The organism is Rhodococcus oxybenzonivorans, from assembly GCF_003130705.1.
GTDB lineage: Bacteria > Actinomycetota > Actinomycetes > Mycobacteriales > Mycobacteriaceae > Rhodococcus_F > Rhodococcus_F oxybenzonivorans.
In genome coordinates this window covers 3556436-3613806 of sequence record NZ_CP021354.1, presented here as the reverse complement: position 1 = coordinate 3613806, position 57371 = coordinate 3556436, and the positions used below count along the sequence as shown (strand labels likewise).

Sequence of the window (57371 nt, the reverse complement as noted above, 5' to 3'; positions counted from 1 at the left end):
TCATCTGGTCTGTGTCCAGGCCGAGGCGTCGCGCTTCGGCCACGAATGCTCGGGCGGCTTCCGTGAGCCCGGCGTGGGCGGAATTCGTGTCTGCGCGGATCACTGCTCCCCGTCCGCGCCGCAGGTCGATCAGTCCTTCGTCGCGCAGCACGGCGTACGCCCGCAGGACCGTGTGCAAATTGACGTCGATGGACTCGGCCAGCGCACGGGCCGAGGGCAGGCGATCGCCGGCCGCTATCTCTCCCCTCATGAACGCTCCGCGCACACTGGCGGCGATCTGCTCGCCCAGTGGAGTGCTCGACCCGTGGTCGACTCGCATCAACATGTTTGCATTCTATGCAAACAATGGCGATAAAAGCGAGTCGGTGTACCGGAACGCGCAGCAACAACAGGGGGGCGGGTAACATCGTCAGAGCTGAAACCGCGCATTCGGCGTGTCACAGGCAGCAGGAAAGGGGCTTGAATCGCATGAGCGGCCACTCCAAATGGGCCACCACCAAGCACAAGAAGGCCGTGATCGATGCCAAGCGTGGCAAAGCCTTCGCGAAGCTGATCAAGAACATCGAGGTGGCGGCCCGTACCGGCGGTGGCGATCCTGCGGGAAACCCCACCTTGTACGACGCCATCCAGAAGGCCAAGAAGACCTCGGTGCCCAACGACAACATCGAGCGCGCACGCAAGCGCGGTGCCGGTGAAGAAGCGGGCGGTGCCGACTGGCAGACCATCATGTACGAGGGCTACGGACCCAATGGCGTCGCCGTCCTCATCGAGTGCCTCACCGACAACCGCAACCGCGCCGCGGGTGAGGTGCGTACCGCGATGACCCGTAACGGCGGCAACATGGCAGACCCGGGATCGGTGTCCTACCTGTTCACCCGAAAGGGCGTCGTCACCCTGGAGAAGGGTGATCAGTCCGAAGACGACGTGTTGATGGCCGTCCTCGACGCGGGCGCCGAAGAGGTCACCGATCTCGGTGACACGTTCGAAATCGTCAGTGAGCCCACCGACCTCGTCGCCGTGCGCACCGCGCTGCAGGAGGCAGGAATCGACTACGACTCCGCGGAGGCCGACTTCCGCGCGTCCGTCGAGGTTCCGGTCGACGCAGACGGGGCACGCAAAGTCTTCAAGCTCGTCGACGCTCTCGAGGAGTCCGACGACGTGCAGAACGTCTACACCAATGTCGACCTGTCCGACGAGGTCCTCGCCGAGCTGGAGGACTGACCGCCGACAACCGGTGAGGGGCGGGGGAGCGGTGCTCGCCCGCCCCGACTCGTCCTGCGTGTTGGTGCGCCTCACCGTCCGACCCCCCGGCTAAGCTATCGAACAGCTGTTCGGCGTGGGAGAGGTGGCAGGGCGTGCGTGTGCTGGGTGTGGATCCCGGTCTGACCCGGTGCGGATTCGGAGTGGTCGACGGCGCAGGAGGACGGACGGTCATCCCGGTGGCTGTCGACGTGGTGCGTACCCCCGCGGATCTCGAGTTGTCTGCCCGGCTGCTGCGGATCTCCGAGGCGGCCGAGTCGTGGATCGACCTCCACCGACCCGAGGTCGTCGCCATCGAGCGGGTGTTTTCCCAGCACAACGTGCGCACTGCCATGGGCACGGCGCAGGCCGGTGGTGTGGTCGCGCTGGCGGCCGCCCGCCGCGGGATCCCGGTCTGCTTCCACACTCCGAGCGAGGTCAAGGCCGCGGTCACGGGCAGCGGATCGGCAGACAAAGCTCAGGTGACGGCCATGGTGACGCGCATCCTGCGACTCGCGGCCGCACCGAAGCCTGCCGACGCCGCGGATGCCCTGGCACTCGCCATCTGTCACTGTTGGCGAGCGCCGATGATCGAACGCATGGCCCGGGCCGAGGCGGCCGCGGCCGAACAGAAACGTCGATACCAGGCCCGGTTGGCCGAGGTGAAGAAGGCAGGTACACGATGATCGCGTCCGTCCGCGGCGAGGTACTCGAGATCGCGCTCGATCATGCGGTGATCGAGTCCGCAGGGGTGGGATACCGCGTCAACGCGACCCCCGCCACCCTCGGTGGGCTGCACCGCGGAAGTGAAGCCCGCCTGATCACCGCCATGATCGTGCGTGAAGACTCGATGACGCTGTACGGCTTCCCCGATTCTGAGTCGAAGGAACTGTTCGGCCTCTTGCAGACGGTGTCGGGGGTGGGACCGAGGCTCGCCATGGCCACGCTGGCTGTCCTCGAACCGGACGCATTGCGCACAGCCCTTGCCGAGGGCAACGTGACCGCGCTGACCCGGGTACCGGGGATCGGCAAACGGGGAGCGGAACGAATGGTGGTGGAACTGCGCGACAAGGTGGACGCGGTTGCGTCGTCGGGGGCAGTGGTGATCGCCGCCGGGAGCGGTTCGATTCGCGATCAGGTCGTCGAAGCCCTCGTCGGCCTCGGATTCCCGGCCAAGCAGGCCGAGCAGGCCACCGACTCCGTCTTGGTGGAAGCACCTGAATCGACGACGTCCGCAGCGTTACGCTCGGCCCTGTCCCTGCTCGGTAAGACACGATGAATCTCGAATCCCACGCGGACTTCGAGGACGAGTCACCGGTATCGCCCGACCTCGTTGCCGGCGACGGCGACATAGAAGCCAGTCTGCGCCCCAAGAACCTGCACGACTTCATAGGTCAGCCCCGTGTGCGGGAACAACTCCAACTCGTCCTGACCGGCGCGAAGATGCGCGGCGGCACCCCCGACCACATCCTGCTGTCCGGACCACCCGGCCTGGGAAAGACCAGTATGGCGATGATCATCGCCGCCGAACTCGGGTCGTCGTTGCGGCTGACCTCCGGACCGGCGCTCGAGCGGGCCGGTGATCTCGCCGCCATGCTCAGCAACCTCGTCGAAGGGGACGTGCTGTTCATCGACGAGATCCATCGCATCGCCCGTCCGGCGGAGGAGATGCTGTACCTCGCAATGGAGGACTTCCGGGTCGACGTCGTCGTGGGTAAGGGGCCGGGCGCTACGTCGATTCCCCTGGAAGTGGCTCCCTTCACGTTGGTCGGTGCCACCACGCGCTCGGGGGCGCTGACGGGGCCGCTGCGCGACCGGTTCGGGTTCACGGCGCACATGGATTTCTACGAACCCGCTGAACTGGAGCAAATCCTCATGCGGTCCGCAGGGATTCTCGGTGTGCAGCTCGGTGCGGAGGCCGGGGCGGAGATCGCCGGCCGGTCCCGCGGCACACCGCGCATCGCCAACAGATTGCTGCGCCGGGTGCGTGATTATGCCGAGGTTCGTGCCGACGGCGTCATCACCCGCGACATCGCCCACGCGGCACTCGCCGTCTACGACGTCGACCAACTGGGCCTCGACCGTCTCGACCGTTCCGTTCTCAGTGCCCTCGTCCGAAGCTTCGGTGGCGGCCCTGTCGGCGTGTCCACCCTCGCTGTCGCGGTGGGTGAGGAGCCGGCGACGGTCGAAGAGGTCTGCGAGCCATTCCTGGTCCGGGCGGGCATGATCGCCCGCACACCCCGCGGTCGAGTGGCAACGGCCGCCGCCTGGACCCAACTCGGGCTGACGCCGCCACCGGACGCCGTCGCCGGTGGAATCGAGGTGCGGGTCAACGAACCGCAGGCCTCGTTGTTCGATCCGGAAGACCCCTGATCGGCCGGGCGGAACGCGCCGCCGCATGCCGACCGAACCGATGTACGGGACGGTAATGGCACACTGGTGTCCTGCATCGGTCCAACCGGGACCGGTGCGCTACGGATCGTGCGACATACCTCGAGGTTGACTTACCGATGGACTTTCTCTTCCCGCTGCTCATTCTGGCGCTGCTCGTCCCCATGTTCCTGGGGATCCGCCGGCAGAAGAAGGAGATGGCCAAGACCACAGCTCTCCAGGAATCCCTCTCGGTCGGCGACCGCATCCTGACCACTGCGGGGCTGCACGGGACGATCGTCGCGATGAACGACGACACGGTCGACCTCGAGATCGCCCCCGGCGTGATCACGACCTGGTCGCGGCTCGTCATCCGTGAGCAGATCGTCGACTCTCCGATCGAGCCCGGGGAGCCCGCGTCTGACGCTGCGCCCGATGACCATGAGAACGGCGGAGACACCGCGCCGCGGTTGACCAAGGATTGATCGACGCATCCGCTGCGTAGCCGTCGCGTCCGAGGCGCGGCGGGCGTTGCACCGGGCCGAGCCCTGCAAGGGCGGCGGGGTGCCCACCGAACGTTCCACTCGAACTGCATGTACTGAGGAGACATAGAGATCGTGGCACCTTCCACAGGATCGGTGCATCCCGTCCGCTACCTCACCGTTTTTGCGGCGCTCGTAGCGGTTCTGTATGCCCTGGTGTTCTTCACTGGCGACAAGTCCGCGACACCCAAGCTGGGCATCGACCTGCAAGGCGGGACCCGAGTCACCCTCACGGCGCGCACACCCGATGGCAGTAAGCCGACGCCGGACAGCCTGCGTCAGGCGCAGGAGATCATCGAGACCCGTGTGAACGGGCTGGGAGTCTCCGGCTCCGAGGTAGTCATCGACGGTGACAACCTGGTGATCACCGTTCCTGGCGACGACAGTGCTCAGGCGCGTTCGCTCGGTCAGACCGCCCGCCTCTACGTGCGTCCTGTGCAGACGTCGCAGGCGGCGGCTGCCCCCGGCGCGCAGGCTCCCGCCGGCGAAACCCCGGCCGAGCCCACCGGGACACTGGATCCTGGGCCGGCACCGGCACCACAGAACCGTCCGTTCCCGGCCCAGGATCCGTCCGCACCCGCCGAACCGACCCCGTCCGACGAGGCCGCCCCGGCCGACGGCTCCGGGTCCGAGACCGCCGAGGCCGCCGACGAGATCGCAGCGGCACGCGCGAGCAGACAGAGTACGGACCCCGCAGTACAGCAGGCGGCGATGGCGACGCTCGATTGCTCGGTTCCCGACCCGCTGCGGGGAAACGACGATCCGGCGCTGCCCTTGGTGGCGTGCTCCACCGACGGTCAAGCGGTGTACTTGCTCGCGCCGTCGATTATCGACGGGCAGGAGATCGCCGACGCCACGTCCGGCTACAACTCCCAGCAGTCGCGGCACGAGGTGAGCCTGACGTTCAAGACGGAGGGCAGTAACACCTGGGCCGCGTTCACGTCGCAGAACATCGGCAAACAGGCAGCTTTCACCCTCGACTCCAAGGTGGTCAGTGCGCCGGTGGTCCAGGGCGCCACACCCGCCGGCAGCTCCACCTCGATCACCGGTTCGTTCACGGCGGCCAGTGCCAAGGAACTGGCGAACACGTTGAAATACGGCTCGCTGCCCCTCTCGTTCGCAGCATCCGAGGCGGAGACGGTGTCGGCGACGCTCGGTCTCGCCTCGCTCGAGGCGGGTCTGATCGCCGGCCTCGTGGGTCTGATCCTCGTGCTGCTCTACTGCCTGCTGTACTACCGCATGCTCGGGGTGCTCACAGCGTTGTCACTGGTGCTGTCGGGTGTGATGGTGTACGCGATCATGGTTCTGCTCGGCCGGTACATCAACTTCACCCTCGACCTGGCCGGTATCGCCGGTCTGATCATCGGTATCGGTATGACTGCAGACTCGTTCGTGGTGTTCTTCGAAAGAATCAAGGACGAGATGAGGGAAGGCCGGAGTTTCCGGTCGGCGGTTCCCCGCGGTTGGGCTCGGGCGCGCCGCACGATTCTCTCGGGAAATGCGGTGAGCTTCATCGCCGCCGCGGTCCTCTACGTGCTCGCGGTCGGTCAGGTGCGCGGGTTCGCGTTCACGCTCGGCCTGACCACCATTCTCGACGTCGTCGTCGTCTTCCTGGTGACGTGGCCGCTGGTCCACCTGGCCTCGAAGTCGCCGTTCTGGTCCAGGCCGGGCGTCAACGGGCTGGGAGCCGTGCAGCAGATCGCCAAGGAACGTAAGGCTGCCGCAGCGTCGGCGAAGGAGTCACGAGTATGAGCGAATCGACCACCTCCCAGGCCGTATCCCGGGCGGACGCCGAATCCTCGCTGTCCGATTCGGGTGTCGACCAGGCGTCCATGCCGAAGCACAGCCTGCTCTCCCGGCTCTACACCGGAACCGGCGCATTCGAGATTATCGGGCGGCGACGCTTCTACTACATCCTGACGGGTGTGATCGTGCTCGTCTCCCTGCTGAGCATTCTCGTCCGAGGGTTCACCCTCGGTATCGACTTCGAGGGAGGCTCGCGTATCCAGTTCCCCGTGGGCGACGGCGTCGACACCGCGCAGGTGGAACAGGTCTACAGCGACGCACTCGGAATGGATGCCGTCACCGTGCAAACGGTGGGGTCGGGATCGAGTGCAACCGTGCAGATCCGGTCCGAGGCGCTCGATGCGGCTCAGGTGGCCACACTCCAGGATGCGTTGTACGAGCAGTTCCAGCCCAAGGACAGCAACGGCGCGGTGAGTAAGAACACCATCAGCGTCGCGGACGTCAGCGAGACGTGGGGAGGTCAAATCACCAAGAAGGCGTTGATCGCGCTGCTGGTGTTCCTCGTGCTCGTCAGCGTGTACATCGCCGTCCGATTCGAACGGGACATGGCGATCGCCGCGATAATCGCCCTGTTCTTCGACATCACCGTGACGGCCGGTGTGTATTCGCTGGTCGGTTTCGAGGTCACGCCCGCGACGGTCATCGGCCTGCTCACCATCCTCGGCTTCTCGCTCTACGACTCCGTGGTGGTGTTCGACAAGGTGGACGAGAACACCCGTGGCATTTTGCACCTGACCCGCCGCACGTACGCGGAGCAAGCGAACCTGGCGGTCAACCAGACACTGATGCGGTCGATCAATACGACGCTGATCGGCATCCTGCCGGTTCTCGCGCTGATGGTGATCGCGGTGTGGATGCTTGGTGTGGGCACCCTCAAGGATCTAGCGTTGGTTCAGCTCGTCGGCATCGTCGTCGGCGCGTATTCGTCGATCTTCTTCGCGACGCCGTTGCTGGTGTCACTCAAGGAGCGGTGGGGTCCCGTGGCAGCACACACACGTAAGGTGCTCGCTCGCCGAGCAGCGCTCGCGGAGGGCGGGTCGGTGAAGGCGGCCGCCGCCGCAACGTCCGCGACCGGAGTGAGCGCCGGGGCAACGGCGGGGGCCGCGCCGCGGCGTGCCGCCGGCGGTGCGCCCCGGCCCGGAACGCGTCCCACCGGGAAGCGCCACAAGAAGAGGCACTGACATGCGCGCATCGGCCCGAGTTCGAACCCGACACCACCGCGCTGCGGCGGTGTCGGGCGCCGGTCTGCTCGCCACCGTCGTGCTCGCGGGCACGCTCGTCGGATGCTCCGACGAGGGGGAGCAGATCCCGTCCATCGGGTACGCGATCGACAGCACCGTCACCACCTACAACGCCGGGACCGTGGCCGGCTCGGTGTCGGGGGCACGGCAGGCGTTCGCCCGCGTGCTTCCCGGATTCAGCTATACCGGGCCGGAGGGTGGGCCAGTGGCCGACACCGACATCGGCACGGCCAACGCCGTGCCGGGGGACGCGCTGACGGTGCAGTACAAGCTGAACCCCAATTCGGTGTATTCCGACGGAGTTCCGATGTCCTGCGATGATCTCGTGCTCACCTGGGCAGCGAACAGCGGGCGGTTCACCCGACCCGGCGAGGCAACGGTTCCGCTGTTCGATGCGGCCAGTACCGCCGGCTACTCGGACATCGACCGTGTCGACTGCCAGACCGGGGCAAAGGAAGCCACGGTGACCTTCAAGGCGGGGCGAAACTTCACGGATTGGCGGTCGCTGTTCGGGGCGACGTCGATGATGCCCGCCCATGTGGTCGCCCGCGCCGCCGGTGTTCCCGACCTTGTTGCCGCCGTTCAGAATTCGGACAACGAGGCGCTCGCCCGGATCGCAGACTTCTGGAACGACGGATGGACGATGACGCCCGGCGAACTCGATCTCGCCCTCTTCCCCGCGTCCGGTCCTTACAAGGTCGAATCGTTTTCCGCGGACGAAGGTCTGGTGCTGGTGGAGAACGACCGCTGGTGGGGCAATCGTCCCGCCACCTCCCGAATCGTCGTGTGGCCCAAAGCGAGCGATCTGGCGGTGCGCATCGCAGACGAGTCCGTCGAGGTGGTCGACGTGGCCACGGGATCGGTCCCGGACATCGAACTCGGCGGCTTCGACGTGACAGACGTGCCCTCGCGCAGCGTCGAGCAGTTCGTGCTGGCCACGTCGGGGCTGTTCGAGACCCCGGCCGGGCGCCGCGCCTTCGCCTCCTGCCTGCCCCGCGAGGAGTTGGCCGCGCAATTCGGAACGGCCGCGGAGGACGGTGCCGCCGCGGCCTCCGTCGACACCCGGTTCACGGCACCCGACAGCCTCGTGTATGAGTCGGTTGCGGCAACCGCCGGTGGCCGGTACGAGACGCCGGATACGACCGCAGCCACTGCGGCGCTGGCCGAGACCGACAACACCGCGGCCACCGTGCGGATCGGATACCTGGGACCCGATCCGCGCCGTGCCGCGATCGTGGCTGCCGTGGCCGCGGCGTGCGCCCCGGCCGGAATTACCGTGCAGGACGCCGGGTCTGAAGAGTTCACTCCGTCGATGCTGCGAGACGGACAGGTGGACGCGCTGCTCGCGGGAACGGCGTCCGCTCCGGGCGCGGCCGGGACTGCGGCGCCGACTACCGCGATGTACGCACTTCGCGGCGGTAGCAGAAACAACTTCGGGGACTATGCCAACGGCCGGGTGGATCAGATCGTCGATCAGCTCGCGGTCGACAGCTCCACCGCAACACAGCTGTCCTTGTCCACCGAGGCCGAGAACATCCTGTGGTCGGAGGTGCCCACCGTGCCGTTGTTCAATCAGCCTCGCACCGTCGGGTTCGCGACGGGTCTGGAGGCCGGAGCGGTCAATCCGACGCGTTCCGGCGCCGGATGGAATATGGACAGGTGGGTTCTGCGGCGGTGACCGACACTTCTTCCGCACATGACGTCGTCACCCGGCTCACCCGGTGGGCGGACGACTTTCCCGAGCCTGGGGTGCGGTTCGCGGACCTCACGCCCGTCTTCTCCGATGCCACCGGATTCCGCGTCGTGGTCGATGCGCTGGCCGCATGCGCGCCGGATGCGGAGGTGATCGCCGCCGTCGACGCGCGAGGATTTCTTCTCGGTGGCGGGGTCGCACGGGAGCTCGGCTCCGGCGTGGTGGCGGTGCGTAAGGCAGGCAAGCTTCCGCCGCCGGTGCTCGCACAGTCGTACACCCTCGAATACGGTACGGCGACGCTCGAAATCCCTGCCGACTCCCTCGGATTGGACGGCCGCTCGGTGCTTGTCGTCGACGATGTCCTGGCCACCGGTGGGACGATCGAGGCCACCGCTCGCCTCCTCGAATCGGCAGGTGCCGTAGTGATCGGTGTGGCGGTGGTTCTCGAGATCGCGGCGCTCGGTGGCAGGACGCGGCTCGGAAAGTACCCGCTCACGTCCCTCGTCACGGTCTGAGTACTAAAGTTGTGCCTGGTGGTGCCGAAAGGCCCAGCTAACCAGTGGTAGGAGGTGACGGCATGACTTCGAATCTCGATCGGTCGCAGAACGCGAAATCCCCTTCGTCTGCACAGTCCGATGCCGAGTCACCTGTAGCGGATCCCGCTTCCGGCAACAGCCGCGGAGCGCAGGGATTCGCCGTTCCGGCGTCTGCATCGCGCCGGGTACGAGCGCGACTCGCCAGGCGTATCACGGGGCAACGGAACGCGACCATCCGGCCGGTTCTCGAGCCCCTCGTCAGTCTGCATCGCGAGCTCTATCCCAAGGCCGATCTGGCCCTCCTCCAGCGCGCGTACGACGTCGCCGAGGAAAAGCACGCCAGTCAGAAGCGCAAATCCGGTGATCCGTACATCACCCATCCACTCGCCGTCGCGAGCATCCTCGCCGAGCTCGGCATGGATACGACAACTCTGGTCGCGGCGTTGCTGCACGACACCGTCGAGGACACCGGGTATTCGCTCGCTCAGCTGACCGAGGAGTTCGGCGACGAAGTGGCGCACCTCGTCGACGGCGTCACCAAACTCGACAAGGTCGTTCTGGGTAACGCGGCCGAGGGCGAAACCATCCGCAAGATGATCATCGCGATGGCGCGCGACCCCCGCGTACTGGTGATCAAGGTGGCGGACCGCCTGCACAACATGCGGACCATGCGGTTCCTGCCGCCCGAGAAGCAGGCCCGCAAGGCACGTGAGACTCTCGAGGTGATTGCCCCGCTGGCGCACCGGCTGGGAATGGCGACCGTCAAGTGGGAGCTCGAGGACCTGTCGTTCGCGATTTTGCATCCCAAGAAGTACGACGAGATTGTGCGGCTGGTCGCCGACCGGGCGCCGTCGCGGGATACGTACCTCGCCAAGGTTCGCGCGGAGATCAACGCCACCCTGACGGCGTCGCGCATCAACGCGGTGGTCGAAGGCCGACCCAAGCACTACTGGTCGATCTATCAGAAGATGATCGTCAAGGGGCGCGACTTCGACGACATCCACGACCTGGTCGGTGTGCGGATCCTCTGCGACGAGGTCCGCGACTGCTATGCGGCAGTCGGTGTGGTGCATTCGTTGTGGCAGCCTATGGCAGGCCGGTTCAAGGACTACATCGCGCAACCCCGCTACGGCGTCTACCAGTCGCTGCACACCACCGTGGTCGGACCCGAGGGCAAGCCACTCGAGGTGCAGATCCGCACCCACGACATGCACCGGACCGCCGAATTCGGGATCGCAGCGCACTGGCGGTACAAGGAGACCAAGGGCAAGCATTCCGGCGACGTCGCCGAGGTCGACGACATGGCGTGGATGCGGCAGCTCCTCGACTGGCAGCGTGAGGCCGCCGATCCGGGCGAGTTCCTCGAGTCTCTCCGCTACGACCTTGCGGTCAAGGAGATCTTCGTGTTCACCCCGAAGGGGGACGTGGTCACGTTGCCCGCAGGGTCGACGCCCGTCGACTTCGCCTACGCCGTCCATACCGAGGTCGGGCATCGCTGTATCGGCGCCCGGGTCAACGGGCGGCTGGTCGCGCTCGAGCGCACCCTCGACAACGGAGAAGTGGTGGAGGTCTTCACCTCCAAGGCGGTCAATGCGGGCCCCAGCCGCGACTGGCAGTCGTTCGTTGTGTCCCCTCGGGCGAAGACGAAGATTCGGCAGTGGTTCGCCAAGGAGCGCCGGGAGGAGGCGCTCGAGAACGGTAAGGACGCGATCGCGAAGGAAGTGCGACGCGTCGGTCTCCCGCTGCAGCGACTGATGAACGCCGAATCGATGGCAGCTATCGCACACGAACTCCACTACACGGACGTGTCGATGCTGTACACCGCGGTCGGGGAGAGCCACGTGTCTGCGCAGCATGTGGTGCAGCGACTGGTGGCCCACCTCGGTGGTGTCGGAGACGTGGAGGAGGAGCTGGCCGAGCGGGCCACGCCGTCCACCATGCCGATGCGCCCGCGCAGTACCGGCGACGCCGGTGTCCTGGTTCCGGGAGCGGAAGGAACCGTCGCGAAGCTCGCCAAATGCTGTACCCCGGTTCCGGGCGACGAGATCATGGGCTTCGTCACCCGGGGCGGCGCGGTCAGCGTGCACCGGACCGACTGCACCAACGCCGGGTCTCTCCAGGAGCAGTCCGAGCGCATCATCGAGGTCCAGTGGGCGCCGTCACCGTCCTCGGTATTCCTCGTTGCCATCCAGATCGAGGCCCTCGATCGGCACCGGCTGCTCTCCGACGTCACCAAGGCACTCGCAGACGAGAAGGTGAACATCCTGTCGGCGTCGGTGACGACGTCGGGTGACCGGGTGGCCATCAGCAAATTCACCTTCGAGATGGGCGACCCGAAGCATCTCGGCCACGTGCTGAACGTCGTCCGGAACGTGGAGGGCGTCTACGACGTCTACCGGGTGACCTCCGCCGCCTGACAGCTCCGCCCTGTCCAACATGCACGAACGGGACGTTCGGTTCGGTCTAACCGAACGAACGTCCCGTTCGTGCGTGACTGGGTACGGGACCGGGCGCCGGGAAGGTCGGGCGGTCAGCCGACCTTTGCCGTCTCGATCTGAACCGGGGTGTTCGGCTTGCCGCCGCCCGCGGACATGGAGCCGTCGTCGCCGTCGGCCGCCACCTTCTCGACCGTTGCGAGGCCCTCCTCGGAGATCGAACCGAACACGGTGTAATTGGGCGGGAGCACCGAGTCGGCGTAGACGAGGAAGAACTGGCTGCCGTTGCTACCCGGCTGTCCGCTGTTCGCCATCGCGACAGTGCCGCGGGGGTAGACCACCGGCTCGGCCAGCGCCGGATCGTTCGCCGCGAACGCCGTTTCGGGATATTCGGTGTCGAACCCGTAGCCGGGACCACCCGTGCCGACGCCGCTCGGATCACCACATTGCAGGACCTGCAAGCCTTGTTCCGTCGTCAAGCGATGGCATGGAGTGTCGTCGAAGTATCCCTGCTCGGCGAGGCTCACGAAGCTGTTCACCGTGCACGGTGCCTCGGCCCGATCGAGGGTCAGTCCGATGGGGCCGGCGCTGGTGGTGAGGTTCACCGCGACGGTGCCTGCGGTGGACACACCGGTGGCGGACGGGGCGGTGACGTCCTTGGCGGGTGGTCGACCCGCCGGGTACGAACAATCGACGGTTGGCGCGACGGGGACCGGGACCGGCGGCAACGTGCCGAATCGGGAGAGGTCGAGCGACTGCGCCGCGGCGCTCGTGGGGGATGCCTTCGAGGAGGTGCCGGTTGCCGAACCGCCCGAGTCGGACGAGTCCGAACAACCGGCGAGGAGGACCGCGAGGCCCACGCCTGCGACGAGAATCGAGGTGCGTTTCATCGGTCCATCCTCACATGTGGCGGCCTCAGTCCATCCGGACGGACTTGATGTCGATCGGCAGGTTCGGCTTGCCGCCGCCCGCCTGCATCGAGGCATCGTCACCGGCGGCCGCGACCTTCTCGATGGTGGCGAGGCCGGTCTCGTCGATGGTTCCGAAAGCGGTGTACTGCGGAGGCAGCTGGGAATCGGCGTAGACGAGGAAGAACTGGCTGCCGTTGCTGCCGGGCCGGCCGCTGTTGGCCATCGCGATGGTTCCGCGCGGGTACGTGACGGGAACCTGCAGCGACGGATCGTCGGCGGGGTACTGGTCGGTGGGGAATTCGTTCGTGAAGCCGTAACCGGGTCCACCGGTACCGGAACCGGTCGGGTCACCACACTGCAGCACCTTGAGGCCTTCGGAAGTGACGAGCCGGTGGCACGGCGTGTTGTCGAAGTAGTTCTGGCTCGCGAGGCTGAGGAAGTTGTTGACCGTGCAGGGGGAGTCGGCGTTGTCCAGCGTCAGTCCGATATTGCCCTGGGTGGTCTCCACGCTGACGCTGACCTCGCTGACCGTGGTGTCGATGTCCTCGGTGCGCGGCGGGTTCACCTGCCTGGCCGGCGGCTGACCGTCCGGGGTGTAGGTGCACGACACCTTCTCGGGGAGCGGCTCGGCGCGTCCTGCGGGCATGACACCGGGCGACTGGGGCGAGGCGGACACCGAGTCGGCGGAGGCTTCGGTCGTGTCGTCGTCACCGTTGGTGAGGGCGAAGACCACTGCGCCGGCCGCCACGACGAGCACTACACCCAGCACCGAACCGGCAATGGTCAGCTGCTTGCGCTTGCGTGCTCTGTTCGCGCGGCGCTCGAGTTGACGCTCGAGCTTTCGTTTCGCTGCTTCCCGGCGCTGCTCGTTGCTCGGCACTGCGGTGGTCCTCCCGTATCGGTCTTCTCTGGCAGTCGGTCGATATAGCAGTTGGTCGGTGTGATCTACCCCCGGCACACGACCTTCAGAGTCTGCCATCCGAACCTGAGAACGAGCTGGCGGGGCGGCAGCTTAGGCTGTAGCGACTGCAATGATCACTCGAACAGGAGCGTCGCGCGTGCTCGTCACAGGATTTCCGGCCGGGATGTTCCAGACCAACTGCTACATCCTCGCCCAGGACGATGCCCGCGAGTGCGTCGTCGTCGACCCCGGTCAGGATGCTGCCGGCCCGCTGATCGACTTTCTCGCCCAGTCGAATCTCACACCGACGGCGGTGCTGCTCACACACGGTCACCTCGACCATGTCTGGAACGCTCATGAGGTGTGCGACAAGTTCGGCATCCCCGCGTACATCCATCCCGAGGACCGGTACATGTTGTCCGACCCCGGACGGGGCATCGGGCCGACGATGAAACCGTTCATCGAGGGGATGGATTTCGTGGAGCCGAGCGAGGTGATCGAACTGTCGGACGGCGATCGAATCGAGCAGGCGGGCATCTCGTTCGTCGTCGATCACACTCCGGGGCACACACAGGGTTCCGTGGTCTTCCGGACCCGGGTCGAGCAGGAGACCGGTGGGGTCGTGCTCGCACTCACCGGGGACACCCTCTTCCAGGGATCGATCGGGCGCAGTGACCTGCCCGGTGGCAACCACGAACAGTTGTTGCAGTCGATCGCCGACAAGCTTCTGGTCCTCGCCGACGACACGGCGGTGCTGCCCGGGCACGGCGGATCGAGTTCCATCGGGGCCGAGCGCGCATCCAACCCGTTCCTCGTTGGACTCCCGGGATCGAAGTAAGGAAAAGTAGCGACAGTGAGTAAAGCCAGCACCTTCTCCGCCCCCAAGGGCGTTCCCGACTACGTCCCGCCGCAGTCCGCCGAATTCGTCGCGGTCCGCGACGGGCTCACCCGCGCTGCGCGACTGGCCGGCTACGGGCACATCGAGCTTCCCATCTTCGAGGACACCGGACTGTTCGCGCGAGGTGTCGGTGAATCGACGGACGTCGTCAGCAAGGAGATGTACACCTTCGCGGACCGGGGTGATCGATCGGTGACCCTGCGCCCCGAGGGGACCGCGGGCGTGATGCGCGCTGTGATCGAGCACGGTCTCGACCGGGGCCAGTTGCCGGTCAAGTTGAGCTATGCCGGTCCGTTCTTCCGCTACGAGCGTCCCCAGGCGGGACGTTACCGACAGCTGCAGCAGGTCGGGGTCGAGGCCATCGGTGTCGACGACCCGGCCCTGGACGCCGAGGTCATCGCAGTTGCCGACGCCGGGTTCCGGGGTCTCGGGCTCGAGGGCTTCCGGCTGGAAATCACGTCACTCGGTGACGACACCTGCCGGCCCCAGTACCGGGAACGTCTGCAGGAGTTCCTCTTCCGCCTTCCTCTCGACGAGGAGACGCGTCGCCGCGCCGAGATCAACCCCCTGCGAGTTCTCGATGACAAGCGCAAGGAGGTGCGGGAGATGACCGCGGATGCGCCGCTCATGCTCGACCACCTCTCGGATACCGCGAAGGCGCATTTCGACGAGGTCCTTGCCCACCTCGACGCATTGGGCGTGCCGTATGTCATCAACCCGCGGATGGTTCGCGGCCTCGACTACTACACGAAGACCACGTTCGAGTTCGTGCACGACGGTCTCGGCGCGCAGTCGGGCATCGGCGGCGGCGGACGCTACGACGGCTTGATGGCGCAACTCGGCGGTCAGCCGTTGTCCGGCATCGGTTTCGGGCTCGGCGTCGACCGCACCGTCCTGGCGCTTGCTGCGGAGGGCAAGACGGCAGGGTCGACCGCCCGTTGCGAGGTATTCGGGGTTCCGCTGGGCGACGAGGCGAAGGCGAAACTGGTGGTGATCGCCCAGCAGTTGCGCGCGCAGGGCATTCGGGTCGATCTCGCCTACGGCAACCGTGGCGTGAAGGGCGCGATGAAGGCCGCGGACCGTTCCGGTGCCGCACTCGCACTCGTGCTGGGTGACCGCGATATCGCCGAGGGCACCATCGGGATCAAGACTTTGGCCACCGGTGACCAGGAATCGATCTCGGCGACCGATGTCGTCGCGCACGTCGGAGCGATCCTTGGCGCCTGAGCACGATCCGCCGGTGTCACTCGACCTCGTCCCCATCGAGCTGATTGCGCCGCGCCTCAGGCGGGTCGCGATGATCGCCGTACTGATCGGCGTGGTCGTCGGTGCCGTGCTGAGCTTCTTCACTCCGTTGTGGCTGGCCGTGGTGGTGGGCGGTGTGATCGCCGTCCCTACCGCCCTGTCGGCCCTCGTCACCCTGCGCCGCAAGGTCCTGCTGGAACACGGTGTCATTTTTTCGACCGGAGGGCTGCGAACCCGTCACGTCGATGTCACGAAGGCGGTGGCGGCCGAGGTGGTGGTGCGCTCGGCTCGGGTCAGCGAAGTGAGTGTCCGCATCACCGATTCCGACGGCGTTCTCGCGGTGCCGTTGGCGTTGTACACCACTGACGGCGGCCGTGAACTGGACGTGCTGGGGCTGCGGAAGCTGGCCGACGCACTGACCACGAGCGAACTGGTGCCGGCCGCAGCGATCGCCTCGGTGCTCATCGAGCAGTTACGTGCCGAGGCGCGCGACGCCGCGCTGACCGAGCGCCCGTTGTTCCGGGCGGTGGAGTTGGTCCGTGCAGCCGGACGAGTTCCGATGACCACACTCACCGATCACGAAGTAGCAGCGCTCGTCGAGTAGACAGACCGAGGTGGGGCGGCAGTGCCTCCGCCCCACCTGCGGCTGTCAGTTCCTGGCGTCGATCTGGCCGTCGTCGAGTTCTTCGCCGCCGATGACGGCCGGAGCCACCATTGGGAGGTCGCCGACGAAGGCGTTGCTGTCGCCCGCGTTCACGAGGTAGCCGGGTGTGGTGCGGCCGCTGAGCTGTTCGTCGCCACCGCGACCCGCCCCCGCCATTCCTGCGCCGCCACCCATCGCGCCCATCGGCCCGCCGGCTGTTCCCACTCCGGTCGTTGTCGACGTGCCGAGTGCTCCTGGCGTGCCCGTGGCAGCCGGAGTCGCCACACCGGCAGCGCTTGGCGGAACGGAACCGGCCACCGGTGCGCGCGGCACGGAAGCGACGCTCCCAGAAGGTGTTCCGGTGCCGGCGCCGTACATGCCGATTCCGGTACCACCTGCGATGCCCACCGAGCCGGGGACACCGTGCGCTGCACCGGCCGGCGCGGGCGAGCCGGACCTGGCCGCGACGGAGTCGGCGGACACGTCACTGGGCGACACACTCGCGGCCTGCGTCGTGGCCGAAACGAGTTGATCGAGGCTGTCGGTAACTGTGGAGACCAACGGGGTACCGACGCTCTCGAGCACGGTGCCCGCGACGGCAAACGGCGACGTCGCCGCTGCGGCGGACGGTCCGGGCGGCGGCGGCGGCACGGGCACCGGTGCCGCGAGGCCGTTCATGGTGAGGGTCTGCTCGTTCAGCTCGGTTCGTGTCTGCGTGACCACTCCGATCGCGGCCTTGATGTGTTCGGCGGCCGACGCGAGAAGCATCGCCTGCCCGGGCGGCGTCATCACCATCGGGGCTGCAGCGACCGCAGTGGAGGCGAATGATTCGGAGATGGTCATCAGATTGGCGTTGCCACGGGCCACCGACGCAGCGGCGGTCTGGGTGGTCCCGGAAATCTGCGTGCCACGCTCGCTCAGCTCTGCGCCGCTTACCTGAGCCTGCTGTCCTTGGACCTGCGCGGCCTGCGCCGCCTGGCTCTGCCAGATCTGATCGAGCGCCTTCAGTCCCGACATGCTGAGCGAAATGGCCTGGTCGATCAGTCCGGAGGACATGTCGAGCACCGATGTCGGATCGACGGAGCCGAACGTCCCGGTACCGAACGTGCCCGCGAGGTCGGTGAGTGGCTTGAACAACTCGTCGATTCCCGGCAGTCCGGGCAGGCCTTGTCCCTGGAGGAGGGCCTCCACCGGATTGGGCGGCAACGGCGGAAGAGCAGGCAACGGCGGAAGAGCAGGCAACGGTGGGAGTTCGGGCAGCGCCGGCACGCCGATCGGGGTGTCGAGTAGCGGGCCGAGCGGCGAACTCTGCAGCGCCTCGAGCGGCGTGCTCGGCAGAGGCGTGTTCACCGCCTCACCGAACGCGGAACCCTGCAGCAGATCCAGAATCGACGGGTGCGCGATGTCGCCGGCGGGCTCGGGAGACGTCATGCGAGGTCTCCGATGGCCCCGCCGATGTCTCCGAGGGCGCCGCCGTTGGCGTCGTCGACGAAATCGTAGGAGTCTGCGGTGGCCCCGGACGCGACAGCGGTGTGAGCGTAGTGGGATGCGAGCTCGGCGACCGACTTGGCGTGGTTGCCCTGCGCCACCGCGAAGGACGCGAGAAAGTCGGCTCCGATCGGGCCGAACACCGGCGCCAGCGCGGCGAGGTCGGCACCGAGGTCGATCGCTGCAGCACTACTGATCTGCTCCGCGGCCTGCGCCGCCGTCGCACCGTAACGCCGAATGCCGTCTGTGACGACGAAGACATCGCTCAAGATAACCCCCCAGGTAGTAAGCGTTCGCCAGACTTTATCTCACAGATCCGACGTCGGCGGCCGAAGGTCGCGGGAGGTGCCACCTGCCGTGTGGTCGAGGAGAACCCGCGACTGCGCACGGATCCCGTCGAGGGGCTGTGCCCATCCGAGTGCGCGCAAGCAGGCGTCGGCGAGGAGGGCGGCGGCATCGGTGTTCTCCGGTGCCGGTACCGCTCCGCTTTCGACGTCCGCCCGGGTAGCGATAGCGCTCTCGACGATGCGAAAAGGGAGATCGGTGAGGCCGGGTGCTGATTCGGTGTCGCCGGCCGTGATCTCGGTGAGCGCCTGTTCGGCGCAGTGCTGATAGTGCGAGCGCAGAAGAGTGCGTTGCGCCCGGAACGGGGCGAAGCGTTCGGTGCGTAGCTCGGGCAGGAGGTAGAGGGCGCCGAGATTCCAGCGCGTGCCGGTGAGCTGAGTGACGTCATAGGTGGCGAGTGCGTGCAGGCGCACGACGGCAGGCGCATCGACCTTCTCGAGGACTCGGGCGGCGGCGAGCGCGGGCGACACTGTTTCCTCGAGAAGCGCCACCAGGATCTCCTCCTTGTTGGCGAAGTGGTGATAGAGCGATGCCTGTCTGATGCCCACCATGTCGGCGATCTCGCGCGTGGAGGTGGCAGCAAAGCCCTTGGTGGTGAACAGCTCTCCGGCGGCGTCGAGTATCTCCTCGGGCGTCGTCCGACCCGGCCTGCGTTGACTGGTCAGTCGCGGTCGTCCCGGCCCGGTGCTCACCTACACATGATGTCAGGTCGGTTCTCCACGCCACCGTGGACACCCGCCGTGAGCCTTTCGTCATACCTCCGAAACGTTCGCAACGATCCTGTTACGGCGGGGGCCGATCTGTATACGTCCGCGTCACCCATCCGGTCGGGCGCGAGAGAAAACTATCGATCGACAGATATTGCTCTCGCCGAAGGAGAAGGCCCTTGAGTACACCTACGAGGACTGCGCAAGCGCCGTCCGCACCGGTACTTGCACCTCCTGTTCCGACCGGGGCCGAGAGAATTGACGACTCCGGCGACCTCGGTACATTCGGCTACGAGCAGCAACTGCACCGGAAACTGGGGAAGTTCGCTTCGTTCGCGGCCGGCTTCTCCTTCGTGTCGATCCTCACGACGATCTTTCAATTGTTCGGTCTCGGTTTCGGATTCGCCGGACCGGCGTTCTTCTGGACGTGGCCGGTAGTATTCGCCGGTCAGTTCATGGTGGCGCTCAACTTCGCCGAATTGGCTGCCCGGTATCCCATTTCCGGTGCCATCTACCAGTGGTCGCGCCGGATGGGCGGGGAGGTGGTGGGCTGGTTCGCCGGATGGTTCATGATCCTGGCGCAGATGGTCACAGCCTCGGCCGCGGCGATCGCACTGCAGGTGGTGCTTCCGAACGTGTGGAGCGGATTCCAGATCATCGGCGAAGACAGCACGTTGACGTCCGCCAGCGGTGCCGCCAACGCGGTCCTGCTCGGATCGGTCCTGCTGGTACTCACCACTTTCATCAACTGCATCGGTGTGAACTGGATGTCGCGCATCAACAACATCGGTGTCACGTGCGAGATCGTCGGAGTCGTCGCTGTGGTCGGCATGTTCTTCACGCACGCGCAGCGGGGACCGCAGGTCGTATTCGACACGGGTGCGGCGGGCACCGACCCCGGATACGGCTGGGCCTGGATCGTGTCCGGTCTCATGGCCGCCTACGTGATGGTCGGGTTCGGTTCGGCGGGCGAGCTCGCGGAGGAGACGCGGAACCCGCGGCGGGTGGCCCCGCGCACGATCCGGCTGGCGCTGTCTGTTTCGGCGATCGGTGGTGGCCTGATGATCATCGGCGCGCTCATGGCGGCTCCGAGCTTGATCGACGGACGCCTCGCCGCGGAGGGTCTGCCGTACGTGTTGTCGTCGATTCTCAGTTCGCCCTGGGGCACATTGCTTCTGGCCGATGTCGCGGTCGCCGTGTTTGTCTGCACACTCGCCATTCAGACGGCGGCGTCGCGGTTGGTTTTTTCGATGGCCCGCGACGGTCGGTTGCCCGCCTCGCAGATGCTCTCGAAGGTGAACGCTCGCACAGGAACTCCCATCGCACCGTCCGTCCTCATCGGTGTCGTCTGCATTGGGATCCTCGCGGTGAACGTCGGAAACTCCGCGATCTTCGCCACCTTGTCGAGTGTCTGCATCATCCTGATCTACCTCGCGTATCTGATGGTCACGGTGCCCCTCCTGGTTCGCCGCCTGAAGGGCTGGCCGCACGGTGGTCCGCAGGTGGACGCGGACGGCCGGAGTCTTTTCTCGCTGGGACGACTCGGCCTACCCGTGAACATTCTGGCTGTCGGCTACGGCGCCCTCATGGTGGTGAACCTCTCGTGGCCGAGAGCCGAGGTCTTCGACCCGAGCGGTGCCTACCCGCTTCTGCGGTGGGCCGCACCCGTCACGGTCGCCGCTGTGATCGGACTCGGAATTCTGTGCTTCCCGCGCGGCCGCAGCACCCCCAACCCCGTCACGATCGGAGCCTGACATGACCTCAGTGGATACCTCGACCACCACTGCCGCGAAAGAACACGCGCGCGCCCAGGCGGGCGCGATCACCGGATCGATGCCCGTGGTCCCGGCATCGGCGTGGCCGGCGCCCCCGGCCGATGTCGACCCGGCGGCCCTGACGTGGGCCGAGACGGTTCCAGGCGGCCGATACACCAGCAAGGTTCTCGAACGCGGAACACGTGTGCGGTTGCGAGATGTGGAGGGGTTGGCCTGCGCACACCTTCTGCTGTTCCGCGCAGACGCGCCGTGGGAGCGGTTGAACGTCGCCGACACGGTCAAAGTGCCGTGGCAGGCATATATCGGTGAAGGACATCCGCTGCTGTCGGATCAAGGCAGGTTGCTCGCCACGGTCGTCGCGGACACATCCGGACACCACGACGCGCTGTGCGGCACTACGTCGCTCGCGTCCAACGCTGCGAAGTACGGTGACGGTTCGTTGCATTCACCGTCACCGGCAGGCCGCGAACTCTTCACGGTGGCCGCTGCGAAACACGGGCTCGACCGACGTGATCTGCCACCGTCACTGTCGTTGTTCCACGGAGTACGAGTCGGCGCGGACGGCTCCCTGAACAGCATCGGTTCGGCGGGACCGGGCGCAGTGGTCGAACTGGTTCTGCATCTCCCACTCGTCGTCCTGATCGCGAATACCGCTCACCCGCTGGACCCGTCACCGACCTTCGACACGACCGCGCTCGAGGTACTCGCGTGGTCGGGCAGACGCATCGAAGAACCCGCAGCAGCCGAACCGGAATACCGGCGGGCATTCCTCAACACAGAAGACATCTGGGCTGCCGCGCAGTCGCAGGGGCAGGAGCAGGCATGACCACCAGCATCGACACCGCCGCCCTGGTACCGGGAACGGTCGTCCTGGACGAAGAAGTCGGGGCCCGCGGGCCGTGGTCCGCCGTCGTCGAGGCCGGTGACGTCCTCACCATCGTCGACCTGTACGGCAATCAGGCCGTGGACACCCTCGTGTACGCCGCAGACGACCACCGGCAGCGGTACTCGGCGGCCGCGACCGTGTCTGCACAGCGCAACCTCTTCCTCACCACCGGAAGTGTCCTGAGATCCGACGACCACGACGCCTTGATGACCCTGGTGGCGGACGAAGTCGGCTCCCACGACACCGTCGGCGGAGCCTGCTCGCAAGAATCGAACACGCTGCGCTACGGCCACCACACCAAACACCAGCACGCGTGCGTGGAGAACTTTCTCGCCGAGGGTTCCAAGTGGGGGATAGCCAAGCGCGACCTCGTGTCGAACATCAACTTTTTCATGAACGTTCCCGTCGAGGCGGACGGGACACTGGGAATCGTCGACGGCCTGTCGGCCCCCGGCAAGCGGCTCGCACTGCGCGCGGAACGAGATGTTCTGGTTCTGGTGTCCAATTGCCCGCAGATCAACAACCCGTGCAACGGTTTCGATCCGACACCGGTGCGCATGATCGTGACACGCCCGACGGGGGTCCGACGATGACCGGCAAAATCACCGTGCTGCGGCCGGGCATGCTCACCACGGTGCAGGACTTTCCGGGCCGGACCGGCTACTGGCACATCGGGGTTCCGCCGTCGGGCCCCATGGACGATCTGTCCTTCCGGCTCGGCAACAGTGCGCTCGGAAACGACGAGGGCGCCGCCGGACTCGAGTGCGCCATGGCAGGTCCCGCCCTGCAGTTCGACAAGGACACGGTGGTGTGTGTGACGGGTGCACCGGCACCGGTCACCGTCGACGGTGTCCTGGCGGCGCAATGGCGCCCGATACACGTACCGGCTGGGGGAGTGCTCGACGTCGGTACCGTGTCCGGTCCCGGACTGCGCATCTACGTGCTGGTGCAGGGCGGTCTCGAGGTCGAGGACTACCTCGGGAGCGCCTCGACGTTCACCCTCGGCAAATTCGGCGGTCACCAGGGCCGGATTCTGCGAAAGGGTGACATCCTCGCAATCGGTGACGTGAACGGGTCCGTGAAGGGCATTCCCGCCGAACATGTTCCGGCGATGTGCCGACGTTGGGAGATCGCGGTCACCGAAGGGCCACACGGCGCTCCCGAATTCTTCACCCGGTCCGACATCGACATGTTGTACCGAACCGATTACGAGGTGCATTTCAATTCGGACCGCACCGGGGTGCGGCTGAACGGTCCGAAACCCGACTGGGCCCGGACCGATGGCGGCGAGGCGGGACTGCACCCGTCCAACATTCACGACAACGCGTATTCCGTCGGCGCACTCGACTTCACCGGGGACACCCCGATCCTGTTGGGACCCGACGGACCGAGCCTCGGGGGTTTCGTCTGCCCGGTCACCGTGGTCGCGGCGGAACGATGGAAGCTGGGCCAACTGGCCCCGGGCAACACGGTGCGATTCGTACCCATCAAAGCAAGTAGGGCGGCGTCGACCCGCGCGCTCGGTCCTGCCCGTCGCGCTGCGCACTCCTCGGTGTTCTCCACTACCGGTGACGGCGACGACGGCGTGATCGCCCGCCGCGACGGTGACACCGCCGTCACCTACCGTCGATCCGGCGACGACAATGTCCTGGTCGAATACGGTGACATGACCCTGGATCTTGCTCTTCGGGCCCGGGCCCACGCGCTGCATCAGCGGCTCGAGATCGAGAAGCCGGCCGGCCTTCTGGACCTCACCCCGGGGATCCGTTCGCTGCAAGTCCGGGTCGATCCGGATGTGTTGCCCATTCCCAGGCTCATGGGATTGCTCGGTGAAGCGGAGGACGCATTGCCCGCGGCGAACGAGCTCGTCGTTCCGAGTCGGTCCGTTCGGATGCCGCTGTCCTGGGACGACCCCTCGACCCGGGAAGCAATCCAGCGGTACATGCACGGAGTTCGCGCCGACGCCCCCTGGTGCCCGTGGAACATCGAATTCATCCGCCGCATGAACGGTCTCGGCAGTGTCGACGACGTATTCGACACCGTGTTCGGCGCCGAATACATGGTGCTCGGTCTCGGCGATGTCTACCTCGGCGCGCCCGTGGCGACTCCCCTCGACCCGCGTCATCGGCTCGTGACAACGAAGTACAACCCGGCACGCACCTGGACCCCCGAGAACGCGGTCGGGATCGGCGGGGCGTACCTGTGCATCTACGGAATGGAAGGACCCGGAGGATACCAGTTCGTCGGCCGCACGACCCAAGTGTGGAACCACCGCCACCCCGAGAAGTCCGGTCCGTTCGAGGACGGAACTCCATGGTTGCTTCGCTTCTTCGACCGGATCTCCTGGTACCCCGTGGAACCGGAGGAACTGATGGATCTGCGGTCTGACGTCGCGGCAGGGCGCGGGGGTGGCATCGACATCACCGACGGCACATTTTCGCTCGCCGATCATGAGCGGTTTCTCAGCGCGCACACCGATTCGATCAGGGAATTCCGCGCCGGGCAGACCGTCGCCTTCGCCGCCGAACGGCAGAGATGGTCCGCGGCGGGGGAATTCACGACAGTGGGGTGAGGAGGGCCCTACGCGTTAGAGCCCACCGAAATCGGACAGGACTCCCAGTGCGGCGTCGGTTGCCTGTACCAGCGCCGCCATCTCCGCCTCAGCGACCGTCGCCGAGTTGGGTGACTGCAATGCGAAGCCATTGGCGAGAGTGACAGTGTTGTAACCGCTGTCCGCAGCGCGTAGGAGAAGATCCGAGGGAACATCGGATCCGGCCAGGCGATCGAGACCCTCGCCGACGAAGTAGAACCGCCACAGAGGCCCGAGATCGGCACCGTAGATTTCTTGGGTACGGGAGACGATGGTGTCGCCGTCGCGAGCAATGGAATCGACGATCTCGTAGTAGTCGGGAATGTCATCAGCGGCGGTGCCGGAAGACGCAACTGCCCGTGCCAGATCAATCGTGATGTGCGCGTTGTACCCCACCATCGCGACACGGGCGGGACTCAGCGAGCACTGCTTCGACAGCGAGAAGTACCGCTCCCACTGTGGCTCGACGGCCGTGCCCGTGAACTCGGCATGCAGGTTGCGGAGATACCGGCGCAGCAGATCCGAACTGATCGCAGGTGCCCATCGGCGATCCGCGAACGCAGTGGGGTCGCGCTGCAGAGGCATCACCGCAGAGTGTTCCACCGCGTCGAGTCCGAGGGAGAACAGTCCGCGCCGATCGTGATGGCGCACAAGAACGGCGGTGATCTCCGCGTGACGGGTTACCTCGTCCTCGAGGCGTTCCAGTGACGGGGTGTCCGGGAGAGTCGACAGGTCGGAGAGTTCGATGATCCGCGCGAGCTCCGGCTTCGTCAGTGCCTCACCACATGCTGTGCTCACGGAACTTGGCGGCTGCGCCGAAACATGCGCGGGAAGGGCTCCCGCGCTGATGATCACTGCGCAGAGTGAAACGACCGAGCGTACGGCGATCGACGATCTCACAGAGTGCATCGCCGGAGCATAGCGAGTCGCGGCCGGTGTTGTGCGGTGAGTGAACGGTATCTCGGCGCGATCAGGCCACCGCCTTGAACGGGTCGTGTTCGGCAATCAACTTCTCGAGCCGCGCCTCGTCCACGCGAACGCGTACCGTCGACGCCTCCTGATGATCACGCACCACCTTGGCGAGCGTGAACGTACTCGTCACCAGGAACAGCAACGTCATGCAGAGAAAGCCACGCTGCCACGGATCGATGGGCAGGTAGGCGATTCCGATGAGCGATCCCGCGAAACTGATGGCAAAGGCGATACCCGCCTGAACGAAGAAGGCGGTCGTCGTTCTGGGTGTCGGTGTCGGAGTCATGCAACCCAGTTTGGCGGTTGACTCTGCGCGAGACATGAGTAGCACTACCCGACTTCCGTAGGGTAGATCCGCGTGGTCGCGCCGGATTCCGGCCGGGCAGAGGTTCACCTCCCGCGTCGAACGGAAACCGGCGCCGAGCACGCGATTCTAGGTGTGGCTGAGTCTGCGGTTGACCTCACGAGTGAGCCACGCGGGGGAGAAGCGGGATCCGAGCGACAGCGCTTTCGATTGCAGGCCGACCGGGAAATGCACCTTGTGGTACGGCCGCTTCGAGGGACGAGTCGCCTTGAAGATGCTCGCTGACACGTCGTCGGCGCTCAGTTTGATACCGAGCGAGTTGGTGGTGCCCGTGGATACGCCTGCAGTCATGGCGGTGTTGACGAACAACGGCCACATCGCCTTCACCGAGATGTCGTACTCGGCCCATTCGAGGTCGAGTGCCTCGGTGATGCCGCGCACGGCGAACTTGGTGGCACCGTAGGTGGCGAGTTCCGGTTGACCGTAGATCGCCGAGGCGGAACACAGATTGATCACCTGTGCGCCCGGCGTTGCCTTCAGGTAGGGGAAGGCGGCGTGCGTTCCGTAGACGACACCGTTGACGTTGATGTCGATTTGCCGCTTGTGTAACTCCAGCGGCATTTCCTCGAAACGGCCCGCGACCAGAATGCCGGCATTGTTGACGAGGATATCGAGGCGACCACCCGCTTCGGCGTCGAACTCTTTCAGGCGCTTCTCCCACTGCTCGGGGTCGGTGACGTCCAGAACTCCAGTGACGACGCGCCCACCGGCGGACGTGATCGCCTCCTGCAACGAGGCGAGGCCCGTCGCGTCGATGTCGTAGGCACCGACGAGGTATCCGGCGCGGGAGAATTCGAGGGCAGTGGAACGTCCGATCCCGGCTGCAGCGCCGGTGATGAAGACTGTTGGAGTGGGCATCTCGACAGGATAGACGTTACCGCGATTATCGGTAAGACCTCGTCGACGTGGCGTGAAACGGAGCATGCCGAGCGCAATCGAGTTCGATGGGTAGCCTTCTCCCATGTCGGAGCTTCCACCTTTCAGTCCCACGGTCGCGCTGCTGACGGTGGGCCGAGTGTGGGATGCCGCGTTCGCCGAGGGGTTGAAGCCGCTCGGGTTGACCACCCGCAGGTACGGGTTGTTGGGGCACATTCGCGGAACGCCGGGTATCTCGTTCAGCGAGCTCGCTCGGCGGTCCCGCATCACTGTGCAGAGCGCTCACACGGCGGTCGCGGCGTTCGTCGAGTCCGGGCTGGTCGACGACGGGACTGCGCACGCCGGGGCTGCATCCACTCTGCGGGTCACGGCGGAGGGTGAATCACTGCTGGCTCGGGCGGCCGAGGTGGTTGCCCGACTCGACGCGGAGTTCGCCGCGCAGCATCCCGAGCTGACCGAGGCCCTGCGGGTGCACATGTTGCGGGTGATGTCGGCCACCGACTGACCCAATCGCCAACCTTCAGTTAGGCTGAAGGTTATGGAATCGCTGTTGCTTTCCGTCCATGTCGTGGCGGGTATCCTCTTCGTGGGTCCGGTCGCGGTGACCACCAGCCTATTCCCCCGATACGCGCCGGTGACCGCCCCGGCAAGTGGGGCGACGCAGGTCGAGCGGAGCATCGACGCCGCCCGTGTGCTGCACCGGATCACCCGTGTCTACGGGGCCCTGGCGCTCGCGGTCCCGCTCGTCGGACTGGTCCTCGCTTCCGTGCAAGGCCGCACGAGCGAGGTCTGGGTGGTGGTTGCGATGGTGCTCACCGCCCTTGCCGGTGGACTGCTCGCCCTGCAGATCGCCCCAATGCAGCAGCATGCGCTCACCGCAACCGGCGACGGAGGCCGCCTTCGGCGCCTCGGCATGGTGACCGGCCTGTTCAACCTGCTGTGGGTGGTTGTCGTCGTGCTCATGATCGTGCGGCCCGGGCCGGGTTACACATGACCGGGGTGTTGCGCGCCCTGGCTGCGCTCTCGGCGCTCGAGACCGTGAGTGTCCTCGCGTTGCTGATCAACCTCGGCACCGTGCACGACGCCACGTTGGCTCGCGTCCTCGGTCCGATCCACGGTGCGCTCTACTGGCCGTCGCTGTCACGGCACTTCTCGGTCGCGGTCTGACGACCCGGACCCGCGTCGGTGCGTTCGTGCCCGTGCTCAGCGGCCCCCTCACGATGGTCAACCTGCGACAAGAGGCTCACAGCGCATGAGTTTTCGACATTACCTGTACCGGCCGCCGACGGTCAGCGCCGCGGAGGCGATTCGCCTCGTCGAAGATGGCGCGCTCGTTGTCGACGTCCGGTGCCAGTTCGAGTGGAATCGGGTCCACATCCCCGGCGCCGTGCATGCGCCACTGGAGGAATTCCTCGATCGGTGCCTGGAGTTCCCTGATGACCGCCTGCTCATCACTTTCTGCACTGGCGGAATCCGCTCGGCCGGTGCTGCGAACTTGTTGGTCGAGAACGGGTTCGACGCGGTCAACATGAGCGGCGGCCTCGTCCACTGGCGCACTGCGGGCGGGCCACTGATCGCCCGGTGAAGGGGTGATGTGGCGGCGCAGCCAAGCGCAGCCCCCGCCAACGATGTATATCAGCGGGCGGGGGCGCTACACGGACAATCTGCACGTAGTAACGAGCAGCGCAACAATGATTTTCGAGAGCCGACGCCCGGAAGTCCAGGGAGTGTGATCTACGCCATTGCACTATTTTCGGCGCACCTCGGAAACCGACCGGTAAGTGTGATGTCGACGATTCGTGAGAACCCGCGGGAAAACGACTGGCCTCGAGGTTCTACCCCGGTGTGTGACGTATAACACAGCTCAATTCTTCGGAGAAGCCTGGCGTTCGGGGATGTTGGGTTGCCAACCTATACCGGGACCCAAACCTCCAGACCTGATTTCGGGTATGGGTGTAGGTAGTTCGGCCGATGTGCAGGTGTCGAAGACGGTCCAAGGTAGCTGGTAGGCCGTACGCCACCGTCGATGTGGCAGTCGAGAATATTTGCACGTGAGAGAAGAGATGTCATGGCACGAATCACCGAGAACCTGGGCTCGAATCTGCTGAATACATTGCGGGTCGGTGTGGTTGGCACCGTTCTGTACGCCGCACTCATCATGGGCGCAATTGTGGTGGCGGTGTGGAAGTTCCCGATGCCCGGCGTGTAGCCCGCGGCGCTTCATGGTCTCCCGCCGATGCCTGGCGTTGCGAAGTGAGACGCGGGGCGGCGGCCATGCAGCGATGGAGCTGACGGGGGCGGCGTGGTTGTGCCTGTGGGTGCCGCCTGGCCTGTGATCAATGCGCGGTACCTGTGACGGCGCCTGTGGGTATGAGAGGAACGGCAGTGTTCGGGACGGGCATGGGCGCGATGGTGGGTCTGCTGGTGGCTGCACTGTTGATGGTGCCCGTCGCGTTCGGTGTGGCGGCGCGAGCGGACGCGAAGGTTCGCCGCCTCTCGACGTCCCGAGCGTCCGATCCGAATTTGAGCGGCTCGGACGTAGATGTGGACGTGGACGAGCGGTGCGAGCGGTGGCGGCAGCTGGCGACGCGGGCGTGGTTGATCTGCGGCGGCGCTTCGCTGGTTGCGGTGGCGGTCGTGGGTGTGCTGGTCTGTGTCGGGTGACGGCGGCGACATTGCCGGGAGTGCCCGCGCTCGGGTACCGCCACACGAGACAGCATCCGCGCAGGCCACCAAATGATTCGAGAGATTTGTCATGAAACTCCGATCTAATCTGCCAGCACGGATGGATAGCCCAGGACGGACCTCGAGCTCAGCAGAATTTGGGTACGCGTCGACTTGGACAGCGCGTCAACGAAGACGAGGAAGTCCGGGCCGACGGACATGGGATCTCTGGATCTGTCGACATCAAGATTCCGGATGTGTGGTCGTAAAGACCGGAGGTGACCGGTGTGGTTGGTCCGGCGTCGAGGCGTTGTGAAACGCCCTTGGTCACGATGACATGGGCGTGGTGTCTCGGCCACCACCACCGGTCCGGTTGTTCGGCGGAAAGGTGGTCGAGGGATCGAGCGAGGTCCTCGTCGCCGAACCGGCCCGCCGCCGCGGCCACGGCCAATGCCTGATCGACCCGTCCCGCGCCCGAGGATGTGGGCGAATTCGAATGCCCCGGTCATCTTGTGGCGGATCCGGACGACGCCGCCCGCGGCGGCGTCGGTCAGCCAGCGGTGTGCGCCCTCGTCGAGGGCGACCAGATGCGGGTCTCCGGGCAGCACGTGCTGCCGATTGAATTCTGTCGCCTATCGTGCGGCCGGGGCGGCCCTGACCGCGCCGTGCGGGCGGGCGTTGACCTTCTCGCACCACCGCTCACAGGCGTCGAGGATTTCGACGAAACTCGGGTATTCCTCGAGCAGGTTCGCCTCGGTCGGCACGAAACCCTCCGTCGCGATCTTGACCGTGTGCTCGGCGCCGCCCTTCGATCCCGGGTCGAAAGGTCCACAGGTGTCATTACGTAGCGGTAATGTCTTCCTGCGGAGACGATCTCGGGGTGGCGGAAGGGGAGGCCTGCGATCCGATCTATCGTGACGGTTCGGGATTGTCGGTCAGCAGATGCGTCGGTGCCCCACTGATGCGGGCGCAGTGTGCTGTCCAGGCGAGAACTTAGTCAACTCGGTACGCGCTCCCACCAGGGGCGTACTCACAACGGATGTTGAGAGATGCGAGTGTGACCCGCCGTGCGGCCCTTGTTCTCGGAGTTCTCGTGGGTGGGACTGGGGCCGCGGGCCTGAGAGCGGGCGCGGCTCGTGCGCGGCCGGTGTCCGCCGCCCGTTATCGCGGCTACTCGCCTGAGGATTGGGCGAGGCCGTATGCGAAGTTCATGGCGGATCGGACGTTGCCCGCTACACCTTCGGTTGCCGCGGCCTACGCCGGCCCGCCGACTCCCGCGCATGAAATCCCGGAAGTCTCGACACTGCAGACCGAACTCGCCGCGACCGGTTCTTCACCGATCGAGACCGGCTATGGCAGGGCAAGTTCGGGCAAGGTGTGGGTGGCCGTGCACACCGAGATGCCGGGCGTCACGGCGGCGATGTGGGACTGGTGGTTCGGCTGGCACTCGGCGGAATCCGCCCGCTACAAGCTGTGGCATCCGGACGCGCACTTATACGCCGGCCTCGCAGTGGACAACACCGCCGAGCCGATCCCTGACCGAGCCAAGTACATCGGGAACGCTTCCTACGTCGACGAGTACATCGGCCCGAAACTACAGCAGTTGACGATCGCGTTCCAGAACCCACTCGCCCACGGCTTCGAGGTGCCCGATGACCACACGACGATCCTGGCTAGAGTCGGCAGTGCTGTCGCCCCCTTGGGCGTCGGATGGCTTGCACACCAGGTCCGTCCGATTGCCGGAGGATGTGAAATGTGAAGCCGTTTCTATCTCGACATGTGGGGCCTACGACTTCCCGACATCCCACGATCGGGTCATCCGAATGAGCCGGACGAAGGGGAGTGATGTCATTTACAGCGACATCCGGAAAAGGGGAAGCGATTTGACCAGTTTGCGGCCCGCGGGATAGCGATCCTCGCGTTCTGGGCAGTGGCATCGATGGATTCCGTCGTCTGTCACGGGCCTGTAGCGACGTCGCCAAACAGGCGACCTAGGGTTGGCGATTTTGAGCGGGGCGCTTCGCCGCTGAGGCGCATCACAGCATCGATGAGCAGTGACTGTCACGTGCTCGTAATGCATATGCACTCGGGAGGAACCTGCTCGGATCTGCGTTCGTCACACGCCGCGCTCGAACTTCTTGCCGAAGCTCGGCTGGATCACCGATCAGGTGCACAGCGTTGGTCGATCCACATCGAGGGCGACCTACCCTCACCCGTGGCTGCCGTGTCCCACCACCCATGCCGCGATCTGCGCGCGGGAAGTGAATCCGAGCTTGGCGAGCACGTGCTCGACGTGGCCCTGAGCCGTTCGCTGGGCGATGACGAGTTCGGCGGCGATGGCCTTGTTGGTCATTCCCCGAGCCACCAGTCGGGCGACCTCCCATTCCCGCTTGGTCAGGGAGGTAGGTTCTCTGGTCGACGAATTTTTGTCGGGCGCCGTGTTGTCAAGTGCGTAGGCGACTGCTTCGGCGAAGGTCATTGTTCGTCCCGCACTGCGTGCTGCGTCGAACGCTTTTCGGCCGAGGGTCTCACGGGCGGATCGCTCGCAGTCTTCGTGGTACCTGTAAAGGCGGGGGAGCAGCATTGTGGTGCTCTGGACGGAGCGTCCGAATGCTTCCGCAGCACCGAGTAACACCGCGGCGCGGTGAGCCTGCCCGTCGACACCCGCAATCCACGCGAGCGATTCCAAACAGGTGGCGCCAGTCAGCGGGTCGTCGACGAGGCGGGTCAGATGAAGGCTCTCCTCGAACAGCTCCCGCGCCTGCTCCACGCGGCCCTGCCGCCATACGACGAGGCCCAAAGCCCAGAGTGAATGTGAACGGTAGGCTGATTCCCCATGCTCACTGGTGATCGCCAGAGCTTGCTCGTAGCGCTCGACTGCCTTGGTCATGTCGTCGAGCGAGGCGTAGGCCAACCCGAGTCCATTGAGAATTTCCAGTCGTCGCGACAGGTCACTGCTGGATGCGAATATCTCCAAAGCCTCGTTCAGGAGTGCGGATGCCCGGGGAATATTGCCGCTGAACAGTCCGAGGAGTCCGTCGGCGTGGGCGGCGAGTGCACGCGAGATCGGGTCGTTCATCTCCTGAGCCAGGGCGTAGCTCTCCTCGACCAAGGCCTTCGACGCAGGAAGATCGCCTTGAATTTCGGTGAACACGCTGGCGGCATACAGGGCCTTCATTCGATCCGTACTCGGCGTTCTCGCCGAGGTGGAAAGGATGCGGTCGAGCCACCGCCTGCCCTCGCTGAACAGAGCTCGCGAGAGCCAGAACCGATACAGGGCGACAGCGATCTGCAGTCCTGCACGAGGCTGTGCATCGCCGGATTCGGATATGCAGAATTCCATTGCCTCACGCAGGTTCGGTTGTTCTCGCGCAAGCCGGGTGATCCAGTCGAGTTGCCGAGGGCTGATCCAGTGGGCCTCGGCTTCTACCACCAACTGGTGATACCAATCCCGGTGCCGTCGGAGTAGTTCACCCTCGCCCCCTGCCTGGCGCAGGTTCTCGCGGCCGTAGTCGCGCAGGGTCTCGAGCATCCGAAACCGAACAACAGCGCCCGGCTGCTCTCGGATGAGGATCGATTTGTCCACCAGGGAGGCCACTGTGTCGAGTAGTTCGCTATGAGGGATGTCGGTGCCGCAGATTGCTTCTGCCGCGTCGAGCTCGAAGGTGCCGGCGAACACGGACAGCCGGCTCCACAACTGCTGTTCGAGTGGTGTGCACAGATCATGGCTCCAGTCGATGCACAGCCGCAATGTCTGCTGCCGACTCGGTGCGGCCCGGTCACCGAGGGTCAGCAAGGCATAGCGGTCGGTCAACCGCTGCAGGATCTGCTCGACGGACATCGCCCGCAGGCGCGCCGCCGCCAGTTCGATGGGCAGGGGTAACCCATCGAGGTGGGCGCAGATCCGGGCTACCGCCCCCGTGTTGTCGTCGGTCAGCCTGAAATCCGGCACCGAGGAGGTCGCTCGTTGGGTGAACAACGTCACCGCGTCGTATCCGGGAAGACCCTGCAATGAGGACGGACGGTCCGGATCCGGCGCTGCTAGGGGAGGAACCCGCAGCGCCGCCTCACCGCCGATACCGAGGGGTTCACGGCTCGTGGTGAGAATCTTCAGCTCGGGGCACGCCCTGAGCAGCGTCTTGGCCAGCGCGGCTACTGCATCGATCACTTGCTCGCAGTTGTCGATCACGAGGAGCAGACGCCTCAGGTCGAGGAAGTCCACCAGCACCTCCCGCACCGGCCGCGCCGACCTGTCTCGCACACCCAGGGCCGCGGCAACGACGTCGGCGAGCAACGACGTGTCTCGCAGTTCTCCCAGTTCGACCAGCCACACGCCGTCGGGGAACTGCCGGTGCACCGTCTGTGCCAAGCGCAACGCGAGCCGCGTCTTGCCCACCCCACCGATACCGGTCAGGGTGACCAGACGAGAAGCCGACAGCAGCCGTTTCGACTCGGCCAGCTCGTGGCGACGTCCGACGAAACTGGTCAGTTCGTGAGGAAGGTTGCCGACGGGGCCGCGAGTGGCCGATGGAGCTGTCAGGCTGGAATCCGCAGACCGTCCCCCCACGCGGGACTGACTGGAATACAGCGACATCTCGTCGACAGGAAAGCCGCCTTCGGCGGTCGGTATCATTCACACACCTCTCGATGACCTGCCTCTCAGGATATCTCCGGCCGCCGGATCGGAGGCGCACTCGACGAAACCGCTGACATGGGGTCGAAGAGTTCGGCGAGGGTAGCGTGTCGCTACCTGTGGCGACGAGATCCTGCAAGGGGTGGCGGCGCAGTGAATGACACCGGGACAACCCACCGGCGAAGATAATCGCGCAGGGCATCTCCCAATCGAGGTGGGTCGCCCGGGTCGAGGATGAACGATTGCAACGTCCGCAGCATGTGCTCGACGAGCTCGTTCTTATCTCGCTCACCCCACCCGCTCCAGTCGACCTCGAACTCGTCGACAATGGATCGTCCGAGTTCGACAGCCGACGCCGAGGTGACCTTCGGGATGACCTTCCCGCGAAAATCATCGCTGAAGAGAACCCTGAAACGCCGATTGGCGTGGAGGCGTTCAACAGTGGTGGCCAATGCCTGGATCACCGCTTCGGTCAGGTCGGTGATTCCCTCGACCGAACAGGCGAGCCCACGCAGGAAGTCGTCCGCAGCATGCGCAGCGGTGGCCTCGAGTAATTCGTCGGTGCTCGAGTAGTAGCGGTAGACAGTCGGGCGGGTGACGGCCAACCGTTTGGCGACTTGCAGGATGGTGACCTCGTCGGCACCCTCGTCGAGGATCTCGCCGGCTGCGCGCAGGATTCGGGCGACGGCCTCGTCGTCGGACGACGGCGCGGCTCCGCCCCACCCATGGGTTCGCACTGTTATCCCCAGACCGATTCGTGTGCCATTGAGTTGCATGGTAGTCGGCCACATGTCGCAATTGACTATACACAAGCCGGTATGTGTGTATGGTCAAGGTCGATTGGTGACATCGCCTCAGACCATTCACCGAATAGCGAGGACAGCCCGATGACTTCGACCGTTGGAACCGACACTCCTACGCCGTTGAACCATGAGTTGACTCGGCGCGGTCTCGACCTCGCCTTGGCCAATACCACCGATATGGCGCCTTCGACACTGCGCGTTCCCCTCAACTACTACCGAGACGACAAGCTCGCCGAGGTCGAAGAGTCCGAGATCCTCCGCCGCACTCCGCTCGCGGTGATCGCGAGCGCCCAGATACCGCAGCCGCACGATTACGTGGTGCGCTCGGTGATTGGTGACTCTCTACTGATCACCCGTGACCGGGACGGTGTGGCGCACGTCTTTCTCAACTATTGCCGCCATCGTGGTGCCATGCCCGCCTGTGGATCGGGCAATGCACGCCGCTTCACCTGCCCCTACCATGCGTGGGTCTACGACTCGAATGGGCGACTCAGGGGAGTTCCCGGTAAAGAGGGTTTCGACGACATCGATCGAGACCGGTACGGACTCGTCGAATTGCCCTCCGAGGAACGACACGGGTTCGTCTGGGCAGTCTTGACCGCGGGCGCTGAGATCGACCTCGACGCTCATCTGGGCAGCATGGGACCTGAACTAGCCCAATGGAATTACCAGACCTTCGGCTATCACGACGAGAAAATCCTCACCTCAGAAGTCAGCTGGAAGGGAGCCCTCGAGGCATTCGCCGAGGGCTACCACTTCCCTTTCGTGCACGGCCAGAGCGTCATCGGGATGAACACGTTGGCGAACACACACGTCTATGACGAGTTCGGCGCTCACCACCGAGTCGGATTTCCCTTCAATTGGATCACCGACCTGGAAGGTGCCGAGCCAGCAGAGAATTGGGATCCAGCGCAGCAAATGGGTGTGATCTATTGGGTGTATCCCAACCTTGTTCTCGCCAACAGCCCAGTGGGCGTCGAAGTGATCGACATCCTTCCGGAGAACTCCGCGACACGATGTACTGTGCGGCACAGTTGGATGGCTCGATACCCCGCCACCACCGACGAACAACGAGAACTGTATGCCGACATCTTCTCCCAAGTTCACGCCGCGGTGCGCGATGAGGACTTCGCCATGCTGCCCCAGTGCGGCCAAGGCGTTCGCCACGGCCAGCATGACCATATGGTGATCGGCCGGAACGAGATCGGGGTGCAGCACATGATCCGGGTAATGGCAGACAAGCTTGGCGTCTCCCTTGGCTGATTTGGAAACATCCGCCACCGACGTTTCAACGCGGCACCGGTGATGGGACGCTGCTGGGAGTAATTGTCCGAACGCGTCATCTCAGCGAGGGAGCGCCGCGCCTGGGTGTCACACACCCCGGCGGAACGGTTGCCGCGGCAGCGAGTGTGCCATGACACCATGGCGGTATGTCCCAGACGGAAATCGGCATGTTCCTGCGCTCACGCCGCGCTCGGGTGCAACCGTCGGATATCGCGCTGCCACCCGCAACCGGTGCTCGCAGAACCGCCGGACTTCGGCGAAGAGGTCGCCGCGATTGCGGGGGTCAGCGTCGACTACTGCACTCGCCTCGAGCAAGGGCGCGCGCGCAACCCGAGCGAGGTCGTCGTCGACGCACTCGCCGGGACACTGCTCCTAGGCGACGAGGAACGCGAGCACCTCTTCCGCCTCGCTGCCCACGCCGGAAGCCCTAGACGAGCGCGGACCGCCCCTACCCCCCCGCCAGGTCCGACTCGCCGTATGCCAGTTGCTCGACACCATCGGCCCGTCTCGCGCCTACGTGCTCTCGAGGATCAACGATCTACTTGCGTCGAACGCGGCCGGCATCGCCCTCCTCGCGGGTATCGACCAATGGTCGCCGGAACGCCGCAACACCATCCGCTACATCTTCCTCCGCCCCGCAGCCAGAACGCTTTTCGCGGAATGGAACTCGATAGCGTGTGGCGCGGTCGCGCATCTGCGGGCGATGGCGGGGATCGCACCGAACGACCGAGAGTTGGCGGAGCTTATCGACGAATTGGAGACCAGGAGCGAGGAATTTCCCTGAATCTGGCGGCTGCACGATGTCCGCAGCCTCTCCACTGGGAACAAACTGTTCGACCACCCGAAAGTGGGACGGATGGAACTGAACTACGATCGACATCTCCGGCACGCAGCAACGGCTTGTCGTATACCAGGCCGTACCCGGCACACCCGACTGCGACGCGATGCAACTACTGAACATGCTCGATAGTCCTGCGGTGAAGCCGGCATCTTTCCCAGGAACGGGCTCGGTCGACGCTGACGCCATCCCCCCGCACGATCTGAATGATTATGCCTGAAACCGTTTTCGTCCACCGAACCCATGAGTTGGGACTGCCTCGACACCCCCGGTCAACGCAGTCACATTGGATCTAGGTGACGACGCTTGGGTCTATGGCAATGTGGCACGGAGGCCTCGAGCGCGTCGGCAACATGCTCTGGTTTCCGATGGACGGATGGATGTCGCGCCTGTTCGCAATCACGACGATCAACGCTCGACTCTAGACAAGCGGACGCGATCTAGCCGAAACCCCCTCCTGCGGTGGTCAACTCGCGGATACGCCCCCAAGCGCTTCGTGCAGGGGGGAGGGATCCCCGTCTGACCGCCCGTCGTCTTTTTGGCTCGCTCACCACACAGACTTGCCGAGGAAGCGACGAGGCGCCGACGGGGTCGCTCCCCGGCGGCGCCTTCCCTGCCGTCTTGACAAACTTCGCTACATCTCAGGTGTGGCTGAGTCTGCGGTTGACCTCACGAGTGAGCCACGCGGGGGAGAAGCGGGATCCGAGCGACAGCGCTTTCGATTGCAGGCCGACCGGGAAATGCACCTTGTGGTACGGCCGCTTCGAGGGACGAGTCGCCTTGAAGATGCTCGCTGACACGTCGTCGGCGCTCAGTTTGATACCGAGCGAGTTGGTGGTGCCCGTGGATACGCCTGCAGTCATGGCGGTGTTGACGAACAACGGCCACATCGCCTTCACCGAGATGTCGTACTCGGCCCATTCGAGGTCGAGTGCCTCGGTGATGCCGCGCACGGCGAACTTGGTGGCACCGTAGGTGGCGAGTTCCGGTTGACCGTAGATCGCCGAGGCGGAACACAGATTGATCACCTGTGCGCCCGGCGTTGCCTTCAGGTAGGGGAAGGCGGCGTGCGTTCCGTAGACGACACCGTTGACGTTGATGTCGATTTGCCGCTTGTGTAACTCCAGCGGCATTTCCTCGAACCGGCCCGCGACCAGAATGCCGGCATTGTTGACGAGGATATCGAGGCGACCACCCGCTTCGGCGTCGAACTCTTTGAGGCGCTTCTCCCACTGCTCGGGGTCGGTGACGTCCAGAACTCCTGTGACGACGCGCCCACCGGCGGACGTGATCGCCTCCTTCAACGAGGCGAGGCCCGTCGCGTCGATGTCGTAGGCACCGACGAGGTATCCGGCGCAGGAGAATTCGAGGGCGGTGGAACGTCCGATCCCGGCTGCAGCGCCGGTGATGAAGACTGTTGGAGTGGGCATCTCGACAGGATAGACGTTACCGCGATTATCGGTAAGACCTCGTCGACGTGGCGTGAAACGGGCCCAGGCGGATCCGGGTGAATCGAACGAGACCTCTGCGCGTCAACGCCTTCCTCGTTGCCGGCCGCCTTCATCGTGCCTGCGTCGCAGGTGGGTTCGCTAGTTGATCTTGTGAAGCAGCTGTAGCCGACTAGATCGGCGTGTGACGTGGGTTGTCGAGGTCGGCCCCGGCCAGGCGGCGTGAAACCTCACCGTCGCCTAAGTCGAAGTGAGAGATGAGTTCGGCTTTCTTGGCATCGGGTTCGAGCACCGCGGGTTTGTGGACTGATGACGTTATCGATCGATGCCCGCCTCGTGGAAGTGACGGCCCACCCGCCATGGAAATTTCTTGACATATCGACCAGCAGTGTTTAGTTTTACCTCGCCTCGGCGGCGCATAGAGCGCTCCGCCGCCTGGGGCACGTCCGGTTTACATAGTCCACGCGCACTGTGATTGTGCCGACCTGACGCGTTCTTTTCGAGTAGATCGCCGTCTGTCATTTGGGGGTAAGCCGTGTCCGAGTTCAATCGTCGATCCTTTCTTGTTGGCGCTGCCACCGCGGGCGTCGCGCTGACGACGCCGCGGATCGCCGGAGCCGCCTCCGGCATAGCAGCCCGGGTAAATAGGGTGCCGGTCATCCGCGAGGATCACCGCGTGATCGTGATCGGGTCTGGATTCGGCGGGGGAGTCACCGCCTTGCGGCTGGCCGAGGCAGGTGTCCCGGTCCTCGTTCTCGAGCGTGGACTTCGTTGGCCCACCGGTCCGAATGCAGACACGTTTCCCGATCCCCTTGCGCCCGATAAGCGAATGCTCTGGCATCAGTCCGCTCCGGAGTTGTTCGGCAAGCCAGCGGTGTTCGACCCGTATGCCGGCTTGCTCGAGGCGGTTCCCGGCGAGAACATGACGACGTTGTGCGCGGCGGGGGTGGGCGGAGGTTCTCTGATTTATCAGGGGATGACCCTGCAGCCGTCGGAGGCCGTATTCAATTCGCATTTCCCTGAGGACCTGGACTGGACGATGATGAACCGGGTGCACTACCCGCGGGTCGCGCGAATGCTGCAACTTGCCGTGGCCCCTGACGAACTTATCGCCAGCCCGAATTATCTGGCCCCGAGAGTGTTTGCGCAGAACGTGGAGCGTGCGGGACTCCCGCTGATGAAAATTCCGATGCCGGTCGATTGGAACTACGCGCTGGACGAGCTTCGCGGCGTAATGAATCCGTCGTATACCAACAGTGCCGGCACCTTCGGGGTCAACAACGGCGGCAAACATTCGGTGGATGTGACGTACATCGCCGCCGCGGAATCGACCGGCCTGGTAACGGTGGAGGTCCTTCACCAGGTGACCGACGTCGAGCGGGCCAAGGACGGTCGTTGGACGGTGTATGTGGACCGGACCGACACGTCCGGCAAGGTACTCGAGAACAAAGTCTTGACCACGAATGCGCTCGTGATGGCCGCGGGCAGCATGGGCACCACTAGGCTTTTGATGCGTGCCGCGGCGGCGGGCAGAATTTCGGACATGCCGGTCGGGCTCGGCGGTGGGTGGGGCACCAATGCCGACCGCATCTACGTCTGGACCAACCTGGAAAGAGAATTCGGTCCCGTGCAGGGCGGACCCGTTGTGTATGGCAGCTTGAATTGGGACGATCCGGCGTCCGCCCACACCGTCATCCAGGCGTCGATTCCCACACTCGGTGTCGACGCTCGTAGCACCATGCTGGTCGGATATGGGGTCAGCGAGGGACGCGGCCACTTCGCGTACGACTCGGCCACGGACGACGCGGTCCTACACTGGCCGAGGGATGGCGATTCAGTAATCCAGGATCGTCACATCGGGCCGACCGTACACAAGATCGCCGGTCCGGCAGGTGTTCTCACCGATACCAATGCGCTGTTTCCGTCTACATGGCATCCGCTCGGTGGTGCGGCCATGGGTTCGGTCTGCGACCTCGAGGGCCGCGTCCACGGCCAGCGGGGGCTGTATGTGCTCGACGGTGCGCTGATGCCAGGGAACACTGCGGCGTGCAACCCGTCGATGACGATCGCTGCCGTGGCCGAGCGCGCGCTCGATCACATCGTCGCCCGAGACGTCGGTACGGTGATCTGAAAATCCCGAGGCCGGCAAGTATGGGTCTCGGGATATCGGTACATCGCCGGGTAGGCCCGTCCCCTTCGCTCAGCCCATTCTCCGCCGGGCGTCTACAACGTCATGACCCGCAACAGCTAGCCGCGCAGATGGAGTATTGGGCGCCGCTGCAATTTCTAGTTGTCGGCCAGGTCAAATGCGGGCAGTTGTCAGTGGTCGTCGATGCCGAATAGGCGTGTTACCCATTCGTCGATCGCCTCCCAAAGGGTTTTGTCGACGCGTTCGAGACCTCCGTGCCACATTTCCCAGACTCGACCGCTGTCATCGCGCGTATCCAGAGCGACTGCGTTGTCGGAAGCGTCGCGGCAGACGCCGACGAGTTGGTCGATGTCGGGTAGTTCGGATTCCGGGATCTCCACGAAACGGACCTCGTTGCTCACCGGGTCCCGTGATTGCCCGACGTACTCGAAATCGGCTGCCTCCCCAAAGTTCGAAATCCGCGGCATGTCTTGAGCTGGCATCAAGCCAATCGGGTCCTCGTTGAAGAATCCGTTCTGCACGGTCGTATAGAACGTCCTGAGCCCGTGATCGATCCCGGCGGTGAACAACGGTATTTCGTTGTGCTGCAGTGGTGCCAGTCCGTATGCGACTTGAAAGTACGAGGGGTTGGCCTCCCCGAAGATGTAGGCCAGAACCACGGCGGTGCGGCCACCCTCGGAGAGGGTCGCGCGGCACAGTCTGAGGCTGGGTGCGGCGTCCCGCATGATCCGTGTGGTGCGCGGGAGTTGCCCGGGAATCGCGTTCTCCCATGCCCGGAGCGCGACCTCGACGGGATTGCTCGACGTTTGTGCGTCGATCCACCATCGGGGGATGGTGGAGGCCTCGTCGCCGCTCAACTGGTCGGCGTCAATTGCTTCGAGATCGTGGAACGGATGCCGCGTCGCCAGAAGCTGTACAACTTCTTGGTCCGTGGTCACAAGCCACACCCTTTCTGATCCTTCGTCGTGCGACGGGTTCGCCCCCGGAGTATGCGCGTGACGTGGCCTCTCCCGCCCATGACTTTAGCAACTGTTCCTTGCCTGAACGCCGGGGCTGCATTCGCGGTGACTGGTCACAGCTGGAAGGTAGCTGGGGTTGTTTGTCTGTTACCGATCGCGGAGCCGTGCGGGGGTCGTGGGGCATCGATCCGGCGTGCCCGCCCCCTGTTTCACGTTTCACGAGGGAGATAGTTGTGTCGGTTGCTGTCAGAATGCTGCGCCGGTTGAGTATCGGGTCGATGGTGGCCGTGGGGGCGGTGGTCCTTGCCGCGGGTGCAGGCTCGGCGGCGCCGAATCCGGTTCCCGACGCGTTCGAAACCACCACTACCGGCGACGGCTGGGTACTGAACATCCGCAAGACCGGCGAGATCGTCAATCAGGTTCCGAACCTGGCTGCCTCCCAGTTCAGCAGGGAAGGCTTCGTCTCGTACCGCACGGAGGCCGACATCACCGGTGACGGTGATGCGCCGGTGAACGGGGCATCGCTCGAGATCGGGTATCAAGTGGGCTGCGGCATCGACGTGTCCTCGGGACTTGCGGTGGGCCTGGGCCTCTCGGTGGGGTCCTCGATCGGGATCTCGGCCACCGGGCCGAAAGCCGACCTCGGTGCCCAGGTCCAGCCGAACGTTTCGACGACACTCAAGCCCGGCACGATCACGGATGTGCCGTTCAAGACGAAGGAACTGGCGAACGGCAAGGCCGGGGTGTCGGTGAAGAACGTGCACCTCAAGATCGATGGGTGCATGGGACCGGTCGCGATCCGCTCCTACGTCACCTTCTCCACCACCAGTGACTCTTTCGACGACACCGTCGCGGCCTACGGCCCCGTCATGTGGTTGTAGAGGAGGGGGGACCGCGGGGGAGAGGCGAGATCGTGAGACGTGCACTACGGGCGTTGGTGTGTGCGGTACTGGTGGCGGCTCCGGTGGTGGCGCTCGCGCAACCGGCGTATGGGGCCCCGGAGACACCGGCGCAGCGATGCGAACGGGAAACACAGATGTACAACGATGCGTGGGAGTCGTCATGGCTGGCCGCGCATCCCGGGGATCCGGGACCGGTTCCGCCGCCGCCAGCCCCGTATACCTGTTATGACCCGGGTCCGGAGCCAGACGATGAGCCGTTCGATCCGGCTGATCCGGTCGATCCCGGTGCCGACCCAGGCGAGGGGTTGGTCACCGAGACCAATCCCGATGCGAACTCGCCGCTGACGGTGCAGCCGAACCGCGGTAGTCCACCTACGGCAGCAAATCGACCGCGCAGCTGCGCTGCTGATCTGCACTCCAGAATATGCTGGGGCGCTGCCCGGGTCGTTCAAGAATCTGCTCGACTGGACTGTCGGTGGTATCGAGATCGGTGACAAGCCCACAGCGTGGATCAACGTTTCCGCCAACGCGACGAACGCGGCCAACGCCCACGCATTACTGCGACTGGTGTTGAACTACACCGGTGCCGCGATCGCTGAGGAAGCATGCGTCCACCTGCCGGTAACACCCACGATGATCGATGAAAATGGCATCATCACTGACCTCGCGGTTCGTGAGGGAATCGCCGGCGCTCTAGCGGCCTTGAGTCAACGGGTGCTTGTGACGGGCTGACCTGGGAATCCCCCCAACGGGACAGCCGACCTTAGGCGGTTCATGCAAGCGTCGATCGCCAGGAAGGTTCCTTCGATGCCCGCCCGGATCGGTTGCGGCAAACGATTTCTTCGCCACTACGCACCGGATCCGACCGCAACATCCGCGACCGGACTTGACGTCAGGCGACGAGAGTCGATCGCTGATCGGGGGCTGTGAGGCATGGCCCGGGATAAGCCAAAAAAGGGGGGTGTTGGTCTTCTGTTGGCTGGGGAGGTTCACACTGGGCAGCGGAAGGGGTGGGGCAGATGAGGGCTTGGATCAGGTGGGTCGCGGCGCACGGCGTCGTGCGCTATGGGGCGAAGAAGGCGGCGCAGCGTGGTGATCTGCAGGCAATGCTGGTCGCCGACCCTGCTACGCGGGCGGATCCGCGGCAGGTGTTCGAGCAGATCCGGGCGGCCGGGCCGTTGGTGAAGACGCGGATGGCGAACATCTCCGTCACGCACCGCGTCGTGCATGATCTGCTCCGCTCGGACGATTTTCGGGTGATCGAGTTCGGTGCCGGTCTCCCGAGGCCGCTGCGGTGGATCGAGAACAAGACCCGCTCGAAAGCGCTGCACCCGCTGAAGCCGCCGTCGCTACTATCGGTCGAGCCGCCCGAGCACACCCGCTACCGCAAGCTCGTGGCGTCGGTATTCACTCCGCGCGCGGTCGCCAGGATGCGGGTAATGGTGCAGGAGAAGGCGGACCGCCTCCTCGACGAGCTGACGGCAGCCGGTCGTGAGGTCGACATCGTCGACAAGTACTGCGCACAGCTTCCTGTCGCGGTAATCAGCACGATCCTGGGCGTCCCCGACGGGGACCGGCAGCGGGTGCTCGAGTTCGGGGAGATGGCCGCCCCTAGTCTCGACATCGGGTTGTCGTGGGAACAGTTCACGCGTGTCGAGGATGGGCTCGAGCGATTCGATACCTGGCTCGCCGGTCACCTCGCCGAGCTTCGCCGCAATCCTGGTGATGATCTGATGAGCGAGCTGATCCGGGCCACCGAGGACGGCGTCGGGCTCAACGACGAAGAGCTCCGTGCGACAGCGGGGTTGGTCCTGGCCGCCGGTTTCGAGACGACGGTCAACCTGCTGGGCAGCGGGATCCGGCTACTCCTGGACAACCCTGACCAGCTCGAGATCCTGCAGGCGGATCCGTCGCTGTGGCCGACGGCGGTAGAAGAGATGCTTCGCCTGGAATCACCGGTGCAGCTGACGGCGCGTCGGGCTAAACACGATGTGACGGTCGAGGGTGTGTCTCTGGCGGAGGGCGAGTTGGTAATTCTGGTTCTCGCAGGCGCCAACCGTGACCCGGAGCTGTTCGAGGATCCGTACCGCTTCGATGTCACCCGTGAGAACGCGGGCAAGCACCTGTCGTTCTCCGGTGGACGGCACTACTGCCTCGGTGCATCACTCGCGAAGGCGGAGACGGAAGTGGGACTGAAGACGCTGTTCGACCGGTTCCCCCACTTGCGGTCGACAGGTGAGGGAATCCGGCGTGACACCCGGGTTCTGCGCGGGTGGGCGTCGTTGCCGGTGGATCTCGGGCAGCCTGCCTCCACAGGGGCTTCCCGGTAGAGGTGTATCCGTCGATGTCTATGGTTGTTGGGCGTTCTCGGCAGAAGCGCGATGACGCCGGCGGCGACTACTGGTAACCGTCCCCCCGGTCGACTACATCATCCATGCGCCTCACGATGGTGTGTACGGGGTATTTATTATGTCGCTCTGTCGACACCGAAACTTGTTGGTCGGATCGCTGGCTGCTTGTATGCCACGGTCCCGCACATATTCCCAGCGATTCGCTATAGAGAGGTAATTCTTTTGCCCACCAATGATGATGTTTCGGTGCCTGCGGTGCAGTACACGTGGACGGCCCAACCCGGTGACGTGAGCCGGTTCTCCCGTCTGGCCCTGTTGCGAGTTTTTCGGCGTCCGAAAGTGATTGTCTACTTCGCGTTCGTGGCGGTGGCACTGGTGGTGGCCGTGTGGAGTGGTGAAGAGGAACTGGCCGCCCTATTTGGGGTCATTGTGGTGGGGTTTCCACTTGCGTTATTCGTGGTGATCGTGCGCGTGAATCGGACGACTGTGCGCCCGGGCGCCCAGTGGGCCACCGGCTTCAACTCCTTCGGGATGCTCCTGGAAGATCCTTTGGCCCAGATAGTCATTGGGCACGGCTCGATTGCCAGGATCGAGGTCGCACACGGATTGGTGTATCTCTACATCCATGGCGGCATGGGTCGCGCGGCGCGCATCCCGGAGTCGTTGTGCCCGCCCGAGGCCCGCGCCTATCTGCTGTCGATGGTTGATGCTCGTCCGCGCAGTACTAGCCCTGGCGGGAGTTCCACGTGAGTATGGAGACGCGGAAGTGTGGACTGTTGGCGCGTGGTGAATGCTTCCGCAGTCGGGATTGACCCTGAGCTGGAACGGAGGACGGTATGACGAAATGCGCTCTTGCGCAGTCGATGACGATCGTGACGGCGACAACAATGCTGATGTGTTCGAATCTTGTAGTTGGTGTGCCGTTGCCCGGAGGCTTCGGATTTCGATCTGAAGGTGAACGGGGGGCTGGGAAAATGCAGGGGAATGCAATTCTTGCTCCTCCGGGCCGTGCGGAGCGCGGAACGCCGGCCGTATTCGAGGCTCGTGAACAGCGATTCCGAGTAGGGGTTGTTGTTCGATACCCGTGGCCGTGAGTGCAAGCGAGTGACCTCGAGGTCGGCGAGCAGTGTCGAGACGGTTCTACAGTCGTCGACCTTCCCCGATCGCCGTGTACTACGTTCGAAATGCCGTGCACAGCGAGAACTTCAGCCATCATCTCAGCGGGAAGCAGCCCGGGTTCGGATCGGCCGACGCGCGCCGACGCTGCAGCAGGAGAAGACATCGACCATGAGGTACGCATCGAAGTAAATACCTTTGGCCTTGCCTGGCCTCGCCTTGGCCCGCAAGCTTGGTGGGGCGGCTCCCTGCACGAAGTGCTTGGGGAAGTCTCACGAATACACCTGACGAGGAGCGGTCGCCGCCCGCTTCTGACAAGCACCGTCGTCGAATCACCCTTTCGACAAGCGGTGTTTGGGCCAGGCGCACACGCTTACAGGCCGTGGAGTGCGATTATGCGCCTGAGTCAGAAGGCTCCGGTGATTGCTCTTGACACTCCTCGGTGACGAGGTCGATCACGATCGACCGTGGCGTCTATGAGTAGACGTCTCGGAGCGTCGGTCGTCAGGGCGTCAGCCCTCGCAGCAGTTGCCGCTAGGTTCTCCGCAATCAGCAGCAGCCAACGGTGCCGAACAGCTCTCGGCCCGCACGGCGCTGCGTCGACGACAACACCAGCATGACTGAACTCGCTGCTACCAATATGATTCCCACGGCCGAGGGGTCGGACTCGCCGAATCCGAGCAGTGATCGGACGGCGCCGACAGTGACATAAAGGCGAGGCCGAGGAATGAGATTGCGCTGACATCCAGCACGGTTTTCTCCCGTGACTGTGGGTCCGGACTCGCGAACTGCCAGACGACCGTTGCCGCGGAGGCCGCACCAGCGCAGGCACGCCAGGTGATGGACAGATTCTCCCGTGAGACTCCGATCTGCCGCGCCAGCTCGGACGGAATCCCGGTCCGAACCTCGGGGTCAGCAGATTCAAGTCCGCGTCGAGTCGGAAAGCGACTTACCCGAAGCGGGCCAGGGCCTCGCGATGAACCAGCAGCTCCATTCCAAACGGTACACAATACTCTGTATTCAGAAACCAGTGAATCGATCGGCGCGGCATGTATCGGCTTCCGGCGACGGCGGCCTCGACGACGCAGTCTGTCGGAAAGCCGAATCGAGTGGTCAGCCGATTGTGTCGTCTTCGGCAACGCCGGCAGTGGGCAGGTCTATTCGCATGGGTGTGCTGCCTTCTTCGCAGAGGACGGTGATAAACGCCGGAAAGACTAATCGCCAGGAACCGGCAACGAGCGTGAGAGCGCTCGCACCGAAGTCAGCCCATTGATTCGGCAGCAAGGTCACCGGCTCGTCCTGTAGCCAGTGTGGCGTCGGGATGCGGCGGTTCTGCTCCTCCGCGGGGTCTATGACGAATCGGACGTCCGTGACCGTGCCGCTCCCGACATTCCGAAGCCGGAACCGGTCGACCGCTCCCCGGATGCGTTGGACGTGGAAGTCGACGTTCTGCGGACGTGGGCATACCTGCTGCACGGCAGTCCGCCCAATTTCGGCAACTTGCTCCAATGCCGCGTCCCGCTCGGCTTCGGCGTCGAGCCTTGCCTGATCGGCAAGGTATGCCCTCCGCCACGCTGCGGCAACGGCGGCGCCGGACAGCGCCCCGGTCGCCACGCTCAACCACGATGCGGCTCTCATGTGCGGAAACATACCTGAACCCGCCAGCCCCCTTCCGGCAGCCTGACGTCCACCTGATGCCGGAACTCACTGCCCGTCTCTTGGACGAGTGACCGCATTGAACGACGTAGTGACGTCCTCGGTGGAACCGTGCCGGTGACCGGTGCCCGATGCTGGCAGGATCATGCATGAGATCGGGACTTCGCTGTGAGGTCCCGGCTCCAAGTTGCTGCAGGGAGACGAAGCATGGCACAGGGCGTTGTGAAGTGGTTCAACGGTGAAAAGGGTTTCGGATTCATCACGCCGGACGATGGCGGAGCTGATCTTTTCGTCCACTTCTCCGAGATTCAGGGCAGCGGCTACAAGTCGCTCGACGAGAACCAGCGTGTGGAGTTCGAGGTCGGCCAGGGACAGAAGGGTCCGCAAGCCCAGAGCGTGCGGGGAGTCTGACAAACCTCCGCGGGGCCGCATCCACACGGATGTGGCCCCGTCCTGGGACGTGTATCTCCCAGGTCTTCACAAGATTCTCCAGTAGTGAACTCGGTGTTGACCCATCGCGCCGCCGCGGAAGGACTGACGAGGGTGGCTGGTCGGTGACCGCCCCTGGGCCCGTCCGCGATGCCGAGTGCGTCCTCGGCCGTGTTCGATCGCCGAAGGTCCTTGCCGATGTCGAGCGGGCGCGGGCGGCCGTGCATGACGTCGCCGTACTTCGGTCCGGCAGGCAGACGGTTGCGGTTCTCAAGTCCCTTGCAGTCGAATCGCTTCCGTGTCGCGTCCGTCGGAGTCATCGACAGTTCCCCCGGGTGCTCCTGTCCACGGTTCGGCGGACGTTTCCGACCGCGTGGGCTCGCAACAGTTGATGTGACATATGATACTCCCTGATTCTTTCTGCTACTCTCGTTCATGCGAATTGGTGAGGCCGCGGCGTATCTGAACATGTCAGTCGTGGGCGTCCGTAAGGCCGCGCCGGAAGGCCGGTTGCCCTCCCGGCGTAGAGGTTCCGGCCAGCGCGTGTTTGATCGCACTGACCTGGATGCCTACCTCGGCCGTCCTCCTGCCCCGCACAAGGCTCCGGCCGACCGGGTGGAAGTGTGGTACTGCCGAGTGTCCGGCTCGACGGGGCAGGAGTCCTCGCTCGCCAATGAGGAGTCGATGTTGCGCGAGAGCGCTTCCGGGGCCGTGTACCGGGTGTAGAAGGATCGCGGTTCTGGTTTGAGGGAAACGCGGGCCGGTTTGGACCGGATGCTCGACGACGCCGCCAAAGGCCACTTCACGGTGGTGCGGGTGGTGTGGCGGGATCGGTTGGCCCGGTTCGGAGTCGCCTGGATCGAAAGGTATTTGTCGGTGGTCGGGGTTACGGTCGAGGTCCTGCGGGAGCATGGCGACAAGTCGCTGGTGGAGGAGTTGATGGATGACTTCATGGCGTTGCTCGCGTCGTTTTCGGGCCGGTTCTACCGGCTGCGGTCGAAACAGAATCAACGCCGACTTCTCGACGATGCGGCAGCGAGGTTGGAGGAGGGGTAGCCGATGACTGTTGCCGGATTCACTGTGCCGCGTCAGTTTTCGTTCACCACCCGCCAGGTTGTCGGCACGCTTCGTACCTTGGCGTACCGGGACCACGCAATCAGTGCCCTGTCGGCCAGGTTCGACCCCGTCACCGGGCGCGCGCCCGCCGCACCGACGGCGCGGCCACCGAACGCCTACGCATCACCGATGTGCAGGGACCGCCGCAGACCTGTGTGATGGCCAGGCTTTCCGCTGCCGATCGTCAACTCGCACACATCACCGTCGCAGACGGTGTCATGGTGTTGACGGTCAAACTGCCCACCACCGCCGCCCCGACAGGTCGGGCGCACTGGCGCAGGGTCCGGTTGACCGCCACCATCCCACCACACCTGCACACCAGAGCAATCACGGATTGGCATCTGCCCACTCTCGTCCTCGACCGCCGTGGCCTGCTGCTGCGCTGCGCGGCGACCGAGCAGATAGCCGCTGCCGATCTGAGTGCGGGAGCAACCGCGGTGGGAGTGGATTGGTCGCCGGCCACCCTCGGAGCGGCCGCCATCGTCACCGAACGCCCGGACGGGTTGGTCTCGGACTACCGGGGCTTCACCTACGACGACCGGGGTCTGGGGATCAGGCTGGCCCGCCTGCAAGCGGAAGGCCAACACCTGCACCGCAAAGCCGCACGTTTGACGCGGCTCGCCGCGACCGCACCATCCGAGGTGCGCGCCGAACTGGAAGAGAAGATCGCGGTCCTCGACGCCCACCGCACCGCGATCGGTGTCAAACGGGGCAAGATCAACCGCGAACTAGCCTTCCACTTCGGCCGGGAAGTGACCACTACGCCGCCGCGGCCGGCGCGAAGGTGATCGCGATCGAAGACCTCACCACCCTCGAAACACGGGGACACGGCCGGGTGAACAACAACCGGGCCGCGCAGTCCGCCCGCCGCAAAGCCGTCGACGCTCTCGCACACACAGCCAAAGGAGTCGGCGTGACGGTGGTGTCCGTCCCAGCACGCGGCACGTCGGCGCTGTGCCCAAGTTGTAACGACACCCTCTCCCGGCCGGGCGGCTATCACCGGGCATGGTGCGCACGGTGCAAGGTCGGCGGCAATCGTGATCACGTGGCAGGGGTGAACCTCGCTAAACGTGCACTACTGGGGCGCAGCAGAGTTGTTCGCAAGCGCGGGAAGAACCCGGAGATTCGGGTTACCGAGCATGCGCCGGTCCGGCAGTGCCGCCACAAGACCAGCCCCACCCCGAGCCGCCCGCGGCATCGCCGGGTCCGCCGCAGTGTTCCCACCGCGACACCCCAGGCGGGGGTGAAACAGATAAAGATTGTTCCTGCACCTCGAGCGTCGGTGTGGGACACGGTCAAACCCGCAGCAGCATCGCATGTTGTTACGGGTAGCCGTGAAGTACCTACATCTCCGACATCGGCCACGTCAGTGGCAGATAGTATGAGATTTAAGTAGACGCTATGCGGTGCATTGATCAGCTGGGCGGAGCGATCGGAGCGAGAGGGCAGCCCGGTCGGAGTAACGGCGCGTGTGCAGAGGGCAGCCCTGTTTCTTTCGCACCGACGGGGGAGTGGCGCACCTGTCATGCGGTCCCAGGCAGTGATTCCGGTCGCTTGATTTTAAAGATTATGCATAATAGATTCACGCGACAGGTTGGCCACTGAGAGAGGACTTGACGCGTGGCGAAGAAACGCGAAATATCCGTTGGGCGGAAATCCCCGCAAAGGGTGAAGAAGGTCGGCGCGGCAGTCATCATCGGAACGTCGCTGGAGTGGTTCGACTTCTACCTCTACGCGTCGATGGCGGCGCTCGTCTTCGGGAAGGTATTCTTCCCGTCGGCGAATTCGTCGGCCAGCACCCTCGCGGCGTTTTCCACGTTCGCGGTCGGATTCCTGGCCCGGCCCTTCGGTGGCATCCTCTTCGGAATCCTCGGTGACCGCATCGGGCGCAAGGCGGTGCTGTCGATCAGCCTACTGATCATGGGAATCGCCTCCGGGCTCATCGGACTCGTGCCCTCGTATGCCGCCATCGGCGTAGCGGCACCGGCGCTACTGATCTTTCTACGGATCCTGCAGGGATTCGGTGCGAGTGCCGAGCTGGGCAGTGCAATCACGGTCGCCTACGAGCATGCCGACGAGAAGACCAGGGGCCGGTACGGCGCCTACCCGGTGATGGGCGCACAGATCGGCTTGCTCGCGGCGTCGCTCGCAGTCGCCGCGGTCACCAGCCTCGACGACGAGGCCCTCTACACGTGGGGATGGCGGGTGCCGTTCATCGCGAGCTTTGCGATCGTGATCGTGGGCTACTGGATTCGCCGCTCGATGCCCGAGTCGGAGGAGTTCGAGAAGGTGGCGACCGAGGCACGGCAGCGTAAGGGCTTCCAGGTTCTGCGGGACCTGGTGCGCGGTAACTGGCAGGGACTCGTCGTGGTCGCGGCCGTGTACGGCGGGTACTCCGCCCTCTCCTACACCTTCAAGACGTTCTCGCTGTCCTACCTCACGGAGTTTCAGGGTGTGCCGAAGAATATCGGTGCGCTCGGGGTGACGTTCGCGAGCATCGCGGCAATCATCGCGTGTCCGCTGATCGGGCGCCTGTCCGACCGTGTGGACACCCGCAAGGTCATGATCGGCGGCGCGATGGGGGTCGCGCTGATGGCCTTCCCTGCCTTCTGGCTGTTCGACACCGGCCGATCCCCGCTCATCTGGGGTGTCATGGTGGTCACGACCGGTGTCTTGGCGCCGATGATCATGGTGGCGGCAAGCCCGTACATGGCGCGACAATTCCCCACCGAGGTCCGCGCCTCGGGCATCGGCACCGGCCGTGAGGTCAGCGGCGCCGCAGCAGGGGGCTTGGCCCCGATCCTTGCGCTGACGATGGTGACCATGTCGTCCAGCCACGCGACGTGGGGCGTATCGCTGCTGATAATCGGGTGTGCGGTACTGGTGATCGGTGGCGGGCTGTTCGACCAATCCCGTCGGGTGACACGTGACGCGACCGCATCGTCCGAGGCCCGGGAGGCCGCGGCGCTGGAACCGCAGCGCCGCTAGCCCACCGCGGGTCGTGGAAGTGACGTGGATCACCAGAATGCCTAGCATGGTGTAGGTCAGCGACCTTCATGGGAGTGCAGTATGCGCAACTCGTCTATCCGGCAGAATGCCGTGGCGCTGCACGATGCGATCGCTGGCATCACCCACGACGTGAGCGTGCTGCTGGACCGCGACCTCAGCGGCCCGCAGCCGGTCGGCGCACAGTCCCACAGTCAGGCGCTGGGCCGGCTGTGGGACCTGGTGACCACGGAGATGACGCGTGCGATCGGCCGTGACGACCCGTCGTCCGACGTTCTGACATCCTTGATGGCGATTCTCGGTCGCATACGCGAGGCGGAGGCTGCGCTGGCGCAGCTGGGGCAGGCCGACCACGCGGAGATTCTTGCCAAGGTTCAGTCGGCGTTGGCACGGGTCGGCGACGCGCAGACCGTCGACGCGCTGCTGGCCCGCGCTCCCGAGGCGGTGTGCAGCCTCGGCTTCGATCGTGCGCTGCTGTCGACGGTGGACGGGTCGTGGCAGTTGCACACGATGCACGTTGTCCGGGATCCGCGCTGGGCGGAGGAGATCGTGGCAGTGGGCAGGGAGGCTCCGCCGGTGCTCGACCGCATGCTGGTCGAGAACGACACCGTGGTCGGTGCTCGGGCGACGCTCGTCCACGAGGTGCAGGACAACCCACGCGTCAACCGCCCGCTGGCCGAGATCACCAGATCCTCGTCGTACGGCATTGCGCCGCTGATGGTCGACGGTGACGTCGTCGGACTGGTGCACGGCGACTGCTATCACCAGAGGCGCAATCTGACCAGCGTCGATCAAGCGCTGTTGTCGACGTTCGCCGAAGGGATGAGTCAGAACCTGGCGAGAGTTAGTGTGCTGGAGGGTCTTTCGGCTATGCGTACCCAGCTGGACGGCCTCGGGCGCTGGACCAAGGCGTCCGGCCCCGGGGTAGCGAAGTCCGTCGCGCTCGGTCGCGACGACGACTCCGTCCTCACCCGCCGCGAGGTGCAGATCGTGCGACTCATGGCGGATGGTGACTCCAACGGCAAGATCGCCCGCAGGCTGGTCATCTCCGAGGGAACCGTCAAGACGCACATCACCCGTATCCTGCGCAAACTCGGTGCATCCAACAGGGCCGAGGCCGTGTCGATCTGGCTGCGCAATTCCGACGTCACGCGCACTACGACCTGAGGCTGTCGCCGACGAAGGTCGTACGAATCTACGACCGCGGGCAGATGTTCCCGCATCCTCCGTGCGGAAGAGTGACCTGCAACACAAACGTGGCGCAGATGCACTGCGCATGTCACTGCAGCACACACCACGGAGGCCAAAATATGACGCAGAGTGACAGGGTGGCCGACTGGATCGTCGGCATCGATGTCGGCGGCACTTTTACCGACATCATCGGGCTCAACCGCAGAACGGGAGAAACCCGCGACGGCAAGGTGCTCTCCACGCTCCAACAGGAAGAAGGCGTCCTGCAGAGTATCGCGGCGATAGACGTCGAGATCCCGGACGTCGCCGAAATTGTGCATGGCCATACGGTGGGCATCAACGCCCTGCTCAGCCGCACCGGCGAGCGCACCGGTCTGATCGCGACGCGCGGTCACCGGGATCTGCTCGATATCGGTCGCATGCACCGCGAGTTCGGTGACCGCTTCTACGATCCCACTTGGCTTCGGCCGCACCAGGAACGCCCCATCGTTGAGCGTGAATCGCGCGTCGGCGTTCCCGAGCGGCTGCGGTACGACGGAACCGTGTTGTTGCCGTTGGACGAGAACGCCGTTCGCGACGCAGCACGCTCCCTCGCGAGTCAGGGCGCGAAGTCGGTGGCGGTGTGCCTGATGAACTCCTACATCAACCCCGACCATGAGCGGCGGGCGGCGGAGATCGTCGCAGAAGAGTTGCCGGACGCCTACATTCAGACCTCCGCACTCTACCCCGTAACCAAGGAGCACGAGCGCACCACGACCGTCGCCCTCGACGCCTACGTGGGCCCGGCCGTCGTCGGCTACCTCGACCGATTGATGAGCCAGCTATCCGAGCGCAATTATGCTGGGACGCTCTGGATCATGATGATGAACGGCGGTGTCGCGACATTCGCCGACGCCGGCCGCGCCCCGGTGTTCCAGCTGGTCTCCGGTCCGGTTGGTGGGGTGAGCGGCAGCGTCAAGCTCGCCAACGAGAGCAGTTCGCCGAACCTGCTCACCATCGACGTCGGTGGCACGAGCACGGACGTGGCGGCAATCGTGCACGGCAAGACGCCGCTCACCGATCTGTGGACGTTGGAAACCGGTCTGACGCTGACCATGCCGCTGGTCGACGTGGAGAGCGTCGGCTCGGGTGCCGGTAGCCTGATCCGGCCCAGCACGCTCGGCAATGTGGCGGTCGGTCCGGCTTCGGCCGGATCGAATCCCGGACCGGTGTGTTACCGGCGTGGTGGCGTCGAGCCCACGCTCACCGATGCGTGCGCGGCGCTCGGTGTCCTCCAGCCGGACCTGTTCGCCAACGGTTCCATTCGGCTCGACGTCGACGCGTCATTCGATGCACTCCGAATGACCGGGGAGCAGTTCGGCATGTCGGCCCTCGAGCTCGCCTCGGCCGCCTACGAGGTCGCGTGTGAGGACATCGCCGCGAAGGTCCGCACGATCTCGGTCTACCGCGGGCTCGACGTACGGGAATTCGCCCTGCAACCGTCAGGGTCGGCCGGTCCGATGCTCGCCGACCGCGTCGGGCAGATCCTGGGCCTGGACAAGGTGATCGTGCCTCGCAACCCCGGCCAATTCTCGGCCATGGGGCTGCTCCGCAGCGACCTGATGGTCACCCGTGCACAGTCGATCATGAGCCCGCTCGCACCTGCGAGCGCCGAGGCGATCGAGGCCGCATTCGTCGCACTGCAGGACCGCATCCGCGGCGAACTCGACAGCCAGGGCGCCGACGTCGATCGAATCCGCTTCGAGCGCGCGATTTTTGCGATGTATCGTGGCCAGACGTGGGACAACCGCATGCCCATCCATTCCGGCGCTCTCACTGCAGACAGTGTGACCGAACTGGTGCCGCAGTTCCACGACTTCTATCGGGAGTCATACGGTTTCGCGGCAACCGAGATTCCCGTCGTGATCTCGACGGTGGAGGTGACGGCGATCATCCCGCGCGAGCAGTACAAGACCGACCTCACCCCCGAGGACGGCGAGGCGTTGCTCCGCACGACGAAGCTCACCTTGCCGGGCACGACTGAGCAGGTCGAGGTGTCCATCTACGTTCGGGAGCGCCTCCAGCCCTTCGAGCGGGTGCAGGGCCCCGCCCTCATCGCCGAGAAGTTCGCGACAACCCTCGTCCTTCCAGGCCGGACGGCCTATGTGGACGGCGACCTGAATCTCATCATCGAGCCCCAGAGCTGAGGAGCAGACCATGACGATCACCACCCCTGACACCGGCCCCTCGGTCGACGTCGAACTCGACATCCTCCGCTACGGCCTCACCGAGGTCGCCCGGGAGATGCTCGACTCGCTGATGCGCAGCGCCTTCTCCCCGGTCTGTCGCGACATCCTGGACTGCACCAGCGCCATTCACATGCGCACCGGCGACGGCTGGGAAACCGTCGCGCTGTGGGAGGGCTGCATGCAGCACGCCTTCACGGCTCCGCACATCGCAAACTTCGTGATGGACGAGTGGGACATCGACAGCATGCAGCCCGGTGACGTCATCTTCGTCAACGACCCGTGGCGCGGCACCATCCACCAGTCCGACGTCAACCTGCTCCGGCCCGTCTTCGTCGATGGCCGTGTGGAGTTCCTGTTGCACTCGACGTCCCACCTCGTCGATCTCGGTGGTGCGATCCCGGGCGGCTTCTCCAACGGCACCCAGACGCACTTCGAGGAGCAGCTGAAGCTGCCGCCGACGTTGCTGTACGCAAACGACGTCCCGGTTCGTCCGCTGTTCAACTTCATCCTGGAGAACAACCGGGTGCCGCAGCTCGTGCTCGGCGACCTGCGGGCTCTGCACGGCTGCCTGGTGGTCGGCGAGCGCCAGCTGCAGGATCTGATCGCCCGCGGCGGCCTGGAGAAGGTGCGTGCGGCCGGCCGCTACGCTATCGAGGCCACCGAGGCCAGCATGCGGCGCGGCATCGCGAGTATCCCGGACGGTGACTACACCGCCGAGGACTTCCTCGACGAGGACGGTGTCACCGACGAGCCGATCCCGGTCAACGTGACGGTGAAGGTCCGCGGCGATTCCATGGAGATCGACTTCTCCGGTTCGGGTCGGCAGCCCCTCGGCAACTGTGGCACCGCCTGGTGCGAGGCCTCACGCTGCATCGAGGCGGTCAAGCTGATGGTCGACCCGTCGACACCGGTCAACAGTGGCACGCTGCGGCCGATCGAGACTCTGCTGCCGTCCGGCAGCGTGGTGCAGGTTCTGCCGCCGTCGAGTTGCTCCAACCACGCCGACATCGGCGCGCGGGGGATCAACGTCGTCACCCAGGCCCTGAGCCAGGCGATGGACGAGGCATTCGCTTGTGACACAGGCACTGCCGTCGTCGTCAGCCTCGGCGGTATCGACACCCGCCCGGGCCACGAAGGCACGCCGTGGGGTGCATTCGCGCTCGCCGGTGGCGGCTGGGGCGGCACGTGGAAGGACGACGGTGTCTCCTTCTGCGTGATTCCGATCGGCAACTGCCGGACGTCGGTGCAGGAACACGTCGAGATCGAGAGCCCCCTGGTCATCGTCCAGCACGAGATGGTGATCGACACCGCCGGAGCCGGAGAATTCCGCGGCGGTCTCGGCTCGGTCTACTCGATCTTCGCCGAGTCCGACACGATGGTCACCATCACCGCAGACCGGGTCCGCTGCGGCGCTCCCGGCTCGAACGGAGGTGGCGCCGGCTCGCCGGCCTACGGCTGGTACATCGAGAACTTCGACCTTGCCGAACACGGTGACCCACTCGACCTGCGGGGCGCCGAGCCGCTGTTCGGCATGTTCGACGAGCAGGGCAGGCCGGACCCGAACAACGGTGAGTTCGGGCGCGGTGCGCGCTACCAGACCGGCAAGTTCTCCGGACTCGTCCTGAAAGCCGGCGACGCGCTGCGCTTCGTCATCGGCGGTGGCGGCGGCTGGGGCGACCCCCTCGCCCGTATCCCCGAAAAGGTGCTGCAGGACGTCCGTAGCGGACTTGTCAGCCCCGAGTTCGCGGCCGACGCCCACGGGGTCGTGATCGCGAACGGTGACGTCGACGAGGCCGCCACAGCGGCACGGCGAGCGCAGCTGACCGCCGACCGCGACCAGGGGCGCTGGAGCGTGCCGGTGGCCACCCCCCGCAACTGGAATCTCTGAGAAAGGCATCCCCATGGCAGTCGACCGACTCCTGTTCCCCGCCCCGAGACCGACCGGGTCTACGTCGAACGCACCACCGTCGACGGCGAATGTCCGTCGTGCGGCGCAACGAGTCTCGCTCGCTATCCCGTCGCCAACCACCTCGGACCCCGCATGGTCGTGAAGTGCCAAGAGTGCTTTCACCACGTGTCGGTGACGCGTCCCGAGCCCGAGGACAACTGGCCCGCTTGGCGTTCGCCGGCCCACG

Annotated in this window: 51 protein-coding genes and 5 pseudogenes (1 of these 56 cut by a window edge); 40 read left to right on the top strand and 16 right to left on the bottom strand. The window is 65.1% G+C overall.

Annotated elements, in window-relative coordinates; genetic code table 11:
- On the bottom strand, positions 1-325 hold the 5' portion of the coding sequence (locus CBI38_RS16955) for a GntR family transcriptional regulator (RefSeq protein WP_109330568.1). It extends 32 nt beyond the left edge of the window; 325 of the gene's 357 nt are visible here — the first part of the coding sequence; its start codon is at positions 323-325; the stop codon falls past the left edge of the window.
- 143 nt (positions 326-468) lie between these two features.
- On the opposite strand from CBI38_RS16955, the gene CBI38_RS16950 reads away from it, so the two are divergent.
- From CBI38_RS16950 to CBI38_RS16905, 10 genes are all read left to right on the top strand, one after another.
- On the top strand, positions 469-1221 hold the full coding sequence (locus CBI38_RS16950) for a YebC/PmpR family DNA-binding transcriptional regulator (protein ID WP_109330566.1): 753 nt from the start codon (positions 469-471) through the stop codon (positions 1219-1221).
- A 134-nt stretch (positions 1222-1355) separates the two neighbouring features.
- On the top strand, positions 1356-1925 hold the full coding sequence (gene ruvC, locus CBI38_RS16945) for a crossover junction endodeoxyribonuclease RuvC (protein ID WP_109330564.1): 570 nt from the start codon (positions 1356-1358) through the stop codon (positions 1923-1925).
- Complete coding sequence (ruvA, locus tag CBI38_RS16940) at positions 1922-2518, top strand: Holliday junction branch migration protein RuvA (RefSeq protein ID WP_109330562.1); 597 nt, start codon at positions 1922-1924, stop codon at positions 2516-2518. Before ruvC ends, ruvA begins: the two co-directional genes overlap by 4 nt.
- On the top strand, positions 2515-3612 hold the full coding sequence (gene ruvB, locus CBI38_RS16935) for a Holliday junction branch migration DNA helicase RuvB (protein WP_109330560.1): 1098 nt from the start codon (positions 2515-2517) through the stop codon (positions 3610-3612). The genes ruvA and ruvB overlap by 4 nt, the downstream gene beginning before the upstream one ends.
- A gap of 137 nt (positions 3613-3749) precedes the next feature.
- Positions 3750-4094, top strand: a complete 345-nt coding sequence (gene yajC, locus CBI38_RS16930; RefSeq protein ID WP_109330558.1) for a preprotein translocase subunit YajC — start codon at positions 3750-3752, stop codon at positions 4092-4094.
- Between the two features lie 132 nt (positions 4095-4226).
- Positions 4227-5903, top strand: a complete 1677-nt coding sequence (secD, locus tag CBI38_RS16925) for a protein translocase subunit SecD (RefSeq protein WP_109330556.1) — start codon at positions 4227-4229, stop codon at positions 5901-5903.
- Positions 5900-7138 (top strand): protein translocase subunit SecF, encoded by a 1239-nt coding sequence (gene secF / locus CBI38_RS16920; RefSeq protein WP_109330554.1) that lies wholly within the window; start codon positions 5900-5902, stop codon positions 7136-7138. Before secD ends, secF begins: the two co-directional genes overlap by 4 nt.
- A 1-nt stretch (position 7139) precedes the next feature.
- Positions 7140-8876 carry an ABC transporter substrate-binding protein gene (locus CBI38_RS16915; RefSeq protein WP_109330552.1) on the top strand — a complete coding sequence of 579 codons (1737 nt, stop codon included), beginning with the start codon at positions 7140-7142 and terminating at the stop codon, positions 8874-8876.
- Positions 8873-9406 (top strand): adenine phosphoribosyltransferase, encoded by a 534-nt coding sequence (locus CBI38_RS16910; protein WP_204164763.1) that lies wholly within the window; start codon positions 8873-8875, stop codon positions 9404-9406. Before CBI38_RS16915 ends, CBI38_RS16910 begins: the two co-directional genes overlap by 4 nt.
- Positions 9407-9468: 62 nt before the next feature.
- A complete protein-coding gene (locus CBI38_RS16905) occupies positions 9469-11844 on the top strand; it encodes a RelA/SpoT family protein (protein ID WP_109330548.1) in 2376 nt (791 codons plus the stop codon).
- A 113-nt stretch (positions 11845-11957) separates the two neighbouring features.
- On the opposite strand, the gene CBI38_RS16900 is transcribed toward CBI38_RS16905, so the two are convergent.
- Positions 11958-12752: a peptidylprolyl isomerase gene (locus CBI38_RS16900; RefSeq protein ID WP_109330546.1), complete on the bottom strand. Its 795-nt coding sequence runs from the start codon at positions 12750-12752 to the stop codon at positions 11958-11960.
- Between the two features lie 25 nt (positions 12753-12777).
- A complete protein-coding gene (locus CBI38_RS16895; protein ID WP_109330544.1) occupies positions 12778-13653 on the bottom strand; it encodes a peptidylprolyl isomerase in 876 nt (291 codons plus the stop codon).
- Between the two features lie 178 nt (positions 13654-13831).
- Here CBI38_RS16895 and CBI38_RS16890 point away from each other — a divergent pair, with 178 nt between their 5' ends.
- From CBI38_RS16890 to CBI38_RS16880, 3 genes are read left to right on the top strand one after another with little or no spacing between them, the layout of a single operon-like run.
- A complete protein-coding gene (locus CBI38_RS16890) occupies positions 13832-14512 on the top strand; it encodes an MBL fold metallo-hydrolase (protein ID WP_204164762.1) in 681 nt (226 codons plus the stop codon).
- Positions 14513-14527: 15 nt separating this feature from the next.
- Positions 14528-15799, top strand: coding sequence for a histidine--tRNA ligase (gene hisS / locus CBI38_RS16885; protein ID WP_109330540.1), 1272 nt, complete (start codon positions 14528-14530; stop codon positions 15797-15799).
- Positions 15762-16421 carry a hypothetical protein gene (locus CBI38_RS16880; RefSeq protein WP_109330538.1) on the top strand — a complete coding sequence of 220 codons (660 nt, stop codon included), beginning with the start codon at positions 15762-15764 and terminating at the stop codon, positions 16419-16421. The genes hisS and CBI38_RS16880 overlap by 38 nt, the downstream gene beginning before the upstream one ends.
- A 45-nt stretch (positions 16422-16466) precedes the next feature.
- Here CBI38_RS16880 and CBI38_RS16875 read toward each other — a convergent pair whose 3' ends face one another.
- The 3 genes from CBI38_RS16875 to CBI38_RS16865 are packed head-to-tail and all read right to left on the bottom strand — an operon-like array spanning position 16467 to position 18985.
- The gene (locus CBI38_RS16875; RefSeq protein WP_109330536.1) at positions 16467-17891 is read right to left on the bottom strand and encodes a hypothetical protein; all 1425 of its coding nucleotides are present in this window, start codon (positions 17889-17891) and stop codon (positions 16467-16469) included.
- A complete protein-coding gene (locus CBI38_RS16870) occupies positions 17888-18217 on the bottom strand; it encodes a type VII secretion target (protein ID WP_109330534.1) in 330 nt (109 codons plus the stop codon). Before CBI38_RS16870 ends, CBI38_RS16875 begins: the two co-directional genes overlap by 4 nt.
- A 39-nt stretch (positions 18218-18256) precedes the next feature.
- Positions 18257-18985, bottom strand: a complete 729-nt coding sequence (locus tag CBI38_RS16865) for a TetR/AcrR family transcriptional regulator (protein ID WP_109330532.1) — start codon at positions 18983-18985, stop codon at positions 18257-18259.
- A gap of 272 nt (positions 18986-19257) precedes the next feature.
- Between CBI38_RS16865 and CBI38_RS16860 the strand changes: the two genes are divergently transcribed.
- Genes CBI38_RS16860 through CBI38_RS16845 form a run of 4 tightly spaced genes read left to right on the top strand, consistent with a single transcriptional unit; the run spans position 19258 to position 24233 of the window.
- Complete coding sequence (locus tag CBI38_RS16860) at positions 19258-20754, top strand: amino acid permease (protein ID WP_109335149.1); 1497 nt, start codon at positions 19258-19260, stop codon at positions 20752-20754.
- Position 20755: 1 nt separating this feature from the next.
- On the top strand, positions 20756-21601 hold the full coding sequence (locus CBI38_RS16855; protein WP_109330530.1) for an urea amidolyase associated protein UAAP1: 846 nt from the start codon (positions 20756-20758) through the stop codon (positions 21599-21601).
- The gene (locus CBI38_RS16850) at positions 21598-22254 is read left to right on the top strand and encodes an urea amidolyase associated protein UAAP2 (RefSeq protein WP_109330528.1); all 657 of its coding nucleotides are present in this window, start codon (positions 21598-21600) and stop codon (positions 22252-22254) included. Before CBI38_RS16855 ends, CBI38_RS16850 begins: the two co-directional genes overlap by 4 nt.
- Complete coding sequence (locus CBI38_RS16845) at positions 22251-24233, top strand: 5-oxoprolinase/urea amidolyase family protein (RefSeq protein WP_109330526.1); 1983 nt, start codon at positions 22251-22253, stop codon at positions 24231-24233. Before CBI38_RS16850 ends, CBI38_RS16845 begins: the two co-directional genes overlap by 4 nt.
- A 15-nt stretch (positions 24234-24248) precedes the next feature.
- On the opposite strand, the gene CBI38_RS16840 is transcribed toward CBI38_RS16845, so the two are convergent.
- The 3 genes from CBI38_RS16840 to CBI38_RS16830 all read right to left on the bottom strand — a co-directional run bounded on the left by CBI38_RS16840 (position 24249) and on the right by CBI38_RS16830 (position 26445).
- Complete coding sequence (locus CBI38_RS16840) at positions 24249-25049, bottom strand: DUF5995 family protein (RefSeq protein WP_230989870.1); 801 nt, start codon at positions 25047-25049, stop codon at positions 24249-24251.
- Positions 25050-25221: 172 nt separating this feature from the next.
- On the bottom strand, positions 25222-25509 hold the full coding sequence (locus CBI38_RS16835; protein WP_109335148.1) for a YiaA/YiaB family inner membrane protein: 288 nt from the start codon (positions 25507-25509) through the stop codon (positions 25222-25224).
- Between the two features lie 147 nt (positions 25510-25656).
- Complete coding sequence (locus CBI38_RS16830; RefSeq protein ID WP_109335147.1) at positions 25657-26445, bottom strand: SDR family oxidoreductase; 789 nt, start codon at positions 26443-26445, stop codon at positions 25657-25659.
- A 103-nt stretch (positions 26446-26548) separates the two neighbouring features.
- Here CBI38_RS16830 and CBI38_RS16825 point away from each other — a divergent pair, with 103 nt between their 5' ends.
- The 6 genes from CBI38_RS16825 (at position 26549) to CBI38_RS16805 (ending at position 29127) form a co-directional block, all read left to right on the top strand.
- A complete protein-coding gene (locus CBI38_RS16825) occupies positions 26549-26968 on the top strand; it encodes a MarR family winged helix-turn-helix transcriptional regulator (RefSeq protein ID WP_109330522.1) in 420 nt (139 codons plus the stop codon).
- Between the two features lie 33 nt (positions 26969-27001).
- On the top strand, positions 27002-27457 hold the full coding sequence (locus tag CBI38_RS16820) for a hypothetical protein (protein WP_109330520.1): 456 nt from the start codon (positions 27002-27004) through the stop codon (positions 27455-27457).
- The gene (locus tag CBI38_RS16815) at positions 27454-27630 is read left to right on the top strand and encodes a hypothetical protein (RefSeq protein WP_230989869.1); all 177 of its coding nucleotides are present in this window, start codon (positions 27454-27456) and stop codon (positions 27628-27630) included. The genes CBI38_RS16820 and CBI38_RS16815 overlap by 4 nt, the downstream gene beginning before the upstream one ends.
- A gap of 85 nt (positions 27631-27715) precedes the next feature.
- On the top strand, positions 27716-28048 hold the full coding sequence (locus tag CBI38_RS16810; protein WP_109330518.1) for a rhodanese-like domain-containing protein: 333 nt from the start codon (positions 27716-27718) through the stop codon (positions 28046-28048).
- Between the two features lie 483 nt (positions 28049-28531).
- Positions 28532-28672, top strand: coding sequence for a hypothetical protein (locus tag CBI38_RS38445; RefSeq protein WP_204164761.1), 141 nt, complete (start codon positions 28532-28534; stop codon positions 28670-28672).
- Positions 28673-28833: 161 nt separating this feature from the next.
- On the top strand, positions 28834-29127 hold the full coding sequence (locus CBI38_RS16805) for a hypothetical protein (protein ID WP_230989868.1): 294 nt from the start codon (positions 28834-28836) through the stop codon (positions 29125-29127).
- A 632-nt stretch (positions 29128-29759) separates the two neighbouring features.
- Here CBI38_RS16805 and CBI38_RS40135 read toward each other — a convergent pair.
- Positions 29760-29891, bottom strand: a complete 132-nt coding sequence (locus CBI38_RS40135) for a hypothetical protein (RefSeq protein WP_257792425.1) — start codon at positions 29889-29891, stop codon at positions 29760-29762.
- A gap of 293 nt (positions 29892-30184) precedes the next feature.
- Here CBI38_RS40135 and CBI38_RS16795 point away from each other — a divergent pair, with 293 nt between their 5' ends.
- Entirely contained in the window at positions 30185-30886 is a 702-nt protein-coding gene (locus CBI38_RS16795) for a DAPG hydrolase family protein (protein WP_230989867.1), read from the top strand.
- Positions 30887-31336: 450 nt separating this feature from the next.
- Here CBI38_RS16795 and CBI38_RS16790 read toward each other — a convergent pair whose 3' ends face one another.
- Together CBI38_RS16790 and CBI38_RS16785 are read right to left on the bottom strand one after the other, a co-directional pair.
- Positions 31337-33760: an ATP-binding protein gene (locus CBI38_RS16790; protein ID WP_109330512.1), complete on the bottom strand. Its 2424-nt coding sequence runs from the start codon at positions 33758-33760 to the stop codon at positions 31337-31339.
- 113 nt (positions 33761-33873) lie between these two features.
- Positions 33874-34497, bottom strand: a complete 624-nt coding sequence (locus tag CBI38_RS16785; RefSeq protein WP_109330510.1) for a TetR/AcrR family transcriptional regulator — start codon at positions 34495-34497, stop codon at positions 33874-33876.
- Between the two features lie 150 nt (positions 34498-34647).
- Between CBI38_RS16785 and CBI38_RS16780 the strand changes: the two genes are divergently transcribed.
- The 3 genes and pseudogenes from CBI38_RS16780 (at position 34648) to CBI38_RS39105 (ending at position 36631) form a co-directional block, all read left to right on the top strand.
- The gene (locus CBI38_RS16780) at positions 34648-35826 is read left to right on the top strand and encodes an aromatic ring-hydroxylating oxygenase subunit alpha (RefSeq protein ID WP_109330508.1); all 1179 of its coding nucleotides are present in this window, start codon (positions 34648-34650) and stop codon (positions 35824-35826) included.
- A gap of 159 nt (positions 35827-35985) precedes the next feature.
- Positions 35986-36186: pseudogene (locus tag CBI38_RS39110) on the top strand (helix-turn-helix domain-containing protein); the annotation flags it as partial.
- 70 nt (positions 36187-36256) lie between these two features.
- Positions 36257-36631: an MmyB family transcriptional regulator gene (locus CBI38_RS39105; RefSeq protein WP_418328342.1), complete on the top strand. Its 375-nt coding sequence runs from the start codon at positions 36257-36259 to the stop codon at positions 36629-36631.
- Positions 36632-37326: 695 nt separating this feature from the next.
- Here the strand turns inward: CBI38_RS39105 and CBI38_RS16770 are convergent.
- A complete protein-coding gene (locus CBI38_RS16770; protein ID WP_109330506.1) occupies positions 37327-38115 on the bottom strand; it encodes an SDR family oxidoreductase in 789 nt (262 codons plus the stop codon).
- Positions 38116-38668: 553 nt separating this feature from the next.
- On the opposite strand from CBI38_RS16770, the gene CBI38_RS16765 reads away from it, so the two are divergent.
- Positions 38669-40264 carry a GMC oxidoreductase gene (locus tag CBI38_RS16765; RefSeq protein WP_109330504.1) on the top strand — a complete coding sequence of 532 codons (1596 nt, stop codon included), beginning with the start codon at positions 38669-38671 and terminating at the stop codon, positions 40262-40264.
- A gap of 188 nt (positions 40265-40452) precedes the next feature.
- On the opposite strand, the gene CBI38_RS16760 is transcribed toward CBI38_RS16765, so the two are convergent.
- Positions 40453-41220, bottom strand: coding sequence for a hypothetical protein (locus CBI38_RS16760; RefSeq protein WP_162603251.1), 768 nt, complete (start codon positions 41218-41220; stop codon positions 40453-40455).
- A gap of 254 nt (positions 41221-41474) precedes the next feature.
- Between CBI38_RS16760 and CBI38_RS37910 the strand changes: the two genes are divergently transcribed.
- The 4 genes and pseudogenes from CBI38_RS37910 (at position 41475) to CBI38_RS16740 (ending at position 45244) form a co-directional block, all read left to right on the top strand.
- Positions 41475-42122 carry an MspA family porin gene (locus CBI38_RS37910; protein WP_162603250.1) on the top strand — a complete coding sequence of 216 codons (648 nt, stop codon included), beginning with the start codon at positions 41475-41477 and terminating at the stop codon, positions 42120-42122.
- A 393-nt stretch (positions 42123-42515) separates the two neighbouring features.
- Positions 42516-42875, top strand: a pseudogene (locus CBI38_RS40590) (NADPH-dependent FMN reductase); the annotation flags it as partial.
- 287 nt (positions 42876-43162) lie between these two features.
- On the top strand, positions 43163-44473 hold the full coding sequence (locus CBI38_RS16745; protein WP_109330496.1) for a cytochrome P450: 1311 nt from the start codon (positions 43163-43165) through the stop codon (positions 44471-44473).
- A gap of 186 nt (positions 44474-44659) precedes the next feature.
- Positions 44660-45244: a hypothetical protein gene (locus CBI38_RS16740; RefSeq protein ID WP_204164760.1), complete on the top strand. Its 585-nt coding sequence runs from the start codon at positions 44660-44662 to the stop codon at positions 45242-45244.
- Between the two features lie 939 nt (positions 45245-46183).
- On the opposite strand, the pseudogene CBI38_RS39100 reads toward CBI38_RS16740, so the two are convergent.
- Both CBI38_RS39100 and CBI38_RS16735 read right to left on the bottom strand, forming a co-directional pair.
- A pseudogene (locus CBI38_RS39100) lies at positions 46184-46425 on the bottom strand (hypothetical protein); the annotation flags it as partial.
- A 298-nt stretch (positions 46426-46723) separates the two neighbouring features.
- Positions 46724-47248: a hypothetical protein gene (locus CBI38_RS16735; protein ID WP_109335146.1), complete on the bottom strand. Its 525-nt coding sequence runs from the start codon at positions 47246-47248 to the stop codon at positions 46724-46726.
- Positions 47249-47473: 225 nt separating this feature from the next.
- Between CBI38_RS16735 and CBI38_RS16730 the strand changes: the two genes are divergently transcribed.
- The 8 genes and pseudogenes from CBI38_RS16730 to CBI38_RS16695 all read left to right on the top strand — a co-directional run bounded on the left by CBI38_RS16730 (position 47474) and on the right by CBI38_RS16695 (position 57124).
- Positions 47474-47677, top strand: coding sequence for a cold-shock protein (locus CBI38_RS16730; RefSeq protein WP_109330492.1), 204 nt, complete (start codon positions 47474-47476; stop codon positions 47675-47677).
- A 453-nt stretch (positions 47678-48130) separates the two neighbouring features.
- Positions 48131-48421: a helix-turn-helix domain-containing protein gene (locus CBI38_RS40940; protein ID WP_472515497.1), complete on the top strand. Its 291-nt coding sequence runs from the start codon at positions 48131-48133 to the stop codon at positions 48419-48421.
- A 15-nt stretch (positions 48422-48436) separates the two neighbouring features.
- Positions 48437-48751: pseudogene (locus CBI38_RS38435) on the top strand (recombinase family protein); the annotation flags it as partial.
- A 15-nt stretch (positions 48752-48766) separates the two neighbouring features.
- Positions 48767-50207 (top strand): annotated as a pseudogene (locus tag CBI38_RS39090) (zinc ribbon domain-containing protein); the annotation flags it as partial.
- Positions 50208-50431: 224 nt separating this feature from the next.
- Entirely contained in the window at positions 50432-51799 is a 1368-nt protein-coding gene (locus CBI38_RS16710) for an MFS transporter (protein ID WP_109330488.1), read from the top strand.
- A gap of 81 nt (positions 51800-51880) precedes the next feature.
- Entirely contained in the window at positions 51881-52984 is a 1104-nt protein-coding gene (locus CBI38_RS16705) for a LuxR C-terminal-related transcriptional regulator (protein WP_109330486.1), read from the top strand.
- 143 nt (positions 52985-53127) lie between these two features.
- Positions 53128-55194 carry a hydantoinase/oxoprolinase family protein gene (locus tag CBI38_RS16700; RefSeq protein ID WP_109330484.1) on the top strand — a complete coding sequence of 689 codons (2067 nt, stop codon included), beginning with the start codon at positions 53128-53130 and terminating at the stop codon, positions 55192-55194.
- 10 nt (positions 55195-55204) lie between these two features.
- Entirely contained in the window at positions 55205-57124 is a 1920-nt protein-coding gene (locus CBI38_RS16695) for a hydantoinase B/oxoprolinase family protein (protein WP_109330481.1), read from the top strand.
- Positions 57125-57371: the final 247 nt, after the last annotated feature.

Excerpts from the sequence above, each read along its gene's own strand:
- CBI38_RS16950 (WP_109330566.1), top strand. The coding sequence starts at position 469 with ATGAGCGGCCACTCCAAATGGGCCACCACCAAGCACAAGAAGGCCGTG.
- ruvA (WP_109330562.1), top strand. The coding sequence starts at position 1,922 with ATGATCGCGTCCGTCCGCGGCGAGGTACTCGAGATCGCGCTCGATCAT.
- ruvB (WP_109330560.1), top strand. The coding sequence starts at position 2,515 with ATGAATCTCGAATCCCACGCGGACTTCGAGGACGAGTCACCGGTATCG.
- yajC (WP_109330558.1), top strand. The coding sequence starts at position 3,750 with ATGGACTTTCTCTTCCCGCTGCTCATTCTGGCGCTGCTCGTCCCCATG.
- secF (WP_109330554.1), top strand. The coding sequence starts at position 5,900 with ATGAGCGAATCGACCACCTCCCAGGCCGTATCCCGGGCGGACGCCGAA.
- CBI38_RS16915 (WP_109330552.1), top strand. The coding sequence starts at position 7,140 with ATGCGCGCATCGGCCCGAGTTCGAACCCGACACCACCGCGCTGCGGCG.
- CBI38_RS16905 (WP_109330548.1), top strand. The coding sequence starts at position 9,469 with ATGACTTCGAATCTCGATCGGTCGCAGAACGCGAAATCCCCTTCGTCT.
- CBI38_RS16900 (WP_109330546.1), bottom strand. The coding sequence starts at position 12,752 with ATGAAACGCACCTCGATTCTCGTCGCAGGCGTGGGCCTCGCGGTCCTC.
- CBI38_RS16880 (WP_109330538.1), top strand. The coding sequence starts at position 15,762 with ATGTCGTCGCGCACGTCGGAGCGATCCTTGGCGCCTGAGCACGATCCG.
- CBI38_RS16875 (WP_109330536.1), bottom strand. The coding sequence starts at position 17,891 with ATGACGTCTCCCGAGCCCGCCGGCGACATCGCGCACCCGTCGATTCTG.
- CBI38_RS16855 (WP_109330530.1), top strand. The coding sequence starts at position 20,756 with ATGACCTCAGTGGATACCTCGACCACCACTGCCGCGAAAGAACACGCG.
- CBI38_RS16850 (WP_109330528.1), top strand. The coding sequence starts at position 21,598 with ATGACCACCAGCATCGACACCGCCGCCCTGGTACCGGGAACGGTCGTC.
- CBI38_RS16845 (WP_109330526.1), top strand. The coding sequence starts at position 22,251 with ATGACCGGCAAAATCACCGTGCTGCGGCCGGGCATGCTCACCACGGTG.
- CBI38_RS16835 (WP_109335148.1), bottom strand. The coding sequence starts at position 25,509 with ATGACTCCGACACCGACACCCAGAACGACGACCGCCTTCTTCGTTCAG.
- CBI38_RS16830 (WP_109335147.1), bottom strand. The coding sequence starts at position 26,445 with ATGCCCACTCCAACAGTCTTCATCACCGGCGCTGCAGCCGGGATCGGA.
- CBI38_RS16825 (WP_109330522.1), top strand. The coding sequence starts at position 26,549 with ATGTCGGAGCTTCCACCTTTCAGTCCCACGGTCGCGCTGCTGACGGTG.
- CBI38_RS16820 (WP_109330520.1), top strand. The coding sequence starts at position 27,002 with ATGGAATCGCTGTTGCTTTCCGTCCATGTCGTGGCGGGTATCCTCTTC.
- CBI38_RS16815 (WP_230989869.1), top strand. The coding sequence starts at position 27,454 with ATGACCGGGGTGTTGCGCGCCCTGGCTGCGCTCTCGGCGCTCGAGACC.
- CBI38_RS16810 (WP_109330518.1), top strand. The coding sequence starts at position 27,716 with ATGAGTTTTCGACATTACCTGTACCGGCCGCCGACGGTCAGCGCCGCG.
- CBI38_RS38445 (WP_204164761.1), top strand. The coding sequence starts at position 28,532 with ATGGCACGAATCACCGAGAACCTGGGCTCGAATCTGCTGAATACATTG.
- CBI38_RS16805 (WP_230989868.1), top strand. The coding sequence starts at position 28,834 with ATGAGAGGAACGGCAGTGTTCGGGACGGGCATGGGCGCGATGGTGGGT.
- CBI38_RS16790 (WP_109330512.1), bottom strand. The coding sequence starts at position 33,760 with ATGATACCGACCGCCGAAGGCGGCTTTCCTGTCGACGAGATGTCGCTG.
- CBI38_RS16780 (WP_109330508.1), top strand. The coding sequence starts at position 34,648 with ATGACTTCGACCGTTGGAACCGACACTCCTACGCCGTTGAACCATGAG.
- CBI38_RS16770 (WP_109330506.1), bottom strand. The coding sequence starts at position 38,115 with ATGCCCACTCCAACAGTCTTCATCACCGGCGCTGCAGCCGGGATCGGA.
- CBI38_RS16745 (WP_109330496.1), top strand. The coding sequence starts at position 43,163 with ATGAGGGCTTGGATCAGGTGGGTCGCGGCGCACGGCGTCGTGCGCTAT.
- CBI38_RS16735 (WP_109335146.1), bottom strand. The coding sequence starts at position 47,248 with ATGAGAGCCGCATCGTGGTTGAGCGTGGCGACCGGGGCGCTGTCCGGC.
- CBI38_RS16730 (WP_109330492.1), top strand. The coding sequence starts at position 47,474 with ATGGCACAGGGCGTTGTGAAGTGGTTCAACGGTGAAAAGGGTTTCGGA.
- CBI38_RS40940 (WP_472515497.1), top strand. The coding sequence starts at position 48,131 with ATGCGAATTGGTGAGGCCGCGGCGTATCTGAACATGTCAGTCGTGGGC.
- CBI38_RS16705 (WP_109330486.1), top strand. The coding sequence starts at position 51,881 with ATGCGCAACTCGTCTATCCGGCAGAATGCCGTGGCGCTGCACGATGCG.
- CBI38_RS16700 (WP_109330484.1), top strand. The coding sequence starts at position 53,128 with ATGACGCAGAGTGACAGGGTGGCCGACTGGATCGTCGGCATCGATGTC.
- CBI38_RS16695 (WP_109330481.1), top strand. The coding sequence starts at position 55,205 with ATGACGATCACCACCCCTGACACCGGCCCCTCGGTCGACGTCGAACTC.